General features: G+C 33.9%; 43 protein-coding genes and 1 pseudogene (1 of these 44 cut by a window edge). 9 read left to right on the top strand and 35 right to left on the bottom strand.

Annotation, left to right across the window (positions count from 1 at the left end):
• The 11 genes from ACP7AT_RS05475 to ACP7AT_RS05425 all read right to left on the bottom strand — a co-directional run.
• Positions 1-1139 carry the 5' portion of a DEAD/DEAH box helicase gene (locus ACP7AT_RS05475; protein ID WP_426063337.1) on the bottom strand. The gene continues 151 nt to the left of window position 1, outside the view, so only the first 1139 of its 1290 coding nucleotides appear in the window; it begins with the start codon at positions 1137-1139; its stop codon lies off the left edge, out of view.
• Between the two features lie 167 nt (positions 1140-1306).
• Positions 1307-2167, bottom strand: a complete 861-nt coding sequence (gene ypfJ, locus ACP7AT_RS05470; protein WP_426063336.1) for a KPN_02809 family neutral zinc metallopeptidase — start codon at positions 2165-2167, stop codon at positions 1307-1309.
• A gap of 82 nt (positions 2168-2249) precedes the next feature.
• Positions 2250-5612 (bottom strand): PAS domain S-box protein, encoded by a 3363-nt coding sequence (locus tag ACP7AT_RS05465; RefSeq protein ID WP_426063335.1) that lies wholly within the window; start codon positions 5610-5612, stop codon positions 2250-2252.
• A gap of 787 nt (positions 5613-6399) precedes the next feature.
• Complete coding sequence (locus ACP7AT_RS05460) at positions 6400-7182, bottom strand: hypothetical protein (protein WP_426063334.1); 783 nt, start codon at positions 7180-7182, stop codon at positions 6400-6402.
• A gap of 20 nt (positions 7183-7202) precedes the next feature.
• Positions 7203-7940: a nitroreductase family protein gene (locus tag ACP7AT_RS05455; RefSeq protein WP_426063333.1), complete on the bottom strand. Its 738-nt coding sequence runs from the start codon at positions 7938-7940 to the stop codon at positions 7203-7205.
• Positions 7931-9259, bottom strand: coding sequence for an aldehyde dehydrogenase (locus ACP7AT_RS05450; protein ID WP_426063332.1), 1329 nt, complete (start codon positions 9257-9259; stop codon positions 7931-7933). Before ACP7AT_RS05450 ends, ACP7AT_RS05455 begins: the two co-directional genes overlap by 10 nt.
• Positions 9260-9415: 156 nt before the next feature.
• Entirely contained in the window at positions 9416-10105 is a 690-nt protein-coding gene (locus ACP7AT_RS05445; protein WP_426063331.1) for an RluA family pseudouridine synthase, read from the bottom strand.
• Between the two features lie 30 nt (positions 10106-10135).
• Entirely contained in the window at positions 10136-10954 is an 819-nt protein-coding gene (gene panB / locus ACP7AT_RS05440) for a 3-methyl-2-oxobutanoate hydroxymethyltransferase (RefSeq protein ID WP_426063330.1), read from the bottom strand.
• Positions 10955-11536: 582 nt separating this feature from the next.
• Positions 11537-11884 (bottom strand): hypothetical protein, encoded by a 348-nt coding sequence (locus tag ACP7AT_RS05435; protein WP_426063329.1) that lies wholly within the window; start codon positions 11882-11884, stop codon positions 11537-11539.
• Between the two features lie 4 nt (positions 11885-11888).
• Positions 11889-12521, bottom strand: coding sequence for a SatD family protein (locus ACP7AT_RS05430; RefSeq protein WP_426063328.1), 633 nt, complete (start codon positions 12519-12521; stop codon positions 11889-11891).
• Between the two features lie 384 nt (positions 12522-12905).
• Positions 12906-14333 (bottom strand): L-serine ammonia-lyase, encoded by a 1428-nt coding sequence (locus ACP7AT_RS05425; protein ID WP_426063327.1) that lies wholly within the window; start codon positions 14331-14333, stop codon positions 12906-12908.
• Positions 14334-14571: 238 nt separating this feature from the next.
• Here ACP7AT_RS05425 and ACP7AT_RS05420 point away from each other — a divergent pair, with 238 nt between their 5' ends.
• Complete coding sequence (locus ACP7AT_RS05420) at positions 14572-17079, top strand: M14 family metallopeptidase (protein WP_426063326.1); 2508 nt, start codon at positions 14572-14574, stop codon at positions 17077-17079.
• A 69-nt stretch (positions 17080-17148) separates the two neighbouring features.
• Here ACP7AT_RS05420 and ACP7AT_RS05415 read toward each other — a convergent pair whose 3' ends face one another.
• From ACP7AT_RS05415 to ACP7AT_RS05390, 6 genes are all read right to left on the bottom strand, one after another.
• Complete coding sequence (locus ACP7AT_RS05415) at positions 17149-19443, bottom strand: BamA/TamA family outer membrane protein (protein WP_426063325.1); 2295 nt, start codon at positions 19441-19443, stop codon at positions 17149-17151.
• Positions 19436-24439 carry a translocation/assembly module TamB domain-containing protein gene (locus tag ACP7AT_RS05410; protein ID WP_426063324.1) on the bottom strand — a complete coding sequence of 1668 codons (5004 nt, stop codon included), beginning with the start codon at positions 24437-24439 and terminating at the stop codon, positions 19436-19438. The genes ACP7AT_RS05415 and ACP7AT_RS05410 overlap by 8 nt, the downstream gene beginning before the upstream one ends.
• A gap of 168 nt (positions 24440-24607) precedes the next feature.
• Positions 24608-26290: a Na/Pi cotransporter family protein gene (locus ACP7AT_RS05405; RefSeq protein WP_426063323.1), complete on the bottom strand. Its 1683-nt coding sequence runs from the start codon at positions 26288-26290 to the stop codon at positions 24608-24610.
• A 166-nt stretch (positions 26291-26456) separates the two neighbouring features.
• Positions 26457-27266 carry an NIPSNAP family protein gene (locus ACP7AT_RS05400; protein ID WP_426063322.1) on the bottom strand — a complete coding sequence of 270 codons (810 nt, stop codon included), beginning with the start codon at positions 27264-27266 and terminating at the stop codon, positions 26457-26459.
• A gap of 519 nt (positions 27267-27785) precedes the next feature.
• Complete coding sequence (locus ACP7AT_RS05395; protein WP_426063321.1) at positions 27786-28370, bottom strand: cytochrome b/b6 domain-containing protein; 585 nt, start codon at positions 28368-28370, stop codon at positions 27786-27788.
• A gap of 85 nt (positions 28371-28455) precedes the next feature.
• Positions 28456-28893 carry an acyl-CoA thioesterase gene (locus tag ACP7AT_RS05390; protein ID WP_426063319.1) on the bottom strand — a complete coding sequence of 146 codons (438 nt, stop codon included), beginning with the start codon at positions 28891-28893 and terminating at the stop codon, positions 28456-28458.
• Between the two features lie 264 nt (positions 28894-29157).
• Here ACP7AT_RS05390 and ACP7AT_RS05385 point away from each other — a divergent pair, with 264 nt between their 5' ends.
• Complete coding sequence (locus tag ACP7AT_RS05385) at positions 29158-29538, top strand: hypothetical protein (protein WP_426063318.1); 381 nt, start codon at positions 29158-29160, stop codon at positions 29536-29538.
• A gap of 416 nt (positions 29539-29954) precedes the next feature.
• Here ACP7AT_RS05385 and ACP7AT_RS05380 read toward each other — a convergent pair whose 3' ends face one another.
• Together ACP7AT_RS05380 and pyrE are read right to left on the bottom strand one after the other, a co-directional pair.
• On the bottom strand, positions 29955-30347 hold the full coding sequence (locus ACP7AT_RS05380; protein WP_426063317.1) for an SRPBCC family protein: 393 nt from the start codon (positions 30345-30347) through the stop codon (positions 29955-29957).
• A 24-nt stretch (positions 30348-30371) separates the two neighbouring features.
• Positions 30372-31019, bottom strand: a complete 648-nt coding sequence (gene pyrE, locus ACP7AT_RS05375; RefSeq protein ID WP_426063316.1) for an orotate phosphoribosyltransferase — start codon at positions 31017-31019, stop codon at positions 30372-30374.
• A 7-nt stretch (positions 31020-31026) separates the two neighbouring features.
• On the opposite strand from pyrE, the gene ACP7AT_RS05370 reads away from it, so the two are divergent.
• Positions 31027-31629, top strand: coding sequence for an NUDIX hydrolase (locus ACP7AT_RS05370; protein WP_426063315.1), 603 nt, complete (start codon positions 31027-31029; stop codon positions 31627-31629).
• A 118-nt stretch (positions 31630-31747) separates the two neighbouring features.
• Here the strand turns inward: ACP7AT_RS05370 and ACP7AT_RS05365 are convergent, their stop codons facing one another.
• Entirely contained in the window at positions 31748-33478 is a 1731-nt protein-coding gene (locus ACP7AT_RS05365; RefSeq protein WP_426063314.1) for a M14 family metallopeptidase, read from the bottom strand.
• A 157-nt stretch (positions 33479-33635) separates the two neighbouring features.
• Between ACP7AT_RS05365 and ACP7AT_RS05360 the strand changes: the two genes are divergently transcribed.
• Positions 33636-34982, top strand: coding sequence for a DEAD/DEAH box helicase (locus ACP7AT_RS05360; RefSeq protein WP_426063313.1), 1347 nt, complete (start codon positions 33636-33638; stop codon positions 34980-34982).
• A 230-nt stretch (positions 34983-35212) separates the two neighbouring features.
• On the opposite strand, the gene ACP7AT_RS05355 is transcribed toward ACP7AT_RS05360, so the two are convergent.
• From ACP7AT_RS05355 to ACP7AT_RS05330, 6 genes are all read right to left on the bottom strand, one after another.
• Positions 35213-35791, bottom strand: coding sequence for a PhnA domain-containing protein (locus ACP7AT_RS05355; RefSeq protein ID WP_426063312.1), 579 nt, complete (start codon positions 35789-35791; stop codon positions 35213-35215).
• A gap of 147 nt (positions 35792-35938) precedes the next feature.
• Entirely contained in the window at positions 35939-36394 is a 456-nt protein-coding gene (coaD, locus tag ACP7AT_RS05350) for a pantetheine-phosphate adenylyltransferase (RefSeq protein WP_426063311.1), read from the bottom strand.
• Positions 36395-36438: 44 nt separating this feature from the next.
• Positions 36439-37131: a DUF421 domain-containing protein gene (locus ACP7AT_RS05345; RefSeq protein WP_426063310.1), complete on the bottom strand. Its 693-nt coding sequence runs from the start codon at positions 37129-37131 to the stop codon at positions 36439-36441.
• Between the two features lie 9 nt (positions 37132-37140).
• Positions 37141-37485, bottom strand: coding sequence for a DUF5615 family PIN-like protein (locus tag ACP7AT_RS05340; protein WP_426063309.1), 345 nt, complete (start codon positions 37483-37485; stop codon positions 37141-37143).
• Positions 37482-37706 carry a DUF433 domain-containing protein gene (locus tag ACP7AT_RS05335; protein WP_426063308.1) on the bottom strand — a complete coding sequence of 75 codons (225 nt, stop codon included), beginning with the start codon at positions 37704-37706 and terminating at the stop codon, positions 37482-37484. Before ACP7AT_RS05335 ends, ACP7AT_RS05340 begins: the two co-directional genes overlap by 4 nt.
• A gap of 36 nt (positions 37707-37742) precedes the next feature.
• Positions 37743-38717, bottom strand: a complete 975-nt coding sequence (locus ACP7AT_RS05330) for a D-alanine--D-alanine ligase (protein WP_426063307.1) — start codon at positions 38715-38717, stop codon at positions 37743-37745.
• A gap of 245 nt (positions 38718-38962) precedes the next feature.
• On the opposite strand from ACP7AT_RS05330, the gene ACP7AT_RS05325 reads away from it, so the two are divergent.
• Together ACP7AT_RS05325 and ACP7AT_RS05320 are read left to right on the top strand one after the other, a co-directional pair.
• Positions 38963-39589 (top strand): PASTA domain-containing protein, encoded by a 627-nt coding sequence (locus tag ACP7AT_RS05325; RefSeq protein ID WP_426063306.1) that lies wholly within the window; start codon positions 38963-38965, stop codon positions 39587-39589.
• Positions 39579-40622: an RluA family pseudouridine synthase gene (locus ACP7AT_RS05320; protein WP_426063305.1), complete on the top strand. Its 1044-nt coding sequence runs from the start codon at positions 39579-39581 to the stop codon at positions 40620-40622. The genes ACP7AT_RS05325 and ACP7AT_RS05320 overlap by 11 nt, the downstream gene beginning before the upstream one ends.
• 527 nt (positions 40623-41149) lie before the next feature.
• Here ACP7AT_RS05320 and ACP7AT_RS05315 read toward each other — a convergent pair.
• From ACP7AT_RS05315 to ACP7AT_RS05300, 4 genes are all read right to left on the bottom strand, one after another.
• Positions 41150-41410, bottom strand: a complete 261-nt coding sequence (locus ACP7AT_RS05315) for a hypothetical protein (RefSeq protein ID WP_426063304.1) — start codon at positions 41408-41410, stop codon at positions 41150-41152.
• A 508-nt stretch (positions 41411-41918) separates the two neighbouring features.
• Positions 41919-43391, bottom strand: a complete 1473-nt coding sequence (locus ACP7AT_RS05310) for a serine hydrolase (protein WP_426063303.1) — start codon at positions 43389-43391, stop codon at positions 41919-41921.
• A gap of 136 nt (positions 43392-43527) precedes the next feature.
• Positions 43528-43995, bottom strand: a complete 468-nt coding sequence (locus tag ACP7AT_RS05305) for an outer membrane beta-barrel protein (protein ID WP_426063362.1) — start codon at positions 43993-43995, stop codon at positions 43528-43530.
• 327 nt (positions 43996-44322) lie between these two features.
• Positions 44323-44907 carry a DUF4142 domain-containing protein gene (locus tag ACP7AT_RS05300; protein ID WP_426063302.1) on the bottom strand — a complete coding sequence of 195 codons (585 nt, stop codon included), beginning with the start codon at positions 44905-44907 and terminating at the stop codon, positions 44323-44325.
• Positions 44908-45309: 402 nt separating this feature from the next.
• Between ACP7AT_RS05300 and ACP7AT_RS05295 the strand changes: the two are divergent.
• A pseudogene (locus tag ACP7AT_RS05295) lies at positions 45310-45906 on the top strand (IS91 family transposase); the annotation flags it as partial.
• A 363-nt stretch (positions 45907-46269) separates the two neighbouring features.
• Here the strand turns inward: ACP7AT_RS05295 and ACP7AT_RS05290 are convergent.
• The 3 genes from ACP7AT_RS05290 to ACP7AT_RS05280 all read right to left on the bottom strand — a co-directional run bounded on the left by ACP7AT_RS05290 (position 46270) and on the right by ACP7AT_RS05280 (position 49810).
• Positions 46270-46950 carry an Abi-alpha family protein gene (locus ACP7AT_RS05290; RefSeq protein WP_426063301.1) on the bottom strand — a complete coding sequence of 227 codons (681 nt, stop codon included), beginning with the start codon at positions 46948-46950 and terminating at the stop codon, positions 46270-46272.
• Positions 46951-47819: 869 nt separating this feature from the next.
• On the bottom strand, positions 47820-48758 hold the full coding sequence (locus tag ACP7AT_RS05285; RefSeq protein WP_426063300.1) for an STING domain-containing protein: 939 nt from the start codon (positions 48756-48758) through the stop codon (positions 47820-47822).
• Complete coding sequence (locus ACP7AT_RS05280) at positions 48755-49810, bottom strand: nucleotidyltransferase domain-containing protein (protein ID WP_426063299.1); 1056 nt, start codon at positions 49808-49810, stop codon at positions 48755-48757. The genes ACP7AT_RS05285 and ACP7AT_RS05280 overlap by 4 nt, the downstream gene beginning before the upstream one ends.
• A 1211-nt stretch (positions 49811-51021) precedes the next feature.
• Here ACP7AT_RS05280 and dnaK point away from each other — a divergent pair.
• A complete protein-coding gene (gene dnaK, locus ACP7AT_RS05275) occupies positions 51022-52911 on the top strand; it encodes a molecular chaperone DnaK (RefSeq protein ID WP_426063298.1) in 1890 nt (629 codons plus the stop codon).
• A gap of 87 nt (positions 52912-52998) precedes the next feature.
• Here dnaK and ACP7AT_RS05270 read toward each other — a convergent pair whose 3' ends face one another.
• Complete coding sequence (locus ACP7AT_RS05270; RefSeq protein WP_426063297.1) at positions 52999-53901, bottom strand: Brp/Blh family beta-carotene 15,15'-dioxygenase; 903 nt, start codon at positions 53899-53901, stop codon at positions 52999-53001.
• Between the two features lie 111 nt (positions 53902-54012).
• On the opposite strand from ACP7AT_RS05270, the gene ACP7AT_RS05265 reads away from it, so the two are divergent.
• Positions 54013-54738 (top strand): bacteriorhodopsin-like, encoded by a 726-nt coding sequence (locus tag ACP7AT_RS05265; protein WP_426063296.1) that lies wholly within the window; start codon positions 54013-54015, stop codon positions 54736-54738.
• Positions 54739-55000: 262 nt separating this feature from the next.
• Here ACP7AT_RS05265 and ACP7AT_RS05260 read toward each other — a convergent pair whose 3' ends face one another.
• Complete coding sequence (locus ACP7AT_RS05260; protein ID WP_426063295.1) at positions 55001-57562, bottom strand: zinc-dependent metalloprotease; 2562 nt, start codon at positions 57560-57562, stop codon at positions 55001-55003.
• Positions 57563-57671: the final 109 nt, after the last annotated feature.

The raw sequence follows: 57671 nt of genomic DNA, 5'->3' as shown, positions 1-57671 counted from the left end.
GCGTTAGGATCTGGCTCAAAACCTTTGATATTTTGAACCGGCAGTTTCAAGCCAACTAATTTTTCTATATCGCGCAAAAAGACCGTTTCGTCCGGACTGAATAACGAAATAGCTTCTCCATTGGCTCCGGCTCTTCCTGTACGACCAATTCGGTGAACGTAATCTTCAGGAATGTTAGGCAATTCAAAATTTACCACATGTGGTAATAACGGAATATCTAAACCTCGCGCAGCAATATCCGTAGCGACTAAAGCGGTCAGGCTTCCGTCTTTGAAACCTGCCAAGGCTTTGGTTCGTGCTCCCTGACCTTTATTTCCGTGAATAGCTGCTGCTTTGATTCCGGCACTAATCATGCTTTCCGTCAGCTTATTGGCGCCTTGTTTGGTGCGGGTAAAAACCAAAATTTGTTTCCAGTTCCCTTCTGTAATCAATTTAATTATTAATTCGGTTTTTTTCTCTTTTGCAACAGGATAAACTATTTGAGTAATAGCATCCACGGTTGTGTTTTCCGGGGTAGCCTCTACATGAACGGGATTGTGCAAAATGCCCATTGCCAATTTCTTGATGTCTTTTGAGAAGGTTGCCGAAAACATCAGGTTTTGCCTTTTTACAGGTAATACTTTTATAATACGCTCAATGTCTCGCACAAAGCCCATGTCCAGCATGCGGTCTGCTTCATCTAAAACTAAAATTTCAACTTTGGCAAGCGATATTAAACCTTGGTTTTGCAAATCGATTAACCGACCTGGTGTGGCGACTAAAATATCGACACCCTGACGCAGTTGGGTAACTTGTGGATTCTGGTTTACACCTCCAAAAATAACGGTGCTTTTTATGTCTAAAAATTCACTGTATTCTTTGATATTGGCCAATATTTGTGCTGCTAATTCTCTGGTTGGAGTTAATATTAAAGCACGAATGGGTCTTTGTCTTAAATGCTGACCCTGCGATAAGATTTGCAATATGGGTAACGTGAAACCGGCCGTTTTTCCTGTTCCAGTTTGCGCGGATGCTAAAACATCTTTGCCTTCTAATATTGGGGGAATTGCTTTTTGTTGTATTGGTGAAGGAGTTGTATATCCTTTTTTGCTGATGGCTTTAAGTAAAGCATCAGATAAGCCTAATGAGTTAAATGACATAAATTGTGTTTATGAAGCAAACACATTTATTTAGTTTACTTCTTTAATTTGGCGCGAAGGTACTGTTAATTTTTCCGATGTGCTTTTGATTGGTTGAATTTGTTTAAACTGGATAAAAAAAAAATCGGGAATACATCCCGATTTTTAAATTCTAATTGATTTTTCAATTATCTTATTTCTGCAAAAGTATCTCCTTGAGTGATATCTCCGGATTTATAGCCTTTCATAAACCAAGCTTTTCGTTGTGCAGAAGTTCCGTGTGTAAAGGATTCCGGAACAATATGTCCTTGAATTTTGGCCTGAATTGCATCATCACCAACTGCATGTGCCGCACTTAAAGCTTCATCAATATCGCCTTCCTCCAAGAAATTATTCATTTTTTGGTTGTAATGCGTCCAAACTCCAGCATAAAAATCAGCTTGCAGTTCTAAAGCCACTGATAATTTATTGGCTTCGGCAGTGCTTTTTCCTTCTTGCATTTGTCTCATTTTATTGGAAGTTCCCAACAGTGTTTGTACATGATGACCAATCTCGTGGGCAATTACATAAGCGGTGGCAAAATCACCTCCTTGCGCTCCAAATCTTGTTTTTAGCTCTTCAAAGAAAGCCAGGTCCATATACACTTTTTGATCACCAGGACAATAAAAAGGTCCCGAAGCAGAGGTAGCATTACCGCATGCAGTTTCTATAGCTTGATTGAACAGTAATAAGTTTGGTCTTTTATACTGCATGTTGTTTTCCTGAAATATTTTTCCCCAAACATCCTCTGTATCTACCAATATAGCTTCTATAAATTTGCCTTCTTCAATTTCGGCGGCTGTTAGGTCTCTTTGTTCAGTAGGAGCGCTGTTTCCTTGATGCATTTGTTCTAATATCGGCGTAAGCATTTGGGCGTTTTCACCACCAAAAACATTCAATAACAAGATAATAATCCCAATAATTCCTCCTCCAACAATTGTTTTTCCACCAGAGGACATTCCTCTTCGATCTTCAAAATTTTCACTTGAACGTCTGCCACTCCATTTCATACTTTATTATTTTAGTTGTTAATTATCTGTAATTTTATAAAATTACATTTTTTAGAGCGTTAAATAATCTTTTTTAAATACGTTAGTGTACCCACTTTAAAAATGTTTCTTCAATAATTCCTTTTATTATCGGCTTTGGAATATAATCATTCATTCCTGCCTTAAGACATTTTTCTTTTTCTTCTTTTTCCGTACCTGCAGTTATAGCAATAATAGGTACATTTTGTCCAGATTTTAAATTCCGTATGATTTCTGTTGCTTCATAGCCATTCATGATGGGCATTTGGATATCCATAAAAATAATATCTGGATGAATCGTTTCAAATTGTTCCACCGCCACTTTACCATTTGGAATTTCAAAAATTGTCACATTTGTAAATAAGTTTTTAATGATAGTTTTAAGTAATAACATGTTAACATTATTGTCCTCAACAAGCATTATTTTTATTTTTTTTGAGCTTTTATTTGGTTTGCCAACAATTTCATTAGTAATAACAGGAATTGTAATTTGCTTTACATCTTCTGATTGTTGATTGCTAATTTCTAAATCTAAATAAAAATAAAAGGCACTACCAAATTGAACTGTACTTTCTAATTGTAAGTGACTATTCATTAAACCTAATAACTGGTTAGAGATGGTGAGACCTAATCCAGTTCCTCCAAATTTTCTTGTAGTTGAGTTATCTTCCTGAGAAAAGGCTTTAAAAATTTTCCTTTTGTTCTCCTCTTGTATTCCAATACCGGTATCAATAACAGAAAAAAGTATTTTAGCTATGGAATCATTTGTTTTTTCAGCAACTGAAACATTTAATTTTATCGAACCTTTTTCAGTAAATTTCACCGCGTTTGATAAAAGATTTAATAAAATTTGTTTTAAACGTACGCTGTCTGTCCAAATATATTTAGGTACATCTGACGCAATATTCAGTTTTAACGTCAAATTCTTTTGATTTGATTCATATAATATCAAATCAATAATTTGGCTCAAAATTTCGTGAACATCATTTTTTTCCAAATACAGTTCTAATTTTCCAGCTTCTATTTTAGAAAAATCAAGTATGTCATTTATAATATCCAATAATGATTTAGCGGACTGATTTATCGTAATCATGTATTTTTCTTGGGTTTTACCAAGATTTGTATTCATTAACAAATCAGTAAAACCGATAATTCCGTTTAATGGAGTTCTGATTTCGTGACTCATGTTTGCCAGAAATTCCGATTTTGCTTTGTTGGCAGCTTCGGCTAATTCCTTTTCCTGAACTATGTTTTCGGATTGTTTTCTCTCCGTAATATTAATGAAAATGCCTTCAAGAAAAGCAATTTTTCCGTCTTTGTAAATGGTATCTCCAAATTCCTCTACCCAAACCGTGCGATTGTCTTTGTGAATTATTCGGTACGTCAAATGAATGGGAATTGTACTTTCTATTGCATTTTTTTGAGCATTAATTGTCCTTAATTTATCTTCCGGATGAATTAAATCAATGAATGACAAATGGTTATTTAGGAAATCTTCTTTTGGATAACCAGTGAGTTTTTCAACTTCATCATTGATGTAAATTTTAGTATTATTTTCATCATAATTGGATAAATAAACGGTTCCCGGAATATTATTAGCTAATAATCTGAATTTTTCTTCGCTTTCATAAATAGCGGTTTCATTAGCTATACGCTCAATGGAAGAAGCAATATTACTCGCTAATGTTTGTAAAATATTCAATTCGTCTTCTGACCATTCTCTTTCATTTTGGGTGTCATCAAATCCTAAAAAGCCATGAAATTTGTTTTTAACGAAAATTGGAATAAGAATAATTGAAACCGCATCCACATTATTTAATTTGTTTCTAAGAGATGGATTTTCAATTTTTGGAACAATTGCTTTATAAATTTTGTTATTTAAAAGTGGTGTCAATAGCTCTTCAAAAAAATCATGAGGCAGATTTTGAAGGCTAATATTGTTAGGTGTTAATTTGATATTATTGATTAGCCATCGGTATTTTTGGCTTATCAACCCAGTGTTCCCTTCATTTTCATAATAGTACGCTCTGTGAGATTCTGTCGCCTTTCCCATAATAATAAGGACATCCGAGAAAATATCGTTTATGTCATTACTATTCAAAAATTTCTCCGTGCAAAGTGCCAGTGCGGATAAAAGTTCACTCTTGTATTCTAATTTTTTTTCTGTTGTATAGCGACTGTGCGAAATCATGGTCAGCGATATAATATCCGAAATTGTTCGAGCAAAAATAATATCGTCGTTATCCCAATTTCTTTGTGTTCTTACAGTTTCAAAGCTTATGGTTCCAGTTAATTCTCCATTGATAAAAATAGGAATATCAAGTTGTGATTTGATGTCAAATTTCAAGAAATAGTCATAAATGAATTCAGATATTTCCCATTTGTTAAAAACGTCTGGAGCACTTATTTGTGTTTTACTTTTTATCGAATTAAAATAAATTGGATATTTTTCTTTTTCTAAAACAGTACCTTTGCTGTACGAATTTGTGTCTAAATCATATAAGTTTTCGCATGTGATTATATTTTCGGTATATTTCCAGTAGCTTACGCGATTGCACCGAAAAACTTTTGCTGCAGATTCAATGATTTGCATCACGCTGACATCCAAATTTTTATCGTTACTAAAGTTGGTAGTTGCTAATTTTTTAATCGTTTGGTTGTATTGTTCTACTTTTTCCTGACGTATTTTATTTTCAGCTTCAATATCTTTAAATTTAGTGATATCTCGGGCAATCCCAGAATAGCCAACTACTTTTCCTAGATCATTTCTTCGGATTATCACTTTTTGTGAAACCCACAATTCTTCACCGTTCTTTTTTAATAAAGGGAACTCAATAGTTGGAAAATAATTTTCATGTTTTAATAAATTCTGATAAAAATCCATGATGCTTGTAATGTAATCTTGCCGAATAAATTCCGAATAATTTCGATTTATAATTTCGTCATTCTCGTAACCCAATGATTTGATGGTAAAGTCATTTACAAATATAAAAGTACCGTGATTATCAACTTCAAAAATGAGATCGATAGCATTTTCAATTAAATTTTTATACTGATTTTGGATTTGAATTTCATTAGTTACATCTTGCCCAATACCAATAATTAAGTTGTCCGAAAATTTTTTATGGTTCCATTGAATGTGTTTATAATCTCCATTTTGACATTTGAGTTTACGGATGAAGATCCTGTCATCCTTAAATTTAGTTTGGTAATCTTCACTTAAAAACGCTGTGTCTTCCGTGAATTTCCAATAGCCTAATCCCATAATTTCATCAACGGTATATCCTAAAATCGATTCTACATTTTCACTGCAAAATACAATTTCGCCTTTTCTATTTATAGCTAAAATCAGTGAATTCCCTTTGTTAATGATTTGATTGTTGAAACGAATTTCTTCAGTACTATTTAACCATAAAATGTAGTGCATGTAATTTATGATTAGAATTATTGAAGCACTAATTACTAGCGACAAAATTGTTTTTAATGGTACTAAATCGAAAATAAAAACAATGCCAAAATAAATAAAAACTGCCACAACAAATCCCCAATACAATTTAGCAGGTTTTATAACGCTGTAAGAAAAGAAAAAGGCTACTACATAAGCTACAATTGGTATATTATCAGTAGGAGAAATAATTATATTTCGAGAAATAGAGCTAAAATAGACTAAATAAAATACAATAAAAATTTGTTTAATATTTCTAAAAACTATCGATGACTTAGTACTAACAAAATACAGAGCCATTAAAAATACCCCAATGGTGCAGTTTACTATTAATAAACTTTGTAGCCTTACTTTTAAAATTTCATAAGTGATTTCTATGATAATAAGTATAATTCCTAGAAACAAAAGATAGATTTGATATTCTCGTTTTTGTGTAATTGCCTTATGGCTTCTTTCTAATAAATTACTTTTTAATCCGGTTTTTATTTTATGAATTTTGTAAATTAAAAAAATTATTAAAATAGGAATTATAACATAAAATAATTGTTTATTTATCATAGAATTAAATGTCCAAAATAAATCTAATTGTTTGGGCAGAATATTTAATTGGCTACAGTACAACACCATAGTAAAATTTTTATTAGGTTTGTGAAGAGTAGATTTGGGTTTCTGTCTTCTTTGGTTGTCAATGTAGGAAAAAAAATTAAATAAAAACCAAAACAAATTAGTATTTATGCCTTGGTTTTTATTCGTAAAGGAATTTTATTTTTTAGTTTTTTTCTTGAGATTCATCTTCAGCTTCAAAACCAATTATCTCACTGTATATAGCGTAGTGTAAGGAATAAATAAAAGGAAAAGTAAAAAAGATTCCAATACAGCAGCCTATAAAACCTACCAATGTTGCAATAGATCCAATAATAATTAATCCGAGTAAAACTAAAGGTTGTTTGGAAACTATAAGGATGCTGGTTTGTATAGCTTCTGCGGCTTTCAATTTTCCAAAAATGATAAGGGGAATCATTAGCATGGTGAATAACGACACTGTCACGGTATTAACGAAACCAAGTGCAGGTATTTGGGCGTAATTTATTATTGAGGAAATGATATAACTTGTAAGAGAAACGAGAAATGTTGCTACAAAAAGTTCCTTAAAATAAGGAGCTTTATAATACTCAAACATGGTTGAGACATGAAATTCTTCGTCTCTTTCTGCACAATATGCCATTTTTATCAGTCCTGCCGGAAATGGACTTAATAAACAGGAAATCAAGGCTGATGCTCCGGCAATGATCAAAAGAGTAATATTACTGATATTTTCCGATTGTAAATTTTCTGGTTTTAAAAAATCAACAACTGCAGGAGCTCCAAAAATTGCGATCAGTATTCCAAATGCCAAAAGACAAAGCAGAACAAAAAATACAAAAATGATTAAACCGCCATAAAGCGCAATTTTTTTGTAATTCTCGAAAGCGTGGTTGAAAACATTTCCAAAATCTAGGACGTAGCCATTCTTTTTTATTTCTTCAATACGGTATTGTGTAGCTTTATTCATTTGATTTGTAAATTGGTTGATTATATTTTAAAATAGGTTTCTTCAAAAGGGATTCGGAATCGTTCTCCATAAACACCATTTTCGTCTCGAATTCCACAGCCTAAAATCATATTGATTTCTGCGGAAGCGGGCAAATGTACTATTTTTTTAATTCTCAACGAATCAAAACCCTCCATTGGACACGTATCGTAATTTATGGCTGCCATGCTGATCATAAAATTCTGAGCTGCAAGTCCCGCACTTTTGTGGGCTACAATTCGCATGTCGCTTTGTCGAGCCTGTCGGTAAATAGGTTTGAAGATTCCAATGATTTGAAAAACAAGAAATTTTAGCATTCCGATAATTCCTAAAAAATCAAAATACAGTGTTGGAATAATTTTTTGGTAATAATTCAAAGCAAATTTTTCTCTTTTTGAATACGCTTCTTTCGGTTTTTCGCCATATTGATTTTTTAAAAAATCAATGTTCGATTGCACTCTTTTATTCCACAAATCTTTCCTCGCTACAACAACAACCAATTGTTGTGCTGTTTTTGCAGCATTCTGGTCAAAACTGGCTTTGGCTATTTCTTGTATGATTTCCGGGGATACTATATGATAAAATTCCCAAAGCTGCATATTACTGCTTGTGGGTGCCAGAGTCGCTAATTGAATACATTGCTTTACTTTTTCTGCATCAATAGCTTCATTTTTAAAAACCCGAACGGAGCGTCTGTATTTTATTGCCTCGCTTACTGATTTTTCATTGGTTACAACCATTTTAGTACTTTTTGAATGGTTTTTAATTTGTCTTTATAAGGGGAATAACGAATGGGTAAATCAAGCCATAGTCCTCTTTTTACAATCGCTTTTTTATGCGAAAAAATATCAAAACTTAATTTTCCATGATATGCTCCCATTCCGGAGTTTCCAACTCCGCCAAAAGGCAGGCGATTGTTAGCCAAATGAATTACCGTATCATTGATGCAACCGCCACCAAAAGAATATTTTTGCAATACCTCATCGACAAACGATTTGTTTCGGGAAAATAAATAAAGTGATAATGGTTTTTCGAAGCTTGTAATTATTTTGTCTATATCAGCTTTCGATTCATAAGAAAGTATAGGGAGTATTGGACCAAAAATTTCTTCTGTCATCACCAAACTATCCATTTTTGGTTCATCCAGTAAAGTAGGAGCAAGATATAACGAATCTCTGTTCGACTGTCCTCCAAAAAGTATTTTCTGATTTTCGAGTAAACTTAATTGACGCTGCCAGTTTTTTAGGTTAATGATTCTGGCAAAATCCGGAGATTCTTCAGGATTTGTTCCAAGTGCTTTTTCGATTTCCTGCATCAGTAATTTTACGAAAATAACTTTTATTTTATGGTGTACTAAAATATAATCAGGAGCCACACACGTTTGTCCAGCATTTATGATTTTTCCCCAAACAATGCGTCTGGCACTTAATTCTAAATTTGCCGTTTCGTCAACAATACAAGGACTTTTTCCGCCCAATTCCAATGTTACTGGCGTTAGGTTTTCGGCAGCTGCCTTCGCCACTATTTTTCCAACAGCGACACTTCCGGTAAAGAAAATATAATCCCAACGTTTGGACAATAAATTTGCCGCTATAGTGGCATCTCCCGTGATGACCACCACATCTTTGACAGCAAAAGTTTCGCTTATAATTTTCGCTATAATATTCGAAGTATTTGGAGTCAGTTCAGATGGTTTTAAGGTTACTTTATTTCCAGCAGCGACAGCAGCAATAAGCGGACATAATGCCAATTGAAACGGATAGTTCCACGGGGAAAGAATTAAAACATTTCCGTATGGTTCACTATATATATAATCGGAGGAAGGGAAATTTAAAAATGAAGCCGCAACTTTCTTTGGCTTAGCCCAAGAATCGATATTTTTTATAGTTTCTTTCAAGTCACTAATCACATAATTAGTTTCTGTTAAAACGGCTTCAAAAGCAGGTTTTTTAAAATCATCGTACAAAGCCAAAATTATCGCTTGTTCATGTTGTGTGATGACGTGCAATAATTTTTTAAGGGATTCTTTTCGTGATTTTATATCAGTTTTGTAATTCATAAGATTATTTTAAATTAAAATTACATAAATATTATTTTATTCCAACTTTCTGAATAATCTAAAGAATAAAAAAAACAGGATTATATTACTATTTTAAACGATATAGGTCGGTGAAGTATCGTTTTTGTTATCGTTATGTTTAAAAACAGGAAAGTATCAGACTGCATTCCAAATCACATCATCTGGAGTTGGTGCGATGATTTCTATGTTTTCTTTGGTAACAGGATGTACAAAAACTAATTTTCGGGCGTGCAAATGAATTCCTCCATCCGGATTGCTTCGGTCAAAACCATATTTTAAATCACCTTTTATTGGTGAACCAATAGCCGAAAGCTGTGCCCTGATTTGATGGTGTCTTCCGGTATGAAGATTGATTTCTAAAGCAAAATAATTGTTGAGTTCCTTAATAATTTTGTAATCTAAACTGGCTAGTTTACTGTCCTGAACTTCTTTTAAATGCGCTTTTGAAGTATTGTTTTTTTCGTTCCTTTTCAGGAAATGAACCAATTTATCCTCGGAATTTGATGGTTTATTCTTGACAATGCACCAATACGTTTTTTGAGTCTCACGGTTGCTGAACAACTCATTCATTCTCGTTAACGCTTTACTGGTTCGGGCAAAAACGACTATTCCAGTCGTTGGTCGGTCTAAACGGTGTACCACACCCAGAAATACTTCTCCAGGTTTGTTGTATTTGTCTTTGATGTATTCTTTAACCACATCAGATAGTGGTTTGTCACCGGTTTTATCGCCTTGCACAATATCGCCTACTCGCTTGTTTACCACAATAAGGTGATTGTCTTCGTGAAGAACTTGAAGGTTATTTTTATTGGATATTATTTTCATTATCAGTTCCCCTTTAGGGGGTTAGGGGGCTTAATATTGTTCGCTTGAATTAGGAAAATCGCTTGATTTCACATCGGCAACATATTGACCGATGGCAGATGTCATTCCTTCATATAAATTCATATATCTCCTCAAGAAACGCGGGCTAAATTCATTGTTCATTCCTAACATGTCGTGAATTACCAAAACTTGTCCGTCAACACCGCCACCAGCACCAATCCCAATTACCGGAATCGAAATACTTTGGGCTACTTTTTCGGCTAAATGAGCAGGTATTTTTTCTAAAACTAACGCAAAACAACCTAATCTTTCCAGCAATTTAGCGTCTTCTATTAGTTTATGCGCTTCTTCTTCTTCTTTAGCACGAACGGTGTAGGTTCCAAATTTATAAATAGACTGTGGCGTTAAACCTAAATGTCCCATAACTGGAATTCCTGCGTTAAGTATTTTCTTGATAGAATCTTTTATTTCTTTACCGCCTTCCAGTTTTACGGCATGACCGCCACTTTCTTTCATGATTCTTATTGCAGAACGTAAGGCTTCTTTAGGGTCTGATTGGTAGCTTCCAAAAGGCAAATCTACAACAACCAACGCTCTTTCTATTGCTCGCACAACAGAGGAAGCATGATAAATCATCTGATCTAATGTAATCGGTAAAGTGGTTTCATGACCGGCCATCACATTCGAAGCGGAATCACCCACTAAAATCACATCAATTCCAGCGGTATCGACGATTTTTGCCATGGTATAATCGTATGCAGTAAGCATGGAAATTTTCTCTCCATTTGCTTTCATATCAATCAGTGATTTCGTAGTAATCCTTTTATAATCTTTTTTTGCGACAGACATAATTGTTGTTTTAGAATCGTAAAGGTAATAAAATGTATATTTTTAACTCAAAAATGTAACAGTAATGTTTTTGTAGGTATCAATTAACAAAAAAAAATAATTATGCGCAGAATAGTTGTATTGATTGGATAGTTCACAGCTGCTAATTCTCAAGATCAAAATCAAGAAATTTAAAAAGTGGTTAAAACTTTTTTTGAGACTTTGCAAACCAAAGATACTTTAAAACTAAAGGCTCTTTATGATTAAACGATGATTTTACAGTCTATAAATGAGAATGCGAAAAATGGTAAATTATCCAATGAAAAACAGGAAGTGTTTTTTAAATTGATAGCTTCTATTCCCTCAGAAGTAAAGTTTCAGGAAAAAATTTTGAGTTACTCCATTTAGGTAGATAGAAGTATGGCGTGCGTCTGTACACCTTATGAGTTTTATTTAAATGGAAAATCAAGCCACAAAGGAGTGAATGCTTTTACGCTTTTCAAAAAAGATAATATTTGGAAAATCGTACGTCTTATTGATACCCGAAGAAAGTAGTTTTGATTAGGCATTGGTTTTAAAAGATAATAGAGGCAATTAATCGTTTTATCCAATGTATATACTGTAAAGAAAAACGTATAAAATTGCGATCATGACCGAAATAAAATTCCCCACCAAATAAAAATCATTGTACAGAGATTGCTTTACTTTATCTTGTTCATCGTCTCTTTTTAATCGTGTAGCCAATTTCAAAGCGCCAAATAAAGTCAGCGCATGTGGATAATCATTAATCATTGAAACTAATAAAAAGATTCGTTCAACGATTCCTTTAAGAAGTGATTTATAATCTATTATTTTAGTTTTTCGAATTGATTTTGGCGTGATAATATAATAAAATATACCCAGAAGCACTTCTGTAGAAAGAACTAAAACTATAAATTGAAATACTTCCATACTTTTATTTTATTGAAGTAATTGTTTGAATTATATTTTTTGCCGCATTATAGGATTCCATGTGTAATGTTTTTTCTCTTTTCCATATCAAGGAGCGGGTTTTACTCATTTTTTCAGAAACGATTTTATAGTCTTTAAATTGAATGAAATTTGACGCTAATTCATAGTCATTTTTTAAAGACCATTTGTCAGTAATATTTTCAAAAATTATGAACGCATCATTCAAAATACTTTGCTGTAATAGATCGTCTATTGCAATGTTAAATCTAAATTTTTTATATTTCGAATCATTTAGTTTCAATCGTGCTTCCGTTAGACCGCTTCCCAACATTTCATAAGCAATCTTTTCATTTACTGGCGTTTCTATTTCACCTTGATTCAAAACATAGCGTAATTTAAAATTTAATTTATTGTGAATACTATTTTCCTCTAAAGTAAGAATAATTTGAATTGATGCAGTTAAGTTTTTTATTACGCCTTGAAATTCATCACCCAAAGTAATAGTCAACGGAGATAATATATCGGCTTTGTAAATTTGATTTATCTCTGCTATTAAATTTTTAAAATCTTCCATTAGTGGTTTTTGCTCCTTTTTTCCACTATTAATAATATCCGCCATCAGGATGTATTGTTTCATAAAAAATGAAATTATATATTTTATATCAAAAATAGTGAAATAAAACATATAATTTCATTTTTTGTGAAATTAAAAATAGAGTTTAAAGAAGGATAGAATTAAGTTTTAAAATTTAAAGAGAATACAAGTCAATACGAGTCCTCATTCAAGTCTGACTCTTCTTCATCTGCTTTTTTGAAATCATTGTTTAAAAAATCGGTGTATTTTTTTTTATCCTTTTGATTTTTTCTAATAAGAAATACAATCAAAACGAGCATACAAATGATTACAATGCTAACTACTATCCAATTAATTTTCATAGTTTTTGATTTGAGAATATAGGCTAAATCTACTGTAAATTGGTGAATATTCGATTTTCCGTATTTTAAATTTGTGTTATAAAATTTAACAATCAGCCATATTCACTGCAATGGCTAATCCGCCTTCAGAGGTTTCTTTGTATTTATTATTCATGTCTTTGGCCGTTTGCCACATCGTGTCCACTACTTTGTCCAAAGGCACTTTTGCGTTTTTTGGGTCAGTTTCCAAGGCTAGTTCAGCGGCATTAATGGCTTTTATGGCACCCATTGTATTTCGTTCAATACACGGAATCTGAACTAGGCCGCCAATAGGATCACAGGTCAATCCTAAATGATGTTCCATCGCAATTTCGGCAGCCATTAAAACCTGTTCGGGAGTTCCGCCCATCAATTCGCATAAGGCCGCTGCAGCCATGGAGGAAGAAACGCCAATTTCGGCCTGACAACCGCCCATTGCTGCGGATATTGTGGAACCTTTCTTGAAAATACTACCTATTTCTCCGGCAATCATAAGGAATTGTTTGATTTCTTTTTCTCCAGCATCATGGTTTTCAATCACTAAATAATACATTAAAACGGCAGGAATTACACCTGCACTTCCATTTGTAGGAGCAGTAACCACTCGACCTAAAGCCGCGTTTACCTCATTTACCGCAAGGGCAAAACAAGAAACCCATTTTAGGATCTGGCGGAATTTGACTTCCGTTTTTCTGATTTCTTCGAGCCAGGTTTGAGGTGAATCATAATTTGCTAAACCGATGAGGTTTTGGTGCATGTCAAAAGCACGGCGGCGTACGTTTAATCCTCCGGGAAGAATCCCTTCGGAATGACAACCAATGTACATGCATTCGAGCATCGTTTTCCAAATGCGCATCAACTCATGATCAATAACTGCTTCAGTACGCATCGATTTTTCGTTTTCATGAACGATTTCCGATATGGATTTGTTCTCTTTTATGCAATAATCCAGTAGTTCTGCCGCTTTCTCAATTGGATACGGAAAAGCACATTTTATTTTGATTTTCTTTTTAGCGTTGATGCGTTCTTCTTTGACCACAAATCCGCCACCAATAGAATAAAAGGTGGAAACGTATTCGCTGTTATCCGTCATATAAGCTGTAAAAGTCATTCCATTGGCATGAAAAGGAAGAAAGTTTTTATTGAAAACGATATCTTGAAGGAAATAAAATGGAATTGGTTTTTCGTTTCCTAAATTGATTTCGTTTTTAGATTCAATTGATTTGATAATTACATCAATATTTTCCACGGGAATGTATTCCGGATCTTGTCCGCTCAAACCCAGCATTACTGCTAAATCAGTGGCATGACCTTTTCCGGTTAAGGAAAGGGAACCGTATAAATCTATTTTTACCCGATTTACGGCAGGAAGTAAATTTTCTTTTCTTAATTCGCTAAGAAAGCGTTCGGCAGCTCTCCAAGGCCCCAGTGTGTGGGAGCTAGAGGGTCCAACGCCAATTTTTAGCATATCAAAAACGGAGATACATTCTTCCATCTGTAGTGTCAATTTTGTTGGTTGCAAATATAATAGATTGTTGCAATGATTCGAATTGAAAATAGAATATTATTGTTTTTTTAATACCGAATATTGCCGTATTGTCAGTATCGTGCAACAAAAAATGAATTAACTAAAATGAGAAGTTTGGTAAAATTAATATTTCATTAATCCGAAATTTGTCTTGTGCAATAATTCGTAAATGGCTATTTTTGAAGCATAATTAACCCAAAACAATATGAAAAAGACCGTTTTTTCTTTTTACCTACTGCTAACTTTTGTACTCAGTGTTCATTCACAAGTGCAAAGTCCTTCTCAATTTTTACCCAATTACGGAAAACAAATAACCTATTACCATGAGGCTGAAAATTATTTTAAGCAACTTACGGAAAAGTCCAATTTTATCAAACAGCAGAAATATGGCGTAACTCCGGAGCAAAGGGATTTGAATGTTTATTTTATTTCCAGTCCGGAGAATTTAGCTAATTTGGAACAAATCCGAAACAACAATTTAGCAGCCATTGGCTTATCCCAAAATAAATCTCAAATGATTGGCGATAAGTTAATCGTTTGGTTGAGTTTTAATGTTCACGGAAATGAATTTGCCGGAACCGAAAGCGCGATGACAGTGGCTTATGAATTGGTAAATCCGTCGAATGCAGAAACTAAAAAGTGGTTAGAAAATACCATTGTAATTTTGGATCCATGTATTAATCCGGATGGATATTCCAGGTACGGAAATTGGTTACGAGAAATTTCAGGTAAAAAAACGCATCCGGAATTATCAGACAGAGAGCACATGGAAGTTTGGCCGGGCGGCAGATACAACCATTATATTTTTGATTTAAACAGAGACTGGGCTTGGCAAACGCAACCGGAAACCCAACAGCGTATCGCGCTGTACAACCAATGGATGCCGCAAGTTCATACGGATGTACACGAAATGGGATACAATTCTCCGTATTTTTTTCCACCGTCAGCGGAACCTTTGCACGAATATATTGAAAAGTATCAAAAAGATTTTCATTACACTTTAGGTAAAAATATTTCTAAAAAATTTGATGCTCAAAACTGGATGTACAATACCGGCGAACGTTTTGATTTGTTTTATCCAAGTTATGGCGATACGTATCCTACGTACAATGGTGCAGTAGGAATGACGATGGAACAAGGCGGAATAGGCGCGGGGAGAGCTGTTACAATGAGTAACGGAATTACGCTTACGATACAAGACCGGATAACACATCACGCTACGGCAGTACTTACCGTGGTAGAATCAGCTGCGGCGCAGGCGGATGTTTTGCTGAAAGGTTTCAGAGGTTTTATGAATAATTCCCGAAAAACTGTGAAGGGAAATTATAAAATGTATGTGATGAAAAACAATCCGAAGTTGGTTCAAATGGCGGATTTATTGAAAAAAAATAATGTCGAATTCAGTTATGCGGATGCCAGTCAAAAAGCGTCTGGATTTAATTACAGCACGAAAACAGAAAAAGGTTTTACGATAGAACCAAATGATTTAATTGTAAAAGTAGACCAACAAAAAGCCGTTTTTGCGCAGGTCCTTTTTGAACCAAATCAAAAATTGAATGACAGTTTATCGTATGATATTACTTCTTGGGCTTTGCCTTTGGCATATGGAGTGGAAGGCTATGCGTTGAAAAATAGTTTGCCTGTCAAAACAAAAGCGTCTATTGAAGTAAAAGAAAAAGGAATTCCGCAAAATGTTTATGCTTTTCATATTCCTTGGAATAACAGAATCTCAGCTCAGGTGCTTTCGCTGTTGCACCAAAATAATATCAAAGTTCGATCTGCGATGAAAAAAGCTATTTTTGGCGATGTAATTGTGGAGCCAGGCGGTTTGATTGTGACCAAAGCAGATAATCCCAAACTGGTTGATTTTGAGAAAAAGGTTGGCGAATTGGTAAAAATAAAAACCGATTATAATTACATAGCCACAGGTTTTTCATCGAATTCTAAAGATGTTGGTGGTGAAAATTTCAATTTATTGAAAGCACCAAAAGTTGTATTATTTTCAGGAAAAGGAGTTGGTTCTACAGAGTTTGGTGCTGCTTGGTATTTTATGGAAGAAACTATTGGGTATCCGGTGAGCGTGGTTGAGGTAAATAATTTTGACAGATTAAAGCTTTTCAATTATAACACTATGATTTTGGCAGACGGATATTATGATTTATCAGAAGACCAACAAAAGAAAATTGGTGAATGGATTAAAAATGGCGGAAAAGTAATTGCGATGAACAGCGCTCTTGCTCTTTTTGAGGCTAAAGAAGGATACGCGTTAAGCCCTTTTGCAACCGAAGAAGACAAATTAAGTTCTGAGAAAGAAGCCGAAGAAGAGGAGTTAAAAGAACGGTTTCTAGATTTTCAGGATTCAGAGCGCAGGTATATTTCTAAATCGATTCCTGGTGCTATCATTGAAAATCTTTTGAATAAAACACATCCAATGTCTTTTGGTTTAGGGGATAAATATTTCAGTCTAAAAACGGATGACAGGCATTATTCGCTATTGAAAAAAGCTACTAATGTTGCTTATATCCCTAAAGATTATAAAAGTTATGGTTTTGTGGGTAATGAAATCAAAAAGAAACTGAACAACACCGTAAGTTTTGCGGTGGAAAGTAAAGGCGACGGATCTGTAATTTATATGGTGGACAATCCCTTATTTAGAGGTTTCTGGGAAAATGGTAATTTGTTGTTTAGCAATGCCTTGTTTTTGGTAGACTAAACTTTCAAAATAGATGATACAAAAAGAGCACGACATTATCGTGCTCTTTTTTGTTCCAATGATATCGTTTTAAAAAGGATATCCAATCGCTAAATTAAAAACTAAATTTTCTCTACGCCAAGGACCGCTTCCAAAATCAATTTTATCCAGAACCCAACGATCGCCATCAGGCAAATACGGTTTTCTTAAAGGAAAGGCAAGATCAGTTCTCAGGATAAGAAAAGAGAAATCAAAACGCAATCCAGCTCCGGCTCCAACGGCTATTTCATTCATGAACTTTTTGGAGAATTTGGCTCCGGGTTTTTCCGTATTCTCATTTAACAACCAGATGTTGCCGGCATCTATAAACAAAGCTCCTTTAACTAATCCATAGATTTTAGCTCGGTATTCAGTATTAAATTCTAATTTTAAATCACCGGATTGATCGGGTAAAAAAGTATTGGTATTTGTTGATGCGCCATCAAAACTTCCCGGTCCAATAGAACGTGCTCTAAAAGCTCTTAAACTATTGGTTCCACCAATGAAAAACTGTTTAATAAATGGCATTTCACGGGAATTTCCGTAAGCAAAACCAGCGCCTGCGATTATTCTGGTGGCCAGTTGAGAATCAGGACCTAACTTATAGTAATGTCTGAAATCATTTTCTACTTTGATAAATTGGCTAAAAGGAACATTGAATAATTTAATTGGTTCCTTTTTTTCAATGTTTGCTCCCGAAGCTAATCCGGCGATATTACCGGCTAAGTCGATAGTTCCTTTGTAATAAAAAGTGTTTTTCTTTCTTCTTTGCAACGTATTGGTATACGTGTAGGAATAAGTTGGACCAAAAATTAACTGTTTTTCAATCACTTTTTCTAATGAAGGGTTTGCATTAATTTGTTCTTGATACAAGGGCGTTACATTTTGCGGACTGGCGTACGTAATTTCAGTAAGATTCAATAAATGTTCTTTCTGTTCGCTCTGTTTCCATAAATATCCAAAAGAGCCTTTGAAGGTTTGCAGCGAGTATAACTTAATTCTGTTTTGGAATTCATAACCCAAAGTTGCCTTAGTTTTTGGTACAAAACCACTCGGAGATTCAAGTTTGAAAGGCGCAACTAATCGTGGCCAAACTAAATTCGCTTCAGTTCCAAATCGGTAAACATTAAATCCATTATTTTGTCCGGAAACTTGTACTTCGACACCGCCAAAAGCAGATACAGTAAGCAATTCAGCACCTCTGAAAGTATTTCTGTTGCTCCAGTTTAAATTAAGTTCGGTTCCTGTATAATTAGCTGAATTCGTTTTGGCTAATAATTCCAGTCGAATTGATTTTTTAGGTAATGGTGTTAAATAATAATACGCATCCAAATAATTTCCTGTTGTGTCAGAAACCGTAAATTGATTTTTTACAAATTTGAAAGTTCCCAAATTCACCAATCGATTCAGCGATAAATTATGGTTTGTACGGTTGTATAAATCTTCCTTTTTAAAGTACAATGCACGGTCAAAAATTCGTGGTTTGAATAAATTTTCTGGGTCAATAATGGTTAAATCATTGTATTTTAGGATAGAATCCAAGTTGGTTTTTACACTGTCCATCCCGATAGAATAATTTGGATAAACAATAATTTTATTAATTTTATAAGGTGTCTCTGCAAGACTTGGCGTTTCTTCCTTAACTTTTACAATTAAATCGACCTGATGATCTGCAACAGTGCTATCAACCTGAACTTGTAAATAGTCAGGGTTGAAGTAAAAGAATCCTTTTTCCTTTAATCTGGCGTCAATGCGAATCCTTTCTTCTTTGATCGCATCAAGGCTGTAACCGTCGTCTTTTTTCAATAAACTTCTGCGTCTTGTATTGCGCACACTAGTTGAAATCATTGAAGAATCCGTAGGAAATTTAACTTCTCTAATTTTGTATTGTTGCGCTGGGTTTACAAGATATTCTGCACTTGCTTTTTTTCCTTTTCGGGTTGAATCTGCTGCAGTTTTCGTGTTGAAATAACCACTGTTTTCAGCAAAGTTTTGCAAAACGCTTTTGTTGTATTCTAAATCCACTTGGCTGTAAAAAACAGGAGGTTCACCCACTTTAGTTTTCAACCAATAGCGCCATCCTTTTTCTTTCTTTGGCGTTCCGGCCAAATTATAAATATATAGTTTTGGCTTTAATCCTAGAAAAGAAGAATTGGGTTTTGGTCTCACAATTTCTTCCAACTGGTTTTTTAACGTTTTGTTTTCTTTCTTTGAAGTTTGTTTTCCTTCCACTTTGATTTTTGCACCCGTGTAAAGCAGTTCCCCTTCCGGCAAATATTTGGTATTACTGCACGAAGACACGAACAATCCTAAAAAAAGAATATATAATAAAGGACTCTTATTCATCTGATTTCTTTTTTAATTCTTTTTTTGCTATCTGCTTTGCTTTTTTTGCTTCGCTTTTAGCATATAATTCCTTGAACTTATTGTAATTCATTGTAATAACGAATGCAATTCCTGTTTCAACGACTTCTCCTTGAAGTGCCACTTGATATTTGTTTACGCGGTACACTCTCATCTTATACCTTCCATCTTTAGAAAGTTGGTAATCAAGAGAGACATCTCCGGCAATATTATTGGCGTTTTGATTCACTTGTTGTGGGCCTTCGATCCCAAAGCTGCTTCCAATAGTAACTTTCAATCGGTCATTCAGCAATTTCTTGGAAATTCCCACATTCAAATCAGTTTTATTTTCGCGCTGACCAGTCGTATAATCGTCTGATGTATTCAAATCAAAATTAAGTTCTACACCTTCAATTAAGTCACCCGCTAAATTATTAAGCTGTTGTGACAAAATTTTGCTGGCACTTTCTCTTGCTAATGACGAAACGTTAGTTCCACCAGTTTCGCTGGCAAATGGATTTTCTCCAATGAAACGATTTAGTAAGAGTAAGGCAAAAACCTGCTTGTTCATTTCATCTGGTTGCTGGCGCAATTGAGTCAATTTAGCCTGTGTTGTATTAATGATTTCGGTTGAAACGCTGTTATTTCCATCAGGTAAAACAATGTCAAATGAAATAGTTGGTTTCATTAATTCTCCAGTCATTTTCAAACGGGTTTCAAAAGGAATTTTTTGTTTGTAAGTATTTCTTATTTCGGCAGTAACAGCTCCTAATTGGTCGTTTATTAAATCAATTGGCGCCGCTTCCGTTTTATAAATCGCTGTAATACTTATATCAGCAGTTGTTGGTTCTCCAGTCCACAAAATATAACTTCCTGATTTGATATCGAATTTTCTTTTGATAGCGTTAAAATTCATTTCATAACTTCCCTCAGATAATTCATATCTCCCGGTCAGCGTAGTTTTTCCGGAAGGATCAATACCGCCGTTCAATTGTGCTTCTCCTTTTAATTTTAAGAAATCACCATTGGCTTTGTCAATAACGAGTGATAATTCAGCCTCTTTATCCACTTCAATATTTACAGAGGCATTAATCCCCTTTAACTCCATTTCACTTGTGATTTCATCAACTGAAACAGTCTTCAGAATTTGCGGATTATCTTGATCGATGAACTCAACGATTCCTTCTCTGTCCGCAATTGATGGATCAGATTGTGGTAATACTACAGTAAATTTAGTGTCTTTATTGATTTTGATATTTCCCTCAACGATAGGATTATCAATTGTCCCTCTCACTCGTAAATGGTTGTCCAAATACAATTCTCCGTAATACAAATCATTGTCTTTAGCTTCAGAATTTACGGCTTTAAAATTGTCAGCATCAATGGATAATTCAAATCCAAAATTGCTGAAATTTTCACTCTTGATAGTTCCGTTTATTGCTAAATCATTGTCTTTCTCATCTTTAATAATAAAATTATCGAAAATAATGGCATTATTTGTAAACGTGATTTTATCATTCAAAGACTTAAATTTCGCATTGAGCGGTACCGCTTTGAAACCAATTTCATTAAATTTTAATTCTCCAAGCACTTTTGGTTGTGTTGTATTTCCAGTAATCTTGAAATTCCCAGTCAAGAATCCAGTACTTTCAGCAATGTTATCCAAGGTAAAACCTTGAATACTTTTTAAATTCAGTTTTGCAATATCCAGATTCATGTCAAAACTGCTTTCGCTCGCTTTGTAATATCCTACCAAATCTACTTGATTTCCCTGACCACTGATATTAACTTTGGCATCAAATTGATTGGCAACCGCATTATTTACTTTGATGCTGATATTACCCACAGTATCTTTCTTGAAAGTGAAATTTTCAATATTTAAGTCTGAAGTAAAAAGAGGTGTGGTATTCAAATTTTTCACCACTGCGTTACCATTAATTTTTCCACTAAGCTGTAAATCTTTTTTCTCAACAAAACTTGTGATGGTATTAATGTCAAAATCCTTGAAATTAATTGCAATTGGAGCATTAGGATTATTAGATTCAGATTGGATTCGAATGTTATTTCCGTCTTTACTCAATTCGAAATTATCCGCGTAAATTCCTTTTTTTCCAAAACGGATTAGATTATTTTGCGCTATTTTCCAAGATTCATAGTTCAGTAACAAATTATCCGGAGCAAGGCTCACTTCGTTATTTCCGTTACTGGCCTTTAATGTTCCAGTTATTAAATACCGTTCTACATCTTTTGCATCTTTTAGTTGTACCGTGTAATCCACAAGATTATTCTTGACTTTTCCGGTAACGCTAGTGTGCGGTAACTGAATCTGTTTATTTTGAATGTCGTCTACAACAAAGCTGTAAAGCAGTGATTTGTCTTGAGTATCTATTTTTAAAGTCGCATTTGTAATCGTATTTGTTCCGTAAATTAATTTTGGAATAGCTCCATTAATAACAATTGAATCATTAATTGAATTGAATCGTCCTGTTACATTTATAGGTTCGAGACTTTTCAATGCAGGAATAAGTTTCAATATAATTGGATTGTCTTTTACGCCAATTTTAAAAGCGAACTGTTGGTTTTCAACTGCTATTTTTCTTGAATTTGGGTCGCTGTCATAATATTTAGCAACAGAATTTGATACTGCTTTTGCAATTTTGGACAGCTTATATTTTCCATTAACTTCTGCGTCTAAAAATGCGGAATTTATAAACAACGTGTTTTTTTCAACAGTTGATGTTGCTACAACATTTATTGAGTCAATTACAAATTGTTCTTTGGCATTTGTCACATTTATACTATGCGCATTGACGGTTCCATTGAGATAATCTAGATTAGCCGATTGAATATTAGCATCTACTACACCTCTTATTTTTAAGGGACCTGCATGCAGATTTAATTTTTCCAAATCGGCGATATCTACATTTAATTTTAATTTCCCGGAAGGATATTTGTCTTTAAAACTTCCGCTGCTGACTAAATCAAAAGTCAGATTAGGATCTTTAGCAGTAGCGTTAACATTGAAATTTCCATTGCGAATAGCACCTTTTAAATTCAAATTTCTGTACGTGTATTTATTGTAATAGGCCTTCAGGATACTTCCGTTCAATGAAGCTGTTGCAGTTTTTGGATCAAAACCAGTTCCCTTTATGTTGGCTTTTAAAGTTACTTTTCCAATGGAATCGTTTTTGATAAATTTTCCTAAATCAAAATTATAAAGTTCCGTTTGGGCATCGTATTTCTCGTAATTTTTTCTGCTTTGGTCGAAAGTTGCTTTGATTTTTGCATTGCCAAAACTGCTTACCAAGTTCATATTAGTTTTGAAACTGGCAATTGTTCCTTTAAAATTTCCTTTAACGCTGAATTTTGACGGTAACTGAATTGAATTTGGAATCGTACCTTTTGGTAAAAAGCCAACAAAATCTTTTGCACCGGTTTGCAAGTCTTTAATGTTTAAATCAAAATAGGCTTTATTCACGTCCGGTAAACCCACAATACTGCCACTTGCTGCTAATTTTGTTGTTCCAATGCCGCTAATCTCAATAGATGGAAATACAATATTATTCAATTTCCCTGTTATGGTACCGTTAATCAACAGTATGGCATTGGGATTACTCATGAAAGGATTCGTCTTATTTAGAGTAGGGGCAAAAAGCAAAATGTCTTTGATTCCCAATTTGCTTTTCTTTAAATAAGCGATAAGGCCCAATTCACCTGGGTTTCCAGCCAAAGATTCAATAGATGGGTATCCAATTCGGATTTCGTCTCGCAATTCAGTTTGAGGCGTTTTGAGATATAGTTTTTTAAGAAATGCATTCTTTTTTCCATAGAAAAATTCAGCATTAAAGGACTGAATGTTTAAACCGCTTTTGTCTTTAACTGTCAAGGAATTGGCATCACCAGATATATTTTCAGCATTGTAGTTCAGAAAATCGACTTGCAGGTTCAAATTGGTAAGATTTAAATGATTGTAATCAATCCCTTTTTGTACTGCTGCAACATTATTATTGTCGTAACGAAAATTAATCCGTTTGAATTCGGTCGTTTTTATTTTGACTTCCCAATTGTTTGATTTCCCTTCAACGGGTGCTTTTTTTGATACTGATTTATCTAATTTTCCAAAAGTCAAAGCGCCTTCCACACCGGTTAAATCAACACTTTCTATAATGGCAAATTGATTATCGAGATCAATTTTGTCAATTTTAGCGAGTAATTTTTTTAAATAGAATGTGGTCTCTAATTTTGTTTCTTCACTTTCGTAATCGAAATCAATTTTTGCCAAATCAATTTCTCCTAATTTTAAATTTAAGATGGATTCAGGTTCGTTTTTGATTGCTGCCACTTTAGTCGCTTTGGATATTTGAACGACACCTTGCCTCAATCTTAACTTTAATCCATTGATTTTTGCTTTGGGAATTTCAAAGTTCATTTGATCTAAATCGAAAGTTTTGATGTTTGTATCAAAATGATTTAGATTGGCATAGATATTATTTTTGGTGACAAAGTCATTGTATTTAAATTGAATTCGGTCCAGTTTTATTTGTTCTACGGAAAACTGCATTGGTGGCGAATCCGTTTTCTGTTTCTCTGGTGATTCAAAGGCTTTAATGATGTATTCAAAATTAAAAACGGCTTTTGAATCTCTGTTTAAATGTGCCGTAATACCTTCTAAATGAACGGAATTAATTTCGACTTTATTGCTTAATAATTGGAATAAGCTGATATCTACGGCTAGTTTTTCTCCGGCAAAAAGGGTGTCTTTTTTCTGGTCTTCGAAATAAACACCTTCAAGAATCACTTTTTTGGGTAGTCCGATTTCTATTCTCTTTATAGTGACTTTGGTTTTGATTTTTCCTTCCAAATACGTTACCGCTTTTTTTCTGGCATAATTTTGAACGGATGGAATCTGAATAGCAACTATCAATATTAAGAGCAACAGAATTACGGATCCTATTATCCAAAGGAAAACCTTCGAAATTTTCTTTATGTATGTTTTCAAATGATGTGTTTTTTTGGTTAAAAATAACCAATTTAAATCAGAATCGCAATTTCACTGTGAAACCAAATTGGTAACCAAGTTCGAAAATTGAATGTGGAATATGTTATGAAATTTAAAAATATAGTTGTAAAATTTTTGGGAATAAAATTTGAACGAATTACTAATATTTTAGGTTTTGTAAATAGAAATTTCATTAAAATTTTGAGCATTTTTTTCGTCCAAAATTAAATCTTTCAGTGCCATTAGCATGGCTTTATTTGACATAAATAATTCTCTGTTGAAATTTATGACTGTTGTGATATCAATGTTTTCAACGATTGTAAGTTGTACATCGGTGTAAAAGGTATTAAGTGCTGTCGTGTAGTTTGTTTGAATAGTATTAAATATAGCCTCCAATTCTTTAAAGTTTACGGGTATTTCCATGCTCAGAAAAGCACTTAATTTTAAATATAGGTTTTCCGTTTCTTTTTTGTGATGAAGAAAAAACTGATATTTTATGTCTTTTGAAGAGTGACTGAGGTCCAATATATTGCTATCAATATCATTCACACTTTTTACGGCATGCATGGAACTTCGCGCAGCAGAAATCAATTGGTTAAGCTCTGAATTTTGTTCGCTGTTCAATTTTGTTCTTAGTTTCAAATAGAAAGCCTGCATTTCGCCTTGTAATTGTTTTAGGAATTCATACTTCTCCTCACTGGTTTTAGATGCAAAGCTTTTTTTCTCATTGATTTCTATGTAATCACTTTGTTTTTTCAAAGCGAGAGTGTCGATCTTGAATAATTCCAAATTGAAAAGCATCGAGTTATAAATGAAATAGCTGGTTTCTCTTCGGAATAAATCAAGTGCCGTTTCGGGTTCCGTAATAGAGGCGTGACTTATAAAAGCGGCAGTATTACCATCCGTGTTTTTGAAAAAACGTTCCAGAAATTTAGTAAATAAATCGAGAACCGGAAGGAACAATACAATTGCCAATAAATTAATAAGACTTGAAAACGTAACCAAACCAATGAGCGGATCTTTGATTTTTATGACATCAGTAATGAGCAACAGAATCGGTTTTAGCAGTGCAAAAGCAATGGCAGTAATGAAAATGTTGAATAATAAATTGCCTAAAGCAACCCGTTTTTTGGAAGCGTTTCCTCCAATCGCACTCAAAAGAATTTTAATAATAGTTCCGGTTTCACCACCTAACACGATCGCTGCCGCCATTGGAAATCCAATTGCTCCGGCATTTAACGCGCTTAACGTTAATGCCATGGTTACGGAACTCGATTGAACAACGAGCGTAATAAGAAAACCAATAACGAGAAAAACGATTAGCGGCATCGAAGCATATTGCGAGAAATCGAAGTATTGAACCTGCGCTTCCATAGCGGTTTTCATAAAGGAAAGTCCGATGAACATTAAACCAAATCCCAAAAGAAAATAAGAAATGTACTTGATGTTCTTGCGGGTTCCAAGTAAAATAAGAAGAAAACCACCCAAACAAACTGCCGGATAAGCAATCACTTCAATATTAGTTTTAAAACCAAGTGTAGCGACTAACCAACTGGCAAGTGTTGTACCCAGATTTGCTCCTAGAATAATAGCCATAGCATTCTTCATGGTAAAAACACCTGCACCCACAAACGCTAAAACCATTAGCGAAACCATCGAACTGCTTTGAAGTATGCCAGTAACTATTGTCCCACCAACCACTGCGCCAATATTGTTTTTTGTAATTCGTTGCAGAAATAGTTTGAAGCTTCTTCCGGAGAGATTTTTTAAGGATTCCTCAACTAAATACATGGCGAAAAGGAATAAACCAACGCCTGCAGCAAGTTTTAGTATTGTAATGAGGGTTTCCATAGCTTAAATTGGTATTAAAGATACTTAAATTTACTAGTAAAATTTTGGTAAAATATCAACTGCTATTCTTTAAAAATTATTATTGAGGTTATTATTTTAAACAAAAAACTACAACTTTTAGGGTTGCAGTTTTAATAACTTACGATTATAATTATGTGTTGGAAAACTAATAATCAGAATAATCAGTTGGGTACAAAAAAGTAATATCTATATGGGAAATATTGTTTTTGTATTTTTCCATAGCTATTAATCCTTTCCATTCTGGTGAATCCACAAAGGCTTTCCAATGCGCATCTCTACTTTGCTGATCTGCAAAAGTAGTCATGTACATTAAGTTCGGCATTTTGGCTCCCGAAATAACTTCGCCATAAAAAACAGCATTAAAGGCAAGGCGGTCAAAGAGTTTTATTTCTCCTCCGGCATTGAACATATCGACTTTGTTTTTGTAAATCGCTTCAGTTGCTGATTCATAACTTCTTAATTCATACACTCTATTTGCTCTTGGACTATTCAAAGCGGGACTTGACAAAATAGGATGATCTGAAAAAGCCTTTAATAAAATAGATTCGATACGCAAATAAGGCGCTTGTTTGTAAGAAGCATTCAAATAATCGGCTGCGGCAGTTAAATAGATTTTGTCATTGGCCAGTTTATCTTCTAATCTTAGAAATTGATTGATGGATGAAAACGGAATAACTACGATAACTTTTTTTAGGGTGTCCGTAGCATTCGGTTTTGGTTTGAATACACCAATATTTTTAATCCCAAGTTTTTTTAAACCCGGAAGCAAAGCCTCTTTCAAATACTTTTCAGTGGTTTGTACTTGCTGTTCCGTTTTGAAAATATAAGTTTTAATTTGGTAGAATTCTCTTGATGGTGCTGCAGTTTTTACTTCGAGAATATCATTTTGTATTGTTTTAAAACTGGTAATAGAAAAAACAGTTAGCAGTGCGAAAAATAGTTTTATAAATTTCATTTTATCGAGTCGGAATTTTGAAGTTAGTAATTCTATAAAAGTATTAATAAAATTGCAATTTTTTAGGGTACGATTACAAAAGGAGCGGATAACTTTTTTTATTTTAAAGAAGATTCAATACATATCCCAAAACAGAGTTGTCCAAAACTATAAATACGCTTTTTATTTTTTTGAATCCAAAAATTATTACGCTTCTGATTTTCTCAATTAGATTGCCTTATTTTTTTCTAATAATTCCAATTCTGCTTTTTTAATTTTACTGTTTAATTTCTTTTTTTTGGTGGAAGTGAGTTCTTCTTTGACTTCTATTTCACCAAGCTATTTTTGTTGCATTGATATCGAGTTCTTCTAAAGCCTCTGTTAAAAATATTTTACAACTTTCACAAGCCATGTTTTTGACATATATCGTCACAGACCAATTTTACACAATTATTTTTGGATTCAATCGTTTATCCGAAATTGTTTTTTTGTTAACAACAAACCGAATAATTGCTGATCAAAAAAGAGTATTTTTTGCTTCTAATTTTCGTTTGTCTTTGTTGGTCCGCTTACGATTCTGGAAATTAATCCTTGTTGGGTTGTTAATTCAGAGAAGAAAACGCCCGACAAGTGAATCACGATAAACGCCAGAAGATAATATATAGAAAGTACGTGTATTTCCTCCATCGGTTCTTTTAGATTTTTTGGACCTAACACAATAATTAAACCGGTGATCAGGGAAATAACAACACAAACATAAAAAATTAAATAAGTCCAATACTGGAATTTTTCTTTATTGCCCAAATCTTTGTTGAATGGATTAGAGAATTTCATTTTTCCAAAAAATGGAAGCGCAATTCGAATACTGTACAAACCTACCAGAGCATAACCAATGTAAATATGCCAGTCCCACATGGGTTTTCTTATTTTTTTAGCAAGCGTAATGAGTTGGTCTTGCGTCAACTTTTGGTCTGTAGTCGCTAAATAGTCTTGAATGATTAGCGCCACATTATTTTTATTCATCCATGTAAGTCTCAAAAATATAGTTACAAGCAATAAAGTCATACATATGGCGATTGACCAATGCATTATTCTGTAAATGGCGGAGTATTCTCTGTTTTTCATGATTATAACGCTGTTGTGTAATTATGCTTTTGATTCAACTTTTGTAGAAATTCGAAAGTAAATCTCGTTTTCCAAGGTTTCTTTTTTAAAGATTCACAAAGCTCTCGCTTTTAGGAAAAATACTTAAGGCCTCCAGTGCAATTGCGGGCGTTGGCGACGCTAATTTTCGAAGTTTAAGGTCCATCCAAGCACCATCAACAGTTATAGTTGCGCATAGTTTATTGTCTTCATTCATGAATTCATGTACAATGGACCAGCGAGAAGCATCCGCATTTACTTTTGAGGTTTTGGTATGCATAAAAATTTTATCCGAAAGTTTTATTTCTTTTCTAAATACACATTCTTCCCTAAAAAGAATAGGACCAAAGCCTTGCGCTTGCATCACTTTTATTGTTAAGCCAAGACTTTCCAGAATTTCGATACGATGTTGTGCGCCAAAGTCATAATAAGCACTGTGTCGAACATGAAAATTAGGGTCAAGATCAGACCAACGAAAGGATAATTCTTTACTAAATGAAGTCATTGTAATTGTTTTTTAAAGTTGTTTGCGTTGTTTTTTTGGATTGCTATAAAGCAAAATTAAGACGCATTGATACGGTCAAAACTACGAATAATATGTGGAAAGAAACAGAATTCACAAACCTTTTAATCCTTTTTTAAGGATACGTTGCCCAATGCAATTGGGGGTTTTGTGGTTTTTTTTTCTTCAAAAAAAGAATGTGGCTTGTATTTTGTAAGGGGTAAAAAGGACTATCCAATTTCGGATACTAAAAAATAACAAAAGGATATGAAAAAAATAATTCTGTTGTTGTTGATATCAGGTGGTTTGTACGCTCAAGAACAAGTGTTTAATGTGCAAAGATATTGCATAGATGAGCAACCTTTTAGAAAAAACGAATGCAATGTAGCAGGAAATGAATACTCTTTTGTGTTTCTTGATATTCAAAAGCATAGTGTGGTTCTCTTTCTTACGGCGACAAAGATGAAATATAAAATTGTATACTCCGGTGTTTTTGCTTCCGACGGGAATTACACCTTTTATACTTTAGAAAATGAGAAAGGTCAAGTAGCAATGCGGATAAACAAACAGCACACTAAAATTGAATTTATTTATCCCAATACGCATGTTTATTTGACGGTTGGGAAGTCTACTAAAGCTATACGATAGGAAAAGGAATTCTAGCTCTTTACGGTTTTGTTGGCTTGTCGTTTATCGTAGTTCGGCGCTGTCGGATAAGGACTAAATGAAAGTAAAACTGTTAGTAGAATTATTTTTTAGCAACTATCATTGACATCTAAATTTAATATCTCTAATTCTCATGCAGATCCTTTTTTAAAAAGATCAATTAATTTTTTAAATTCTAGCTTGGCGTTAAGTAAAATGCGTATTTTTTTGATTAAAATTTTAAAATTTATTTCCACAACTTTGTTACTAGCTTCTTCGTTTTCTTTTGTTGCAGTAATAAATGGAAACTTATTTCCGAAAGGATAGAAATCAAATTTAGTCACAAATTGTTTTCCGATAAAAAACAAGCTATTAATTTGGCTTCTTTTTTATCGGACAACAATGAATTTAAATAGTTTTTACAATTTATTCATATTGCCTGCTAAAGTTTCTATGAATTTCCCAATTGGACCTTTAATCATCATGGCCATCATAGGATTGAAATCGCCTTCAAAATCGAGTTTTACATCGCTTGAAGTCTGAGAAACAGCATCTATATTCGCTACTAAAGTAAATGGAAGTTTGTCGCTCGCTGCCCCTAAAACGATTTTGGTAGGAGCTACTTTTTCTTTCATTTTTAACTTTATTTCTGGCATCCCTTTCAGTCCAAAAATGAAAGCGTCGTCACCAATAACTTCAAATTTAGCAATATTTTCGGGCATTAATTTTTCAAAATTTTTCACATCACTCAGTAAATTGAATAATTCTTGAGCTGATTTTTGAACAGTAACTTTAGCGCTTTCTAAATTCATTGTTTTTATTTTTTATTAGATTTTTTAAACTTCAATAGTCCAAGTAGACGGACTCACATTCCATTCTCTCAGAACCTGTTCTTCGTCCTCATTGATATATCTTTTGGCAACAGCCAAATTCAATAAATTTTGATAATTACTCAACGTAAATAAATCTAGATTTGCACTTTTAAAGTTTTGTTCAGCAACTTTAAAGCCGTAGGTAAAGATAGCGGCCATTCCTTTTACATTAGCACCGGCTTCGCGCAACGCTTCCACAGCTAGCAAACTACTGTTTCCTGTGCTGATTAAATCTTCTACTACAACTACATTTTGTCCTTTTTGTAAAAAACCTTCCACCTGGTTTTGTCTCCCGTGTTTTTTTGGTTCCGGGCGAACATAAACAAACGGCAACCCCATACTTTCCGCTACCAGCATACCAATTCCTATTGCTCCAGTGGCTACACCGGCAATAACATCTGGTTTACCAAATTGCTTCTCTATATTCTTGGAAAATTCATCGCGGACATAATTTCTTACCGCTGGAAATGAGAGAATTAATCGGTTGTCACAATAAATAGGCGATTTCCACCCAGAAGCCCATGTAAAAGGATTTCTTGGATTCAATTTAATTGCATTTATTTGCAAAAGAAATTCGGCTGTTTTTTCGGCTGTATCTTTATTAAAAATCATATTACAAATGTATAAAGTTTTTGTTAACGACAAACCACTTTTTTTGACAAATCACATCTCCAAAGAGACAGATTTTCAATTATTTCTATTAGAAAGCATTGACATAGAGCAACTTATAGTTAAAATCTTTCAAAATAAAATTAATAAGGCCTATCTGTATCATCCGGACGAAAGCTTGATTATGAAGACTTTAAAAGCTAAAATTCCAGTGTGTAAAGCGGGAGGCGGTTTGGTTTATAATAAAAAAGGGGAGGTTTTATTCATTTTTAGAAACGGAAAATGGGATTTACCCAAGGGCGGAATCGAAAAAGGAGAGGAAATCGCAGATACTGCCATGCGTGAAGTAGAAGAGGAGACTGGCGTTAATGGCTTGTCGATATCTCACAAACTTCAAAAAACGTATCATGTTTTTAAACGGAATGGCAAATACAAACTAAAAATTACCCATTGGTTCGAAATGCAGTCTGATTTTGAAGGCACACCACAGGGGCAATTAGAAGAGGGAATTGAGAAAGTAGCCTGGATGAATCCGGAACAAATCAAAGAGGCGCTAAAAAACTCCTATGAAAACATAAAATTATTGTTCGAAGAAGAGAAGCTGCTGAAATAGCACTTCATTTTGTAAACAGAAAAGTTGATATAATAAAGTTGAACACGAATTTCACGAATTCCCACTAATTATTTGGTGGAAATTCGTGCTTAATAAATATTTTAATTCGTGCTTTTTTTTAATTTAAAATGCGATACACAGGATATTGTAAATGTGCCTTTTCATAATAAACAGAATGTTTGTAAATCCAGTCCAGCTGTGCTTCCGGATTATTGATAAAAGTAACGTCACTTTGTTTTTTCAAATCAAATTCGGCTTTTAATTTTGGATTTTCTTTCAAAATCTGTGTTGCCGAATCTTCAAAAACATAATCGGAATAACCTTCTTTTTGTTGTAACATCGTATCGAAAAAATTCCAGTTGAAAAAAGAATCTATTGCTTCCGGTTCCAAAGTTTCCAGTAGGTATTTGATTCCCTTTTGTTGTGTAGGAATAACGTAATCCCCTTTGGCGAAAGCCACTTTCTCTATTTTAGCGGTTACCGAAGTGTTTCGGTGTAAATAATGACCTTCATACGCTGAACTTGTTGTTTTAAAGTCGGCAATTCTATAGCTTTCGACTTCAATTATGGTATCTTTTTTTAGTAGACGATATGTTATCGTATTACTTTTTAATAATTCGATAACAGGCCAAAATCCTCTTGGAATTATATACGCTTCCGGTATGATTATCTCTTTTACCGATTTAAATTCCTTATTGTAAGGAATGTCTTTTTTGAATGGTTTTGTTTTATCATAAAACAGGCGATTTCCAGTTGTTACATCACTTTTTTTGTAACTGGCTTCGTAGCCTAAAAACGAAAAAGGAATCGTTTTTGTGCTGTCAATTTCCCATTTTATCGTGTACGATTGTTTTGGTCTATACTGCTCTTCATTTTTCAATCGCAGTTGTTTGATTTTTTGATAATTAGCATCCGTAAAATCAATTGCGGAACGCATGTATTCATACGTCACTTTCACGCGGTCGGCATATTTTTTAAGCATGTGCGTTTCCACCACAAAACCAATGGTATTAAACAATGAAGTATAACCGGTTGCGAATCTTGGGCTTTCAAAAAATTGACCAAAACCTTTTTCTGGTGTGTCCTGAAAAGCATTGACATAAGGCGTAGTTTCAATATTCTTTTTTTGTAAATCTTTCACCAAAGAAGGCATCATTTCAGTATTTAAAAAATCACCTAAAACGGTTCCTAATTTATTATGTTGGGTCATAATGTACGTCAGTTTGTATTGGTAATCTGCGCCATTGCTGACGTGATTGTCAATAAAAACATCTGCATTTACTTTATGGAATATTTCTACAAAGCTTTTCGTGTTACGGGTGTCTGATTTTATAAAATCGCGATTCAAGTCATAGTTTCTGGCATTGCCACGAAAGCCATAGATTTCCGGTCCGTCCTGATTGGCTCTTGAAGTGGAGTTTCTGTTTAAAGCGCCGCCAATATTGTACACCGGAATACAAACGATAACGGTGTTTTTTGGCGCTTTTATTTTACCTAAAGCTAAATCTCTAAAAAGCTGCATTGAAGCGTCAATTCCGTCCGGTTCCCCTGCGTGAATTCCGTTATTAAGCAGAATTACCGCTTTGTTTTTTTGGATGGTTCCAAAGTCAAATTGCTTTTCCGGATTAAAAATAACCATGTGCAAAGGCTCACCACTATCTGTCAAACCCATTTTTTGAATTTCGACAGTAGGGAAATCATCCGCCAGAAGTTTGTAGTACGCAATTGTTTCTTGATAAGAGGCAGATTGATTTCCATTACCTTTTTCGAAAAAAGTATCGTATTTGTTGTTTTTTTGTGCAAAAGTACTGATGGAGAATAGTAAAAAAAGGAATGTAAAAAGTCTCATTTTTCGATTTTTGAATGGAATATCAAATGTAGCTTTTTTTAGACAGCTGTAGATATGAATGTAAGAAAAGGAAATATCCGATTGAAAAAGAATGAAAATTCATAATTCAAAATTCATAACTCACAATTAAAAATTACCTTTGCACCAAATTGAAAAAATGAATAAGAAACACCATTCCAACAATATACTTTTGAATTTAGGCATCGAAAGCCTGAACGAAATGCAGGAAGTAGCGCAAGATACCATCCTGAATGACAATAATGTTTTATTGCTTTCGCCAACAGGTTCCGGAAAAACTTTGGCTTTTTTGTTGCCGATTTTAGAAATGTTACAACCCGAAATTCAATCGGTTCAATGTTTAATTTTGGTTCCGTCACGCGAATTAGGATTGCAGATTGAGCAGGTTTGGAAAAAAATGGGAACTGATTATAAAGTAAATGTGTGCTACGGCGGACATTCTATTGATACCGAAATTAAAAATTTAAGCAATCCGCCAGCAGTTTTAATAGGAACTCCGGGAAGAATCGCGGATCATATCGACAGAGGAACTTTCCGTTTGGATAAAATCCAAACGTTGATTCTCGATGAGTTTGATAAATCATTGCAATTGGGTTTCCATGAACAAATGTCTTTTATAATTGGAAAATTAACGAAACTCAACAAACGCGTTTTGGTTTCGGCCACTTCCGATATTGAAATTCCAAAATATACAAGAGTCGTAAACCCGACTATTTTGGATTTTATTCCAGACAACGTAGCAGAAACTAATCTTTCGATGAAAATGGTTGTTTCCAAGGAAAAAGACAAAATTGGAAGTTTGTTTAACTTGATTTGTTCGTTGAAATCGCAGTCGGCAATAGTTTTTTGTAATCATCGTGATGCTGCAGAACGCATTAGCGATACGTTGAACGAAAAAGGAATTTATGCCACGTATTATCATGGAGGAATGGATCAGGACGAAAGAGAACGCGCGCTAATCCAGTTCAGAAACGGAAGTGTAAGTTATCTAATCACAACTGACTTGGCAGCCCGTGGACTCGATATCCCTGAAATGAATCATGTAATTCATTATCATTTACCATCCAAAGAAGATGAATTTACGCATAGAAACGGACGTACGGCGCGTATGCTTGCTTCTGGAACTGCTTACATTATTGCTCATGAAAGTGAGAAAAAAATGGATTACATCGATTATGCAATGGAAGCTTTGAAAGTTGAAAATTCCACTTCATTACCAAAGCCACCTGAATTTCAAACCATTTATATCAGTGGAGGGAAGAAAAATAAACTGAATAAAATTGATATCGTTGGTTTCTTTTCCCAAAAAGGCAAGTTAGAAAAAGGCGATTTAGGATTAATCGAAGTGAAAGATTTTATCTCTTTTGCTGCAGTCAAATTCAATAAAGTAAAAGATTTATTGCACGCCATCAAAGACGAGAAAATGAAAGGCAAGAAATTTAAAATCGAAGTCGCCCGAAAAGTAATTAAGAAAGAAGAGGAGTAGTTTTTTAGTGTTCAGTGTTCAGTTTTTAATGTCTATTTTAAAAAAGTGTTCAATGTTTAGCTTTTAGTAAGCAGTAAAAAAATAGTTTACCAATAAAAAATCGTTAATAGTAAATTTGATTTACTATTAACGATTTTTTGCTTTAATGAAGTCTATGATTAAACTTTTTTCTGACCACTGAATTTTTTTATCAATTCAGGCACGGATCACTAAAAACTAAAAATTGACCACTATATTTTCTTAACATATTGCGTAATAATAACAATAGTCTGACCATCTACTTTTCCTTCAATATATTCGGCGTTTTCATGATCTAATCTGATGTTACGCACTGCAGTTCCTTGTTTGGCTACCATGCTTGAACCTTTTACTTTCAAATCTTTGATTAAAACGACTGAATCTCCAATTTCAAGAATCACACCGTTGCTGTCACGGTGAATTACTTTTGGTTCGTCTTCTTCGCCTTCACCTGTTGCTTGTGCCCAAACTAAATTATCTTCATCTAAATACATTTGGTCCAGTAATTCCTGAGGCCAACCAGAACCACGCAAACGGCTTAACATTCTCCACGCGACAACTTGTACGGCAGTATGTTCGCTCCACATGCTGTCATTCAAACATCTCCAATGATTTAAATCTACGTTATCCGGATTTTCGATTTGGTCGATACAGGTGCTGCAAGCCACTATACTTTCATCAAGTCCACCTTTTTTGGTTGGTAATACTTGATATACTTTTAGGTTTTCGGTTGCACCACAAAGTTCACATTTCGATCCGCTACGTTTGCTTAATTCTCTTTCTATACTCATTGTTTGATGGCTTTTATTTTTGGCTAATTTAAGATTTATTGCCTCGTTTCGCAAGTAAAATTGGTAGTGATTATTTGTCAAGTCGAGCGCAGTCGAGACGAATGGATAGTTCTCGAGTGCGCTTGACTTGACATAATCTCTTTAAAATTATTTTACTCGGACTGCATCGGGAACAAGCATTTCATATTGTCCACCATTGCGGATTACATCCCGCACAATGCTTGAGCTGATATACGAAGTTTTTGCTGCGGTCAACAAAAACACGGTTTCTATTTTTGATAGACGACGATTCGTGTGCGCAATTGCTTTTTCAAATTCGAAATCGGCAGGGTTGCGTAAACCACGAAGGATAAAATTAGCGTTTATTCTGTGGCACAAATCAATTGTCAAACCTTCATAAGTTATTACTGAAACTTTAGGTTCGTTTTTGAATGTTTCTTCAATAAAACGCTTTCTGTCTTCCAATGAAAACATGTATTTTTTTTCGGCATTGATTCCAATGGCAATTACGATTTCATCAAATAAAGATATACTTCTTTTAATTATGTCTTCATGTCCTAAAGTGATTGGGTCAAATGATCCCGGAAATATTGCTTTTCTCATTATACAAGATATATTTAAATCGAATGGGTTTTATTTGGGTTGAATTAAGTTTTTCTAAGTGTTCGTATTGCTTCGACCCATTCAGATTTTTCACAAACCCTGCACTCCGCATTTCCTGGTTTATGGCTTTCAGTATTTCCGCAAAAGGTGCAGGCATAAACACCTTCTGTTGGAATCGTTTTACTTTTAAGTTTAAATAAGAAAGGCAGAATTGGTAAGCCTGGTTGAACTTCATGGTCTTCATAATAGAAAACACTGATTTCGCCACTAGTTTCCATAAAGGCATTTTTCACCTGTCCTAAATGCTCTACTGATTTTAATCGGAGTTCCGAAAAAAATTCATCTTGTGCCAGACTTTCCTTTTTGAAAGTAGCAATTGAAAATTTGCCTTCACTGATAATACATTCAGTTTTGCCTTCTATAAACTCTTCAAATCGTTTACTTTTTCCGGTTAGCCAAGTTACTAAGCGGTATAAAAGGATAATTACTAGTAATACGGTTATGGGTGGGATTATTCCAACTTCTTCATAAAACATTGGATCTCCGGCTGCTGATCCTAAAGCAATAATGATGACTGTTTCAAAAACAGATAATTGCTTTACGCCACGTTTTCCAGCTACTTTTAATGTCAACAATAAAACGGTGAACATTACCGTGGAACGGAAAATGACTTCTAACAGAAAGGATTCTGGTAAATCATTGTATAATAATCGGTTCCATTCAAAGATTTCTATCATAGCAACATTTTAATTGGTTACCTCCAAACAGGCTATTTCTGAATATTCATCGGAATTTATAAAATCTTTGATGATTGCATTTTTTGTGTTTAATTGATTTGCTAGAAAATCAGTTTTGGTATTTCCAAAACGGAGCCAAATTATTTTTGGCGGATGACCTTTTAGATTTGCTAAATCAAAAAAATCAGCATCAAAAGTTACAATTGTAAATTTGTTTTCTTTGGCATACTTCCATATTTCAAGATCAGAATGATTTTCAATTCCGAGTTGTCTGACTTGTTTTGCTTCAGGGAAATTGGATTTAATTTTAGAGATAATTCTAAAAGAAATGTTTTGATCAAATAACAAACTCACGATGCAATTTGAATTTTACGTTCTCTATCAGCAGCGTAAGTAAGGCAAGCTTTGATTTGATTTTCGTCAATTTCGGGAAAATCTTCAATTATTTCATTTATGGTCATTCCATTAGCCAACCAATTTAAAACATCAAAAACAGTAATTCTGGTTCCAATTATTGTTGGTTTACCAAAACGAACACCTGAATTTATTCCGATATATTGTTTGTAATTAATCATAATGAGTTTTTTATACAAAGTTAACGAAATAATCAGTTATTCAGGCGAAGCCAATTCTATTGCATTTGTAAACAAATCTTCTAATGAAATTCCGGCGGCTTTGGCTTGTTGCGGAATCAAACTTTCCGTTGTTAATCCCGGAATAGTGTTCATTTCCAGCATGTGTGGTTCTCCGTTTACCAATATAAATTCGCTTCGGGAAAAACCTTTCATTTTCAGGACTTCGTAAGCGCGTTTAGCAATTTCACTCACTTTTTGAGTCATTTCATCCGAGATTCTGGCAGGAGTAATTTCTTGTGATTTACCCAAATATTTGGCTTCATAATCGAAAAAATCATTGTCCGAAACAATTTCGGTAATTGGTAAAACGGTTACTTTTCCTTTGTAATTGATGACCCCTACAGAAACTTCGGTGCCGTCAAGGAAACTTTCTATGATGATTTCGTTGTCTTCTTTGTAAGCAACTTCTATTGCGATAGGTAATTCGGCAGCCGTTTTAACTTTTGAAATTCCAAAACTGGAACCGGCTTTGTTTGGTTTTACAAAACAAGGCAAACCAACTTTAGCGACAATTTCGTCAGTATTGACAATATCGCCTTTGTTTAAGTAATAGGAAGTGGCGGTTTTTATGCCGTATGGTTTTAAAACTGATAATAGATCGCGTTTGTTGAACGTTAAGGCTGCTTGATAATAATCGCAGGAAGTTTGCGGAATATGCAATAATTCGAAATACGCCTGCATCAATCCGTCTTCGCCGGGAGCTCCGTGAATGGCATTGAAAACGCAGTCGAAAGTAATTTTATTACCGGCAACAGTTACTGAAAAATCATTTTTATCGATGGGGAATTCGGCGTCATTAGCATCAACATAGACCCATTTTTCTTTAAAAATATGGATTCGAAATCCGTTGTATTTCGTTTTGTCCAGAAATTGATGTACGACGTTTCCGCTGATAAGTGAGATTTTATATTCGCTGGAATATCCGCCCATGATAATGGCAATGTTTTTCATTTTTAGATGTTGGGTTTTGGTTCTTAGGTTTAAAAAAAAATAATGTTGTTTGCAAAACGATTTGTTTTTAGCCCCGATAGCAGCGATATCCTTTGCTTTTTTTCTTTAAAAAAGGAAAGATACTAGCGAATAGCGGGAAACAGCTCCTGAAATTCATCAGCAGGAATTCTAAAAACGATTAAACAAAATTATCATTTTTTTTGGAACGAAATAGGTTTATCTTTGCCACATATAAAAATAAATTTATGAGTTTACGTAAGTATCTTACCAGTCGTGTCTTTTTAGTGCAAGTATTAATTGCGATTGCCATTATTGTTGCTTTGGGGTATTTGTTTATGCATTGGTTGACTTTTACAACCGATCATGGTAATGAAATTGAGGTTCCAAATTTGAGTAAATTGACTGAAGAGCAAGTGGAGGAAAAGCTGGACGAGTTGGATTTAGATTATGTGCTTTTGGATAGCGTCGATTACAGAAGCAATTTTCCGCAATACAGTGTGGTTGAACAAGATCCGACCCCGGGTACAAAGGTAAAAGTAGGTAGAAAAATATATATAAAAATAAATACCTCTGGATTTTCATCCGTGCGAATTCCTGAATTAGTAAATAAAACGTATCGTGAAGCGGTACCTACTTTGAAAGCTTTAGGGCTTGAAGAAGGCGCGGTTACGTATGTTCCAAATCTTGGGAAAGATATGGTCTTGGAAATGCGTTTCAAAGGAAGAAACCTGAAAGCAGGCGACAGAGTTTTGAAATCATCTAAAATCGATTTGGTTTTGGGAGACGGAAAAATGAGTTACGAAGAAGAGGAAAATGCTGCCGACACGCTCGCAGCAACAATAGAAGAAGAAATACCAGTTGATGAACAATAATATAGAAACAATAGATTTAGAGGACGAGTTATTTGAACATTTCAGGTTTGAAGTTCCCAAAGGCCAAGCGTCGTTGCGAATTGATAAATACTTGATGGGCCTTATACAAAATGCGACTCGCAATAAAATACAAATCGCGGCTACGGAAGGAAATATTTTTGTAAACGACGCTACGGTAAAGTCGAATTACAAGGTGAAAGCCAATGATGTGGTCCGTGTTATGCTTACGCATCCTCCTTACGAAAACCATATTATTCCCGAGAATATTCCACTTGATGTTGTGTATGAAGATGATACGTTGCTATTGATAAATAAATTGCCCGGAATGGTGGTGCATCCTGGACATGGGAATTACACCGGAACTTTAGTGCATGCGTTGGCGTATCATTTTGATAATTTGCCAATGAACAGCAGCGAACGTCCTGGATTAGTGCATCGTATTGATAAAGACACTTCAGGTCTATTGGTAATTGCCAAAACCGAGGCGTCGATGACCCATCTTGCCAAACAATTTGAAGCTAAAACTTCCGAAAGAGAGTATGTGGCTTTGGTTTGGGGAAATGTGGTGGCTGATAAAGGAACGATTGAAGGAAACTTAGCAAGACATTTAAAAGATCGCATGCAAATGGCTGTTTTTGCTGATCCCGAAATAGGGAAACCAGCCGTGACACATTACAAGGTGTTAGAACGTTTTGGTTATGTGACATTGATTTCTTGTCAACTGGAAACCGGAAGAACTCATCAGATTCGGGCACACCTAAAACATATAGGACATCCTTTATTCAATGACGAGCGTTATGGCGGTCATTTGATTTTGAAAGGAACTACGTTTACCAAATACAAACAGTTTATTGACAACTGTTTCAAAGTGATACCAAGACAGGCTTTACATGCTAAAACGTTAGGTTTTGTCCATCCTACAACCGGCGAGCTGATGCGTTTTGATACGGAACTTCCGCAGGATTTGCAGGATTGTATCGAGAAATGGAGAGGCTATTCAAAATCCCATGGTACGGACGAAGACGAAGAATAAAATAGGAAAGTCTCGATCTTATACTACACAAAAAAGTTTAGATAAATTTATATTTGATTTTGATACTAATGAGCTCAATATTATATTGGGTTCATTCGTTTAATATTTTTTGAGGTGTGCAATTATTTAATTTTTGTAATGCCTTGATATAAAAATTTTTAAGTATTCATCATTCTGTTTATTATCAACTCAAATATTTTTTTCTCGTAAACTAACGTATTAATTCTGTAAATAAACTCGTTCAGGTGCATCTGAAGATGCTCTTTGTGAACCAAAGAAAAAGTACTTCTCAAAAAAGATTTTATTTAATAAATTACAGTGTGTAATTTTTTCGATGATTTTCCTTTGTCACTCTTAATCTGTATAAAATCAAACTTTTTTTTAACGAATTACATCCATTCTATTTGTCAATTTTTATTGACGCAGATTTAGAAATATGTTTCTCAAATATTTTGCGTATTTATTTGCACAAATAATCTTCAAACGGGTCAAACTACACTCTTTTAATTCCGGTAGTATAATTGGTTTCAACGGCGATCATCAACTTTATTTTTTGGAATATTGCTCCTCTCTTGTTTAGGATTTTCTTTGCCACCAAAAATAAATTCATCGACAAAAATATCAACAATCATTGGCTGTGATGCACTATTTGCCATATTAATTCTAACTTTTTTAATGAAATCAGTTGCCCTATTTGTGCTAATTTTTAATTGTTTTGCTGTTTGTTTTGTAGAGAAGCCTTTTGTGATTGCATTAATCTCAAAAACAATTGTAAATGCTTTTCGCAAATCAAATCGAACTTTGTGAAAAATAGTATCAACAATTGGGCTTATAATATGATGGCAAACGTTACAATCCCGCGCAAAATTCGTTTTACGAATCGTAAATTTTGTGTGATTACATTACACATTTGAAATCTGCTTTCCACTTTATTTTTGCTAAATATTCTAAGCAATCTAAATCCGTTGTGAACTCATTGTTGAATTTTAAAATACTTTCTCTTGTAAATTTTACGATACTTTGAATAAATGTCAATTGATCAGTAATTATCAAACCCCCAAAAAAAATAATTATACTGTTGCTGTCAATGGACAAGCCGCGATGAGATTAAACCAGCAAAATTCAAAAATTGAATTTCTATATCCCAATACACATGTTTATTTGACGGTTGGGAAGTCAACTAAGGCAGTGAAATAAAAAATGAATTAAAAAGCGTGATTTTATTATTATCCGAACGGATCGTGTTTTTGAAATCAAACATGATCCGTGCGGTTTTTTTTAAACAGTTCTACTAATTTAGGACTTTGAAATTTCTTCCAATACTTTTTTCCCGTTTTCATTATTTGGATCTAGCTCCAATGATTTTTTATAGTTGATAATCGCCAGCTTTTTATCTCCGTTTTTTAAATAGGCTTCTCCCAAACTATCGTAGGCATTTCCTGATTTTGAAAACGCTTCTACATTTAGTTTAAAAACTTCTATTGCTTCTTTTACTTTTCCGGTTTGTAATAATTGATATCCTGCGCTATTCATTTCATTTTCGTTGACAGCATAGGTATTTGAATTTTTATTTTCATTAAAATAAGTTAATCCCGAAATAATTCCTTTTTCCAGAATTACGTCTACGAAAGCAACAGCCAATGATTTTTTAGGTAAACTATATGGTTGATTGTATAGAATATTTCTAATTGCTTTACTCATCTCGTTTAAGTTCGTACCGCCCGTATTATTTAACAATACTACTAGATTTTTGTCAGAAGGAATACGGGAAAGCAAGGTGTTGAATCCATTTATTCCACCGCCATGCTCAGTAAGCAGGATACTCTCATTTTTTTCTCCATTGAAAGCCTTATTGATAAACCATCCGTAACCATATTGTCCCGGTCCTGCAGGAATATAGGAATTAAATAACAGCTCTTTATTTTTTGTTGAAAGTAACTGTTCTGTGTAAAGCGCTTGATCCCATAAATACAAATCGTCTACGGTAGCATATAAAGAACCGGCAGCGTAGGGGATAGACAAATCAAGATAACTGGCATTGCTGTAGTTTTTACCGTTTTTCTCATAACCGGAAGCTCTGTTTTTCAGAATCGTTTCATGGTGGTCGAATCCTGTATTATTCATTTTGAGTGGTGTAAGAATATTGTCTTGCAAAAACTGCTCATAGGTTTTACCGGAAACTTTCTCTATAATGTAACCCAATAAAAAATAGCCGGAATTGCTGTACGCAAATTTTTCGCCTGGTGTAAACTCCAGCGGTAAGTCAGCGAATTTTTTCACAAAAGCTTCCGGGCTGTATGGATTGAAACTTATTTCTTTCAAGAAAATAGGAAACGAAGTATAATTAGGAATTCCAGATGTGTGCGTCAGTAAATGATGAATAGTGATTTTATCGCCCAATGTTTTAGGATAATCAGGAAGATAGGTTGTAATAGGAACATCCAACTTTAATTTTCCCTGCTCAAGTAATTGCAGAATCAACATAGCGGTAAACTGTTTGGTAACGGAACCCAATCTATGTTTGGTATCCGGTTGGTTCGGGATATTCCATTCCATGTTTGCCATTCCAAATCCCTTTTTGTAAATGACTTTACCTGCGTCAGCGACAAGAATGGAGCCGTTAAATTGCCCGTATTCTGAATATAGATTCATCAACTTATCGATTTGTTCTGCTTTTGTTTGGCCAAAGGAAACCGTTATTGTAATTAGCTGAATGAATACACCAATTAGGATTGTCTTTAGTGCAAAATGTTTGGAACGTTGTTTCATGATGATTGTTGGTTTAAGTGATTGATGTTTTTTTTGAATTAATTAATAGCTTTTGTTTTTTGTGTCTTATTGTTATGGAAACGGATTGCAAAAATTCGCTAACGATTGTCGGATGTCAGTGCGGTCGGATAGTTTATTATATTCGAAAACCTAATCCAATTTTTAATAGATTTACGTTAGTATTAAATGTTGTATTTAGGGTTTCTTCAGCAACATTTAACTTCACATAATCATATTGAATCCCTATGAATATTTTAGTAGTTATATCGTAAGCAACTCCAAAATTAGCATTTATTCCACTGTCTGTTTTACTTAAACCTGAAACATCAAATCCGTTATTTGTTCCTGAAGCATCGAAAACCATAAAAGTATATCCAAATCCTATAAATGGGTGTAATTTAGAAATTGATTCTATTGTAAGTTCAGCAAAAATTTTTGGTTGAATAAGATATGATTTATCTTTAAAGTCTTGATTCCCATTATTGTCATTAGTGTTGTTTACTAAAATTCCACCATTGATAGATGTTCCAATGTTGATATTTTTTATTTTCGAAAATCTATATTTTGCTCCAATGTCAAAAATTCCGTTATAGTTTTCTGCGATAAAATTATCTCCAATTGGAATCGGGTAACTAGCTTCAATGCTAAATTTTGAATCTTATGAAAATGATTTGATTGATAAGATCAATAGTAATGCTAATAGTAATTTTTGTTTCATAGTTCTTTTTTTATGTGATTGCAACGTCTCGCGCATAGAGCTTGTGGCGGCGAAACGAACTGAGTTCTTTTGGCTAAGGTAAAGGTTTTTCGAAAGCAAAATCGTGAAGTTGATAAAAACCAGCCATGAGGTTTATGCGCTGTTAGTGGCTGGCTTTATATAAATAAAAAAACAGGAAATGACTCCTGTATTTTTAATTTTTGGAATAACCTACTAAGCGTTCAGTTCGCTCAAAATACGTTGAGTAATTGCGACATGTTCTTTAAAAGTAGCTAAAGCAAGTGTTGCTAAATGCCTACCCTGCCTTTCGGCTACAGCAGTTTTGCCTTTCGAATTGTTAAGATAATCCTGTGCCAAATCACGTAAGAATTCATGATTTTCAAGCTGTGCCTTTATATAGGTTTTATCAAATTCGTTTCCTGGAGGTGTGTTTTTAATTTTTTCTAGCGTAGCTTTCGCTTTTGGATCCATTGGCGGAATTGGTGTGCCTAAATCTTTAAGAACAGTAGTTACTGCAATTGCTTCAGTCAATTCAAAGCCCGCAAATTCCTTTGCGTTTTTCTGTGATGCTTTTTCTGTGGCTATTTTGCTGGTCACTAATGATAATTCTGCAGGCCCAATTACACCCATTCGAAATTCCTTTTCGTTTTTAGCATTTGGGTCATTTTCTTCATCATCTTCGAAAGTAGTAAAGGATTGCATACTTGGCGCTAGAATTGAAATTCCTGTTCCAACAGCTAGAGTACTTAAAAAAGATTTTTTGATAAAGTTGCGTCGAGGTTGTTGCTGATTGTCCATAATTTATTTTTTATTATTATTAAATAAAGTTAACGGTCAATTGAATACTTTTTCTTATATCATTTACTGTAAAAATTATATAATTAACTCATTTTATGGTTGTTATGAGTCAATGTTGATAAGCTTACCACTAACTTCAGTTCGTCTAAAAACCTTCAAACGAACTCATTTTAGTTAATCAGTGAGTCAATATATGTGATTTAAACTACAATTAAAATTCTTTTTGGAAAAAAGCATTCTTCATTCTTAGAATAAAACAATCCGTAAAAAGCGTTAAAAACTGCTGTTAGAACCCCAAAATACAAAGCCAATACTTTTAGATATTGTTTTAGTAGATTTTGGTCTATTAAATTAAATATTCGACGCAGGTTGTAGGCTGAAAAAATCAGGCCGACATCAGACAAGGTCTTGTCCAAAGTTTTTAGGGCTAAATTTTGCGGAAAACTCAAGGCGCAATCGCCTACTCAATACGAACAAATCCGGCAGGAATTATGGCAAAAACCATGGGTAGTATTTGCTAAGAAACCTTTTGGAAGTCCAAAGTCGGTGGTGGAATATTTGGGAAGATACACCCATAAAATCGCCATCAGCAATAATAGAATTAAGAGTATTGACGAGTAGAACGTGACTTTTGATTACAAGGATTACCGAGTAGCGGGCGTTAAAAAACAAATGACACTAACTCATCAGGAATTTATCAGGCGGTTTTCGTTGCATATTTTGCCCAAACGGTTTACTTCGTCAGTTCGCCCTTTGGGCTCGGGTGTGAAAATCCGTCATTATGGTTTTTTGAGCAGCACTTGGAAGCGTCAAAAGCTGAAACTTTTACAGGAAAAACTTAAAGTAAAAGTTTTAGAAAAAGCAGAAAAGAAGCCCTTTTTACCCAAGTGTCCTTGTTGTAAAACAGGCAATTTACACCGAATAGCAGTTTTTGACCAACGCGGTCCGCCTGCTTGGTATCTTGGCGGAAGCCAAAACGTTATTGCTTGTGAAAACTAATTTTACGGGTAAGGGAATTTGTGTTCAAAAGTGACGGAAAACACGAAAAAACTAGCTGAAACCACTCCGCAAAAAAAGAGGAACAAAATCCTATTGAAAATACCGCTACAATCTTTACGATAACTCCATAGTGTTGACGGCAGGTACTCGGTTCTCCCGTAAAAACGGGACAGGCTGTTCAACACGGGTTTCATTGTTGGTGCTGCGCACGCAACGAAACCCTAGCTGTTGGCAGTAGTATTTATTTTCGGCAAGCTTTTATGAATAATTTTCCCAACTCTGTAACTTCATAAAATCTTTTTTGGATTTCACATTTTGGATTATATTCTACATTTTTTGTATTCCATTCCTCATAAGAAACTATCAATTCAGAATATTTTTTTCAAGATTAATATACAGATCTTCGTCAACCTTAAAAGAATTGCCTTGTACTTCTATGATTTGTAAACTAACCAAATTGTCCAAATACAAATCTATATTATTTGGACAAATTAAATCTAAATCTTTTTCTAAAGCAGTTAAGTTCCATGCTTGTTTTACATATTCAGCGTGATTGTCTTTCGAGCGACTAACAATATTTATAAAAGGTATTGAATTTAGATTTTCAATATGATTTATAATTCTTGCTTCATCGACTGTCATTCTATCAATTATATGAATAAAAGTTGGGTGTGCTTCATTAATAGTATCTATTGAAGATGCTTTAGCTAATAAGCGTACATATAGGTCAGCAATTTCTCTATTAGTTACATACGTTAACCTATCAATAATTGGAATACCTAAAATTGTAGGTACATCTATCAATTTACTATTGTCTATTTTGTCTATTTTTTCTCTGTAAGCATCCAAAATTTTTGTGAAATTTATTTTCGCTTTTTCACTTGACAATTTTAATGGTAGTAAAATAGTATTACTAATTTCAAATATAGTTTCGAGAGCAATTCCAATTTTTTTGATAGAAGGTTGTGCACAATCTTGATAAATCATTGAGAGAACATTAGGTGATCCTTTAATCAATTGGTAAGTAGGTGAATTTTCTTCCATTTTCGGTTTTTTAATATTACTGCCAACGTCAGTTCGTCTAAAAACCTCTAAACGAATAGTATTTTGTTAATCAGTGAGTAAATATATGTGATTTAAACTACAATTAAAATTCTTTCTGGGAAAAGTCACTTTAGGAGTATCAAAATAAAACAGTCCATAAAAAGCTTTAAAAATTGCTCTTAGAACCCCAAAATACAAAGCCAATACTTTTAGATATTGTTTGAGTAGATTTTGGTCTATTAAATTAAATATTTCGTCGCAGTTTGTAGGCTGAAAAAATCAATCCAACATCAGCGGAGGCATGTTTGATGATTTTCTTAGTCATGATATAATAAAAGTCCCATTGGCGTTTTATCACTCTCCCGCGAAGAGCGGAACAGGCTAGGGAAGTTCCACTATAGCTTGCCTTCTGCGATACACTTAGTAATTGTTTTCGATTCTAACCTTGTTTTGATAAATCAAATGGGCGTATTAGGAGAGTTCGATGATTTTGCCTTTGGCATTTTTAGTGCATTTTGCGAAGAGTTTGCGATTTACACCGAATAGCAGTTTTTGACCACCGCGGTCCGCCTGCTTGGTATCTTGGCGGTAGCCAAAGTTCAAGTTCCTGTAAAAGCTGATTTTATGGGTAAGGGAATTTGTGTTTAAAAGTGAAGGAAAATATGAAAAAAACCAAGCTGAAACCACTCCGCAAAAAAAGAGGAACAAAATCCTATTGAAAATACCGCTACAATCTTTACGATAACTCCATAGTGTTCACGGCAGGTAATCGGTTCTCCCGTAAAAACGGGACAGGCTGTTCAACACGGGTTTCATTGTTGGTGCTGCGCACGCAACGAAACCCTAACTGTTAGTGGCTGGGCTTTTATTTATATTTCATTTTCACGTTTAACTGTAACCATTTCGTCAAAACCACCTTTTATCAAAAGTAATTTTAAAGTTGTTATAAAACGTCTTAATTCTCTATCAAGAATTGTATTGTAATCTGGACTTTGTTTATTAAAATCATTAGGCAACAAATTTGAAATTGCGTGATTTATTCCAGTTATGATTGTTGGAAATTCAATGAATTCTATTGTTTCATTTTTTATTTGTGTGTCAATACTAATTTGTCTTGGTCTACCTGAATACTTAAATGAAATGTTTTCTGTTGTAAACATTGACTTTAACTTTTCAAACTGCAAGTTTACATCTTGATTAATTCTATCAGGAACAATTATGTTTATTTTACATTTTTTATATAAAATACCATCTTTATTAAATCCATTATTGTCTATGATAAATCGGCATATTGGAATTATTAAATTCTCATAATATACTGATGCAAGAGTTGCAGAAGGGAAAAAATTAATTTCATCATCTGAACTAGCCTTGAATAAATCGCTAATTTGATTTACTGCATTTACGAGTGTTGTTTCATCGGTTTTGTCAAACCTTGCTAAAGTTAATCCATTAAAATCGGAAGGAAGTTTAATTTCTTTGTCAATTAAAAAGGCACATTTTGAAGTTCCCAGTCGACCTGTAAATAATCCAAGTTCAAAAAGCACATTATCTCGAGGTTGCAACATTTCTTTTCCACGAAACATTACTTTATCGTCACTTGTACCTAATAAAATTCCAAAATCAAATTGTAATGATGCTTTTAGCAAATCTGCTAAAAAATTTTGATTGATTTTAAAAATAGAAGTATCCCAAACGTTGTCGTTCCAAATTGTAACTTCAAAATCATTTTCCAAAATTGCTTTTACTTTTTCAGCAAGTTTTAACTCTTCGGAAGAAGAACCAATAAATAATTTCTTTTTTATCATAATCTTAAAATGTTTTTTAAATCTTGAAAAACACCTTCAACTTCCGCTAATAATTTTTTTAGATTTTCCTTTTTTGAAGTGTTTCCTCTAAATATGTATTCTCTACCGTCTACCGAAACTAAATTATCTGCTTTATTATCATCAGTAGCAATATTTTTCATTTGATTATATATAATTGGTACTAATTCATAAAACGAAAGAGTTTGATATTCATAAACACTAATGTCATAACAAATTGCATTGATGTCAAAACTACTTAAATCTATATTCTGTTCTGAATTTGCTTTGGTATTTTTTAAAAATCTTATCATTTTTTTTAACCTACCATTTGTAATTGAACTTCTTTCGTTTATCCGTTTTATACTTAAAAACGGATAATCTGCGTTTCCTCTTGAATTGGTATCTTTATTATAAACTTGTATTCCTCGATAATCGCCTTTGTCGTTTATTACAGATGTAACGTCATCATACCAATTCGCAATTACAACATCAACTTCACGATTTAGACTTAAATTTTTAATTTTGATAGATTTTGGTTTGGATTTGTCACAATTGCTATATACTTTGGATAGAATATTTTCGCTATCAATCCTTAGATTTCTCAAATCATCTAATTCGTTGCCTTGATACGTTGTGCCAGTAACTTCTTTTTCGAGTTTTGGTAATGACGAAAAGAATTTTACTCGTTGTTCTGAATTTTCTAAAAGTTTTTTGATGTTATAATTGTCTGGCTGGTAAAATTTTTCACAAATTGTAAGTAAATCTACATCGCTATATCCTTTTATGTGTGTGTCAGTCATAACAGAACCTTGATATTTAAAACTAACATTATTAAGTTCTTTTAATAAGTGTTCTTTTACTCTTTCACCTGCATCTTTACTTTTTTGAGTATATTCAGGTTCAACTCCTTTCATAGACAATCTTATGTATGTTAAAACTTCACTGTAGGAAATAGTAGAAAGTTCATCAGAAAATGTTTTTTTTAATGCAAAATGTTCAGGATTAATTCGTCCTTTCACACTTTCTATTAATTGCCTATAATTTTTTGCCATTTTTAATTTTTGTTTTGGTTTATTTCTTTTTTGGTGTGCGTTGCGGTAGCCTTGCCACTAACGTTCTCCCGCCTTGCGCCGTTTGCGACTTACGAAGACGAGTATTTTCGGCTAAACGAAAATACGTTAAAAAACGGTAATTCCACTAAATTCGCAAATGGCGCAAGACGTGTGTTAGCGGCTGTGCTTTTATTTACAGTTATTTTTTCTAAATTTATTTTTTACATATTCTATCAATACTTTTTTGCAATATTGATTTTTATTTTATTTGGGTTAAAGTGTGATTTTCCGTGCTTTTTGCTTGTTATTCTTTCCACAATTTCTCATTTACATATTTACATATTTCAGAACTTAAAACTTCCTTTGCGGATTTATCTTTTTGTGAATAAAATACAAAATGAGTAAAATACAGGATAATAATTAATTTCTTGTAGTATTAATTGATTAAAAGACTTTAAAAAAAAGTAATAATAAACAAATAATATAAAAACCATATTGTTACAAAAAATAGCCCAAAATATAAATTGTTTAAATTTTTACTTAAGTCCTTTTTAATAAAAAGTCGATAGAAAATCCAACCTATGAAAACAATTGTTAAACCTATTGCTACCCATCCCATATTTTAATTATTTTTATGATTAATTCTTAAATTTAATCTAATTTACTCTCGTTTTTTTTTCGCATAGCCACTAATAGGCGCGCGCTAGGCGCTGCTTCCAAGTTGCGCTTAGCGCGAAGTTGGGAGAAGTGCGCGCCTATTGGGAAAGATGCGTCGCGCATTTTTCCCAACTTGTATATTCTCGCTACAAACTAGCGCATATACACCCAAAATCGGTATGCTTTGCGCTACAAATAGCTTTTCTATCTTTCCGCTAATGTAATTAATATATTACGAATTATTGATATTGAAATTTTAAAGTAATCGAATAAAAATAAATGAACTTAGGAATCAGATTTCCTAGCCCCGATAGCAGCGGCATCCTTTTCTTTTTTTCTTAAAAAAGAAAAGATATAGCGAATAGCGGGAATCAGCTCCTAATTACGACTTCCGCCAAAATGAAAAACCCAATGAAATGTCATCTTGTCAGATTTTTTTACGCCAATTTTAACACAAACTGACAATTCAATAGGCCGTTTTGTATTGGCACAAAGATTGACTTATCGATTCCGAGTCATTAAAACATGTATACAAAAAATTAAATATATTAAAAATGGGTAAAATAATCGGAATTGATTTAGGTACGACCAACTCTTGTGTTTCTGTAATGGAAGGTAATGAAGCAGTTGTTATTCCTAATGCAGAGGGAAAAAGAACAACACCATCTATCATCGCTTTTGTTGAAGGTGGAGAAATTAAAGTAGGAGATCCTGCTAAAAGACAAGCGGTAACTAATCCAACAAAGACTATTGCTTCTATCAAACGTTTTATGGGTCATTCTTTTTCAGAAATTACAGCTGAAGCAAAAAGAGTTTCTTATTCAGTAGTAAAAGGGGACAACAACACACCACGTGTGGATATTGATGGTCGTTTATACACTGCTCAAGAATTGTCAGCTATGACACTTCAAAAAATGAAAAAAACAGCTGAAGACTATTTAGGTCAAACTGTTACCGAAGCAGTTATTACTGTTCCAGCATACTTTAATGATGCACAACGTCAAGCTACAAAAGAAGCGGGTGAAATTGCAGGTCTTAAAGTAATGCGTATTATCAACGAACCTACAGCTGCTGCACTTGCTTACGGTTTAGATAAAAAAGGTAAAGATCAAAAAATTGCTGTTTACGATTTAGGTGGAGGTACATTTGATATTTCTGTTCTTGAATTAGGAGACGGAGTTTTCGAAGTATTGTCTACTAATGGTGATACTCACTTAGGTGGAGATGATTTTGACCACGAAATTATTGACTGGTTAGCTGACGAATTTAAAGCTGAAGAAGGTATTGACTTACGTCTTGATCCAATGTCATTGCAACGTTTGAAAGAAGCTGCTGAGAAAGCAAAAATTGAATTGTCTTCTTCTGCTGAAACTGAAATCAACTTGCCATATGTAACTGCTACGGCTTCAGGACCAAAACACTTAGTTAAAAAATTAACTAGAGCTCAATTTGAAAAATTAACTGATTCATTAGTGAAACGTTCTATGGCACCAGTTGCTAAAGCGTTGAAAGATGCAGGTTTAACTGTTTCAGATATTGACGAAGTTATTTTGGTTGGAGGTTCTACTCGTATGCCAAGAATTGCTGAAGAGGTTGAAAAATTCTTTGGTAAAAAAGCGTCAAAAGGAGTAAACCCTGATGAGGTTGTTGCAATTGGAGCAGCTATTCAAGGTGGAGTTCTTTCTGGAGATGTAAAAGATGTATTGTTACTTGACGTTACACCTTTATCTTTAGGTATCGAAACTATGGGTGGTGTTTTGACTAAATTAATTGAGTCTAACACAACTATTCCAACTAAAAAATCTCAAGTTTTCTCTACAGCTGCAGATTCTCAACCAACAGTTGAAATCCACGTTTTGCAAGGAGACAGAGCCATGGCAGTTGACAACAAAACTATCGGTCGTTTCCATTTAGATGGTATTCCACCAGCTCCAAGAGGTGTTCCACAAATTGAAGTAACTTTTGATATTGATGCTAATGGTATCATCAAAGTTTCGGCTACTGATAAAGGAACTGGAAAATCTCACGATATTCGTATTGAAGCTTCTTCTGGATTGACTTCTGAAGAAATTGAAAGAATGAAAAAAGATGCAGAAGCTAATGCTGACTCTGACAAACTTTTAAGAGAAAGAGCAGAAAAATTGAATGAAGCAGACGGAATGATTTTCCAAACTGAAACTCAATTAAAAGAATTAGGTTCTAAATTATCTGATGAAAACAAAGTTGCTGTAGAATATGCATTAACTGAATTGAGAATGGCACACCAATCTCAAGACATCCCTGCAATTCAAACGGCTCTTGACAACATCAACGCTGCTTGGAAAAAAGCAACTGAGGCGATGTATGCTCAAGGAGAACAAGGTCAAGGAGAAGCACAACCGCAAGGGGATGCTGCTACTCAAGGTGACAATGTTGAAGACGTTGAATTTGAAGAAGTAAAATAATAATTTCCCGTAAAGATGCACTGCGGTGCATCGTTACTGTTGATTTAGAAAACCGTTTGCCTTTGGTAAACGGTTTTTTTATGCGTTTTATTTTTTAGTTTGTTTTTTACCTCGAAACATTTCTGTAATTACTGCTGCATGGGGAAATGTTATAGCAGCTAAAAAAGAGAAAAATAAAGCATTAAAGAGCTGTTCTCCTTTGCACAAATAGTAGATTAATGTGATTCCTAATATTGAAATGAACCAATAAATTCCTGCTGCTCTACAATAGGCAATAAAATATTTCATGGAAAAAGAGCCATTCAAAAATTTAATTTGGTCAATTATAGAAGGAATACTGTGCCACAAGACAAAATATATAGCGAATCCCCATATTAGACTGGAAGATTTAAAAAGGATTGCAAACAGAACCAAATAGAAGAATTCCAAAAGCAGTTTACTTCTGATTTTTTCTGATTTCCAAAACAAATAAGCACTTAAACCGATAAAAACGATGCCTGAAATTTGCAGTAGTAAAAATAAAGACTGGCTTGGTATACTAATATTTGCGATGTTCAAGATGATATTTTGCACTTCACCAGAGTGAAAATTAAACAATAACAATAAAATTACAAATCCGTATAAAAATTGGAACAGTATTACGAGCCATTGTGGAAATTTATGCTGAATAAAAGTTTGCCATTGCTGTTCTCCAAAATGGTACGCACTCACAATAATGAATAATAGAAGCGCCACATAAGGTATTGTATAAAACAAAAGTATACCTGTTAAAACTACAGCAATATAATACCCTAATGTTTTTAGTCTTGAATTGGATTGTTTTGTGGTATCGATATTTTCAATTAAAAGTAGATCATTTGCACCATGCAAAATACCAAAAGTAAAAATTAGGAGGAAACCCAATATTATCTGAAGCTTATCTGTTAAAAAAGAGTCCATCCACAACCCTAAAAAACTGGCTACAATTGCAATATTTGAATAATTTTTCATAAATTTTAATTATCGTTTAAAATTAGTCAAAAAATATTAAACAAAAATCATTTTTTATTGTTTAACTTTTACTATATTTGAGTAAACAAAAACCATTAAAATTATTTATTTATGACAAATTTTATGTTTATTTCAGGATTAGTCGGAAAATTATCCCCAACCGATTACGTAGGTTTTACATTTTTTGTGGGCTGTATGGCAATGATGGCCGCTTCGGCATTTTTCTTTTTATCCTTGAGCCAATTTGATAAAAAGTGGCGTACTTCAGTATTAGTATCAGGGCTAATAACCTTTATTGCTGCGGTGCATTATTTCTACATGAGAGATTATTGGGCTTCATTTGGTGAATCGCCTACATTTTTTCGTTATGTAGACTGGGTACTGACCGTACCGTTAATGTGTTTAGAATTTTATCTGATACTAAAAGTAGCAGGAGCAAAACAGTCATTATTATGGAAAATGATTATTTACTCGGTGATCATGTTAGTAACAGGTTACATTGGTGAGGTTATTTCACCGGAAAATGCAGCATTGTGGGGATTCATCTCTGGAGTAGCTTATTTTTTAATCGTATACGAAATTTGGTTAGGCGAAGCTGCAAAATTAGCGGCAGCAGCTGGAGGCGAAGTACAAAAAGCACACAAAATTTTGTGTTGGTTTGTACTTGTTGGTTGGTCTATCTATCCATTAGGATACATGATGGGGACATCAGGATGGTACAACGGATTTATACCAGCTGGTAATATTGACGTCGCTTATAATATTGCTGATGCGATCAATAAAATTGGTTTTGGTTTAGTAATCTACAGTTTAGCTGTAAAATCTTCAAAAGATTAATTATTTGCTTTAAATTTAATATTTATTTTGTTAAAACCGGACTAGAAATAGTTCGGTTTTTTTGTGGTGTAAATGAAATAAAATACCCGACCTATTTTGAAATAAGTCGGGTATTTTAATTCTATCATTATTGTTATTTATCACGCAGAGACGCACTGAAGTGCGTTTTTACAACGTACATTTCTACAAGAAACACTACATTAAAGTCACATTTAACAAAAAAAGGGAAAATATTGTTTGAACATTTTCCCTTTTTAATTTATTATTTAGGATCTAAAGCTTCACCAATTCTAGATATTAAATCAAGTACATGGTATTTACTAATTCGGTCTGACATTCTAGCGGAAGACATTTTTAAATCATTTTTAAGTGAATTCAATTGACCTCTGGCAATAGAAGGTAAATCTGTTTGGGCTAAATTCACTCTTCTGGTATTGAATCCGTACGTTACACCAACTGGTACCGACCTTACTTCTGCATTGCCAGGCTTGAGTAAGCCAATCATTTTATCTACGTATAATTTCTGAATGTTTCTGCGATACATATCGATAGAACTGTTGCTTTTCAATTCAGAAAAAATTCCTTTATTCAAATCAGTAATTAATTCGTCTACTGAATAATTGTCTTTACTCGCCGTTGAGGTTTCTAAAAGGCGAACCATTCTGTCACCGGCTAACAAGCTAGTTAGTGTTGCATCCTGCATTCCTTTAATAGCTTCAACACCACTTTCCGGGTTTATTTTTGAAAGAACGTTTTGATCTAATAGCCATTTTGGAGTGGTAAACAATTGCGTATTTAAGAATGCCACAGCATCTTTTTGGATACTTTTTGGCACTACTTGAAACTGATTACCAGACATGTCATAGGTTTTTGGAGAATCGTAGATTCCACCTACGTTTTTAGTAACGTGTCCCATGTATCTTCTGAATTGTCCTGTAAGTGCGCCATAAAGCTCATCTAATTCAGCATAACTTTCACCATCTTCTTTTGTCCATTCTAATAAATTAGGCAGAATTCTTTTCAGGTTTTTTATTCCATATTCAGAGGCTCTCATTGCATTATCACCAATATCTTCTGTTTGGTATCTTGGATCATAAGGACTTGTTTCAGAACCGAACCATAAGCGATTGTTTTTGTACGCTTCCTTAGTCATTTCGTTTAAGAAAGCTTTCTCTTGCGTTTCATTTTTAGTGTCTTCAAAATAAGAATATCCCCATTTGATAGCCCATTTGTCATAATCTCCAATTCTAGGAAATAAAGTTGTAACGTTATCTTCAGGTTGTGCAACATAATTAAAACGTGCATAATCCATGATAGATGAAGTATGACCGTTTTTCGCTTGGTAATCTTTATCTCTAAGTTTTTCAACCGGAGTGGCCGAACTCGCACCCATATTGTGACGCAATCCTAAAGTATGTCCTACTTCATGAGAAGAAACAAAACGGATTAATTCTCCCATTAACTTATCATCAAACTTTTTTGATCTTGCGGCCGGATCAACAGCGGCAGTTTGAATCAAATACCAGTTTCTTAAAAGACTCATGATATTGTGGTACCAACCAATGTGGCTTTCTAAAATTTCACCGCTTCTTGGATCGTGAACGTTTGGACCATAAGCATTTTGAATTTCAGCTGCGAAGTATCTTAAAACAGAAAAACGAGCATCTTCCAAGCTCATTGTTGGATCATTTTCTGGCCAATATTCTCCTCGAATAGCATTCTTCCAACCTGCTCCTTCAAAAGCGATTTGCCAATCGTCAATACCTTGTTTGATGAATTTTCTCCATTTTTCCGGAGTCGCAGGGTCAATGTAATATACAATTGGTTTCAAAGGTTCAATTAATTCACCCTTTTTTTGTTTTTGTGCATCTTCAGGTGATTTAGGCTCTAAACGCCATCTCACAGCAAATACTTTGGTATCTGATTTTTGAGATTCTTCTTCAAATACACCATATTGGTTTGCAAAATAGCCTACACGAGCATCAAATTCTCTTTTGCGCATCGGATTTTTTGGCAATAAAATCATAGAAGTATTCATTTCTACAGTAACTACTCCCGCATCTAAAGCGGATGGTAAATCAACTCCAATTTTTGGTGTTGGTGTCGTATTGATTTTTGGGGGTGTTGTTGTGAAGGTTTTTACACTTCTAATTTCAGTGTTTATTGGAAAGCTACTTACTTTGGAGATAAACGATCTGTCTTTTTGAAACGTTTGGATGTTTAATAATTGTTTCTTAATTGGATCCAAAGAAAAAGTTTGAACATCAGCATCGAAAGTTGTTGCTAAATCTACTACATAACCAGTAATCTTTCCAGTTTCATCTTTTTTGTACGCCAGAACATCATAATTTCCAATGATTGGGTCAGAAGTTGAATTTTTAACCGCCTGAGCCATTGGTTTATCTTCATCCGGTGTCATAATAACGTAAGTAATTGATCGGAGCAGGATGTTGTTATTTAATCCTTTTTCCCATCGAACTACCTGTCTGTTGATTTCTTCTCCACCAAAAATTCCACCACCGGCCGGAGTTTTAGAATATCGGGTAATGGTCATCATTTCGCTTCCTAAAATTGAATCTGGAATTTCAAAAAGGTATTTGTTGTCTACTTTATGAACATCAATAAGTCCTCTTTGCGTAACTGCACTTGAATCAATGACTTTTTTGTACGGTTTAGGTTCTTTCTTGGCGTCAGAAGCCTTGGTATCCACTTTGGCAATAGCATTTTTATCTGCTTTTCTTTTTTTTCGACTTTGAGCGAATGTCTCTGGAGCTGAAAATATCAGCAGAAATACAATAAATAAGGTTAATTTTTTTTTAAGCATTTGGTTCAACATAAAATAGTTAATAATTAGTTTTCAGTGCGTAAATAGGAGAATTTTCTATTTATTCGGCATTAATCTTCAAATCTATTGATATATTTTTAAAAATATA

The organism is Flavobacterium sp. DSP2-3-1, assembly GCF_049896865.1.
In the GTDB taxonomy this organism is placed as follows: domain Bacteria; phylum Bacteroidota; class Bacteroidia; order Flavobacteriales; family Flavobacteriaceae; genus Flavobacterium.
This window is presented reverse-complemented; position numbering and strand designations above follow the sequence as displayed.

Bases quoted from the DNA above. Each gene is read 5' to 3' on its own strand.
- ypfJ (WP_426063336.1), bottom strand. From the start codon at position 2,167: ATGAAATGGAGTGGCAGACGTTCAAGTGAAAATTTTGAAGATCGAAGA.
- ACP7AT_RS05465 (WP_426063335.1), bottom strand. From the start codon at position 5,612: ATGCACTACATTTTATGGTTAAATAGTACTGAAGAAATTCGTTTCAAC.
- ACP7AT_RS05460 (WP_426063334.1), bottom strand. From the start codon at position 7,182: ATGAATAAAGCTACACAATACCGTATTGAAGAAATAAAAAAGAATGGC.
- ACP7AT_RS05455 (WP_426063333.1), bottom strand. From the start codon at position 7,940: ATGGTTGTAACCAATGAAAAATCAGTAAGCGAGGCAATAAAATACAGA.
- ACP7AT_RS05450 (WP_426063332.1), bottom strand. From the start codon at position 9,259: ATGAATTACAAAACTGATATAAAATCACGAAAAGAATCCCTTAAAAAA.
- ACP7AT_RS05445 (WP_426063331.1), bottom strand. From the start codon at position 10,105: ATGAAAATAATATCCAATAAAAATAACCTTCAAGTTCTTCACGAAGAC.
- panB (WP_426063330.1), bottom strand. From the start codon at position 10,954: ATGTCTGTCGCAAAAAAAGATTATAAAAGGATTACTACGAAATCACTG.
- ACP7AT_RS05435 (WP_426063329.1), bottom strand. From the start codon at position 11,884: ATGGAAGTATTTCAATTTATAGTTTTAGTTCTTTCTACAGAAGTGCTT.
- ACP7AT_RS05430 (WP_426063328.1), bottom strand. From the start codon at position 12,521: ATGAAACAATACATCCTGATGGCGGATATTATTAATAGTGGAAAAAAG.
- ACP7AT_RS05425 (WP_426063327.1), bottom strand. From the start codon at position 14,333: ATGGAAGAATGTATCTCCGTTTTTGATATGCTAAAAATTGGCGTTGGA.
- ACP7AT_RS05420 (WP_426063326.1), top strand. From the start codon at position 14,572: ATGAAAAAGACCGTTTTTTCTTTTTACCTACTGCTAACTTTTGTACTC.
- ACP7AT_RS05415 (WP_426063325.1), bottom strand. From the start codon at position 19,443: ATGAATAAGAGTCCTTTATTATATATTCTTTTTTTAGGATTGTTCGTG.
- ACP7AT_RS05405 (WP_426063323.1), bottom strand. From the start codon at position 26,290: ATGGAAACCCTCATTACAATACTAAAACTTGCTGCAGGCGTTGGTTTA.
- ACP7AT_RS05400 (WP_426063322.1), bottom strand. From the start codon at position 27,266: ATGAAATTTATAAAACTATTTTTCGCACTGCTAACTGTTTTTTCTATT.
- ACP7AT_RS05395 (WP_426063321.1), bottom strand. From the start codon at position 28,370: ATGAAAAACAGAGAATACTCCGCCATTTACAGAATAATGCATTGGTCA.
- ACP7AT_RS05390 (WP_426063319.1), bottom strand. From the start codon at position 28,893: ATGACTTCATTTAGTAAAGAATTATCCTTTCGTTGGTCTGATCTTGAC.
- ACP7AT_RS05385 (WP_426063318.1), top strand. From the start codon at position 29,158: ATGAAAAAAATAATTCTGTTGTTGTTGATATCAGGTGGTTTGTACGCT.
- ACP7AT_RS05380 (WP_426063317.1), bottom strand. From the start codon at position 30,347: ATGAATTTAGAAAGCGCTAAAGTTACTGTTCAAAAATCAGCTCAAGAA.
- pyrE (WP_426063316.1), bottom strand. From the start codon at position 31,019: ATGATTTTTAATAAAGATACAGCCGAAAAAACAGCCGAATTTCTTTTG.
- ACP7AT_RS05370 (WP_426063315.1), top strand. From the start codon at position 31,027: ATGTATAAAGTTTTTGTTAACGACAAACCACTTTTTTTGACAAATCAC.
- ACP7AT_RS05365 (WP_426063314.1), bottom strand. From the start codon at position 33,478: ATGAGACTTTTTACATTCCTTTTTTTACTATTCTCCATCAGTACTTTT.
- ACP7AT_RS05360 (WP_426063313.1), top strand. From the start codon at position 33,636: ATGAATAAGAAACACCATTCCAACAATATACTTTTGAATTTAGGCATC.
- ACP7AT_RS05355 (WP_426063312.1), bottom strand. From the start codon at position 35,791: ATGAGTATAGAAAGAGAATTAAGCAAACGTAGCGGATCGAAATGTGAA.
- coaD (WP_426063311.1), bottom strand. From the start codon at position 36,394: ATGAGAAAAGCAATATTTCCGGGATCATTTGACCCAATCACTTTAGGA.
- ACP7AT_RS05345 (WP_426063310.1), bottom strand. From the start codon at position 37,131: ATGATAGAAATCTTTGAATGGAACCGATTATTATACAATGATTTACCA.
- ACP7AT_RS05335 (WP_426063308.1), bottom strand. From the start codon at position 37,706: ATGATTAATTACAAACAATATATCGGAATAAATTCAGGTGTTCGTTTT.
- ACP7AT_RS05330 (WP_426063307.1), bottom strand. From the start codon at position 38,717: ATGAAAAACATTGCCATTATCATGGGCGGATATTCCAGCGAATATAAA.
- ACP7AT_RS05325 (WP_426063306.1), top strand. From the start codon at position 38,963: ATGAGTTTACGTAAGTATCTTACCAGTCGTGTCTTTTTAGTGCAAGTA.
- ACP7AT_RS05320 (WP_426063305.1), top strand. From the start codon at position 39,579: ATGAACAATAATATAGAAACAATAGATTTAGAGGACGAGTTATTTGAA.
- ACP7AT_RS05310 (WP_426063303.1), bottom strand. From the start codon at position 43,391: ATGAAACAACGTTCCAAACATTTTGCACTAAAGACAATCCTAATTGGT.
- ACP7AT_RS05300 (WP_426063302.1), bottom strand. From the start codon at position 44,907: ATGGACAATCAGCAACAACCTCGACGCAACTTTATCAAAAAATCTTTT.
- ACP7AT_RS05290 (WP_426063301.1), bottom strand. From the start codon at position 46,950: ATGGAAGAAAATTCACCTACTTACCAATTGATTAAAGGATCACCTAAT.
- ACP7AT_RS05285 (WP_426063300.1), bottom strand. From the start codon at position 48,758: ATGATAAAAAAGAAATTATTTATTGGTTCTTCTTCCGAAGAGTTAAAA.
- ACP7AT_RS05280 (WP_426063299.1), bottom strand. From the start codon at position 49,810: ATGGCAAAAAATTATAGGCAATTAATAGAAAGTGTGAAAGGACGAATT.
- dnaK (WP_426063298.1), top strand. From the start codon at position 51,022: ATGGGTAAAATAATCGGAATTGATTTAGGTACGACCAACTCTTGTGTT.
- ACP7AT_RS05270 (WP_426063297.1), bottom strand. From the start codon at position 53,901: ATGAAAAATTATTCAAATATTGCAATTGTAGCCAGTTTTTTAGGGTTG.
- ACP7AT_RS05265 (WP_426063296.1), top strand. From the start codon at position 54,013: ATGACAAATTTTATGTTTATTTCAGGATTAGTCGGAAAATTATCCCCA.
- ACP7AT_RS05260 (WP_426063295.1), bottom strand. From the start codon at position 57,562: ATGCTTAAAAAAAAATTAACCTTATTTATTGTATTTCTGCTGATATTT.